This is a genomic window from Halomonas sp. LMYGS-3 (genome assembly GCF_059509875.1).
The window spans coordinates 1-54572 of sequence record NZ_JCAKFQ010000030.1; the positions used below are offsets into that span (position 1 = coordinate 1).

Sequence of the window (54572 nt, forward strand, 5' to 3'; positions counted from 1 at the left end):
GCGTCCTTGTGGGTCTCGAAGACGCCCACCGGCTTGCCGGACTGCACCAGCAGGGTCTGGGTGTCCTCCAGGCGCTTGAGGGTCTCGACGATGGTGTCGAAGCACTGCCAGTCGCGGGCGGCGCGGCCGATGCCACCATAGACCACCAGGTCCTCGGGGCGCTCGGCGACGTCCGGGTGGAGGTTGTTCATCAGCATGCGCAGCGGCGCCTCGGTGAGCCAGCTCTTGCAGCTGCGCTCGGGGCCGGTGGGGGCGGCGATCTTACGGGCGGGATCGTGGCGCGGATCGCGGTCGATGGGCTGGTGCTGGGTCATGGTGCTCTCTTCTCGTGTGGGTGGTGAGGGTTCGGGTTCGGTATCAGGGCTCGAGCGTCAGGTGATGGATCAGCCGCGCCGCCGCCTTGGCGGTGCGGTTGTCGATATCGAAGCTCGGGTTCAGTTCGGCGACGTCGGCCAGGCGCAGCTTGCCGCTGTCGCGCACCCGTTCGACCAGGCGTTCGATCAGGGGTAGCGAGACGCCGTGGGCGGCCGAGGCACTGACGCCCGGGGCCTCGCTGGCCGGCAGCACGTCCAGGTCGATGGTCAGGTAGAGGTGATCGCAGCCGGCGATGAAGGCGTCCAATTCACCCACTATCGCCTCGAGGTTGGCGGCGGTGATCTCGTGATCCTCGCGGACCAGTACCTCGAGGTCGGCGGCGCGGGCGAACAGCGCCCGGGTGTTGGCGGCGCGGCTCACTCCCAGGCAGGCGTAGCGGAAGGGCCAGCCCCTGGCCTCGCACTCGCTGGCGATCTGGGCGAAGGGGGTGCCGGAGGAGCGCACATGGGCCGGGTCGCGCAGGTCGAAGTGGGCGTCGAGGTTGACGATGCCGATGCTCGGCGCCTCGTCGCCCTCTGCCTCGAGATGGCGTGCCAGCCCCGACCAGCTGCCGAAGGCGACCTCGTGGCCGCCACCCAGCACGATGGGCTGATGGTCGGCCGCCAGCAGGGTAGCCAGGCACTCGGCGAGGCGCCTCTGGGCGGTTTCCATGCCGTCGTCGCGGCCGTGTCCGTGGCAGACCACGTCGCCGGCGTCATGGACCGGCGCCCGGCGATGCCAGGCCAGGTTGGCCAGTGCCTTGCGCAGGGCCCGGGGCCCGCCGGCGGCACCGATGCGCCCCTGGTTGCGGGCCACTCCGGCGTCGCAGGCGAAACCCAGCAGCGCCACGCCGACGGGGCTGTCCACCGTCAGGGGCTCGACGACCTGATGCCAGCGCAGGCTGTCGGGCTCCGGGTCCTCGCGGCCGGCCCAGGGGGACATGTCGATGGGGTCAAGCGTGTACAGGGTCATGGGTCACCTCCCCATTGAAGATGCGTTGACGCAGGCGGCCGGGCTGCACCGCATAGGCCAGGGCGGCGGGGGACTCGACGTTCCACAGGCAGAGATCCGCCGGGGCGTCCGCCTCGATTCGGCCCAGGCCCTTCTCGTGGAGCCCCAGGGCCCGAGCACCGTGGGCGGTCATGCCGGCCAGGGCCTCCCGTGGGGTGAGGCGGAACAGGGTGCAGGCGAAGTTGAGCATCAGCGTCGGGTGGAAGATCGGCGAACTGCCCGGGTTGGCATCGGTGGCGATGGCCATGGGCACGGAGGCCTCGCGCAGCGCCTCGATGGGCGGCAGCTGCGTCTCGCGCAGGGTATGGAAGGCGCCGGGCAGCAGCACGGCGACGCTGCCTGCCTCGCGCATGGCCGCCACCCCGGCCTCGTCGAGGTATTCGATATGGTCGGCCGAGAGCGCCCCGTGCCGCGCCGCCATGGCGGTGCCGCCGAGGTTGGAGAGCTGCTCGGCGTGGGCCTTGATCGGCAGGCCATGGGCCTCGGCCGCCGCGAAGACCCGCTCGCACTGGGCCACCGAGAAGGCGATCGTCTCGCAGAAGACGTCCACGGCATCGGCCAGGCCCTGTTCGGCCGCCGCCGGAATCATCTCCTGGCAGACCAGCTCGATATAGGCGTCGCTGTCATCCTTGAACTCCGGGGGGAGGGCGTGGGCACCGAGCAGGGTGGTCATCACCCGCACCGGCAGCGCTTCGCCCAGGCGGCGCGCCACCCGCAGCATCTTGAGTTCGTCGGCGACGCTGAGCCCGTAACCGGACTTGATCTCCACCGTGGTGACGCCATCGGCGATCATCGCCGCCAACCGCGGCCGGGCGGCGTCGAACAGCGCGTCCTCGCTGGCGTCGCGGGTGGCGGTGACGGTGCTGAGGATGCCGCCGCCGCGGCGGGCGATCTCCTCGTAACTCACGCCTTCCAGCCGCTGTTCGAACTCGTCGGCGCGGGAACCACCGAACACCAGGTGGGTGTGGCAATCCACCAGGCCCGGGGTCATCACCCCGCCGCGACCCATCTCCTCGCACCCGGCGGCCAGGCCGTCGTCCAGCTCGGCCATGGGCAGGACGCAGGCGATGCGTTCGCCCCGGACGATGACCGCCATGGGCTCGGGCCGGGTCTCGAGCCCGTCGAAGAGGATCACATCGCGCCAGAGTCGGGCTGTCTTCGGGGTGCCTGCCATCGGGGGCCTCCTGCTGGTTGCGTAATGTATATACAATTAGTGGATACACCTGGCGGCGTCAACCCCTCGCCTCGCGTCCCGGAAGGACGCCTTGGTGCGTGAGTGCGGGCGCGGCGCGAAAGGAATAAATAAAACCCTATAAAACAATATATTAAGTTAATGTATCGATAAGGCTTCCAGACGCGTGCGAAGACGAGGTTTGACTAAAGTATAGGGCAGATGGGCGAACGGCGGTTGGCGCCGGTCGAAACTCTATTGTATATACATATGGAGACGTCCCGACGAAACGTCACCCCACACGACAACGAGAGGGAGGAAGACCCCCATGGCAAGCCAGGAGCAGGCGACGGACATCACCCGTCGCCCATCACTCACTACGGTACTGAAGCTGTTCGTGCCCAGTGCGCTGGGTATCGTGATCTTCTTCGTGCCGCTCACCCTCGGTGAACGCACCACCATCCTGCTCGACCATATGGTCACCGGGGCACGCTCCCTGCTGGGGGATCTCAGCGGCTTCTATGCCCTGGCGCTGATCGTGGCCGGGGCCGCCTACCCCTTGATCAAGGGGTACTGGCGGCGCAGCCTCACCGAACGCCTCTTCACGCTGCTCAAGATCGCCGGGGTGGCCGCGGCGGTGATGGCGCTGACCGGCTGGGGGCCGGGCTTCCTCCACGAGCCGGACATGCTGCCGTTCCTGTTCGACAAGCTGGTGATCCCGGTGGGGCTGATCGTGCCGATCGGGGCGGTCTTCCTGGCCCTCTTGATCAGCTACGGCCTGCTGGAACTGATCGGTGTGCTGGTGCAGCCGGTCATGCGCCCCATCTGGCGGACCCCGGGGCGCAGCGCCATCGACGCCGTGGCGTCGTTCGTCGGCAGCTACTCCATCGGCCTGCTGATCACCAACCGGGTCTACCAGGCGGGGCAGTACTCGGCGCGGGAGGCGGCGATCATCGCCACCGGTTTCTCCACGGTCTCGGCCACCTTCATGATCATCGTGGCGCGCACCCTGGACCTGATGAGCGTGTGGAACCTCTATTTCTGGCTGACCCTCGCGATCACCTTCGCGGTCACCGCCATCACCGTGCGCCTGCCGCCGCTGTCGGGCATGGACGACGCCAAGAGCGACGGTGAGCCCGAGGCGGTGCCGGGCAGGCGGCTCTCGACCGCCTGGCACACCGGGCTGAGCGTGGCCGCCAGGGCACCGAGCCTGCCCGCGAGCGTGGCGCTCAACGTGCGCGAAGGGCTGGTAATGGCGATCAGCATCCTGCCGTCGATCATGTCGGTGGGGCTGCTGGGGTTGCTCGCCGCCAAGTACACGCCGTTGTTCGAGTGGCTGGGTTGGCTCTTCTATCCGTTCGTGGCGATCTGGGGCCTGGACGATGCCGCGGTGCTCTCCCAGGCGGTGGCCTCGGGGCTCGCCGAGATGTTCCTGCCGGCGCTGCTGATGGGCGACGCCGAGTTCGTGGCGCGCTTCGCCGCCGGGGTGGTCTCGGTCTCCGCGGTGCTGTTCTTCTCGGCGTCGATCCCCTGCATTCTGTCCACCAGCATCCCGCTCTCGGTGGGGCGCATCGTGGTGGTGTGGTTCATCCGCGTGGCGCTGAGCCTGCTGCTGGCGGTGCCGGCGGGCTACCTGGTCCAGGCGCTGGGTGGCTGACCCGCCCAGCGATCCCCCTGGGCGCCACCGGACCGGGGCAACGGCCTGGCGGCGCCCGGCACTTGGCTGCCGGGGCCGCCATTCGAGAAGCACCGTCGTTGGTATCGAGTCGCGTGCGGTCTGCGGCGGGGCTGCCGATATAACTGGGCTATGGTTAAAGGATGACAGTTCGAGAGCCCGCGAGTGACGTCCACCATGCAATGCCACCATTGCGGTCGGATCAACCGGGACGGTGTCGCCTGCTGCGACAGGTGCGGTGTTGCATTGACGCATATCATGGGGCCGGCGGAGGGTTTCGTCGGCCGCCAGGGTGAGCTTGCCGTCATCGATGAGGCATTGGCGCAATGTGCTACCGGGCAGGGAGGACTCCTGCTGCTCAGTGGTGACCCGGGCATCGGCAAGACCCGTACCGCACAGGAACTCGCCACGCGTGCCGAGCGGAAAGAGCTGAGAGTATTGTGGGGACGTTGCTACGAGGAACCGGGCGCACCGCTGTACTGGCCCTGGCTGCAGCTGTTGCGTGGCTGTCTGGACGACAGCGACCGCGAGTGGTCGGCCGAGTTGCTGGACGGTGATGCCGTCGTCATCGCCGAACTGTTGCCGGAGCTTCGCCAGCGCCACCCCGACTTGCCCTCTCCGCCGCCGCTTCCCGATCCGGCCCAGGCGCGGTTCCGCTTGTTCGATGCCATCTCGCGGTACTGGCAGAGGGCTGCGCAGCATCAGTCGCTGGTGCTCATCCTGGATGATCTGCACTGGGCCGATAGCGCCTCACTCAGGCTGCTGGAGCATCTGGCTCGAGAGGTGGCCACCAGCCCACTGCTGCTGGTGGGGAGTTATCGTGACCACGAGGTGGGGCGTCGCCATCCGTTGACCGATACCCTGGGCGAGCTGACCAGACTCTCTCACTGTCGGCGCCTGCCGCTGGGCGGCTTGTCGCGCGATGAGACCGAGCAGTTTCTGGACACCCTGGCCGGGGCGCTCCCGCTGGCTGCTGTCGCGCCCGCCATACATCGGCACAGTGAAGGCAATCCCTTGTTCATGCGCGAGCTGGCCCGGCACTTGCTGCAGGAGGGGGTGCCCCTCGATGGCCTGGTGCAGCGTATCCCCGCCGGCATCCGCGAGGTCATCGGCCATCGCCTGAACTGTTTGTCGGAAGCCTGCAATCGGGTACTGGGCATGGCCGCGGTGATCGGGCGCCGCTTCGATCTGGATCTGCTGATCGGGCTGACATCGCCGGAAACCGGGCTGCTGGACATCCTGGACGAGGCGCTGGCGGCGCACATCATCGAGGAGCTCCCCCAGCCGGGGCGTTTCCAGTTCAGTCATGCCCTGATCCGCGAAACCCTGTACGAGGAACTGGCCGCGACCCGTCGGCTGCGCCTGCACCAGCGGGTCGGCGAGCGGCTGGAGGCGCTGCACGGCCAGGATGTGGAGGCCTACCTGCCTCAGATGGCCCACCATTTCGCCCAGGCGGCCACCATCGGCACGGCCGGGCAGGCCGTCGACTACGCCGAGCGCCGCTGTCGGCTGCTGCTGGCGCAGGCGCATGCGCGCATTCGGGCCGGCGGCAGGGGCGAGGAGGCCCGGGATACCTTTCTGCGGGTCGCCGAGCTGGCCCGCACCCTGAAGGCATCCGAACCCTCCGCCGCTCGACTGCTGGCCCGCGCTGCCCTCGGATACGAGTGCATCGGCTGGCGGGTCGGCCATCACGGGAAGCAGGCGGTAACCCTGCTGGAGGAGGCGCTGGGAGCCCTGGAGCCATCGGAGGAGCGCCTGCGGGCCGAACTGCTGGCGTCGCTGTCTCGGGCCAATATCTACTGCGATCGACCGCAGGCGTCCAACCTCGCCTTTCGACAAGCGGTCAGGCTGGCGCGCCGCTTGGGGGAGCCACGCACCCTGTTCGAGGCACTCAGCGCCATCGTCCCGGGGCGCTCATGGCCGGAGCAACTGGAGGCGCGCCTGGCCGCCGGCCGTGAGGCGTTGGAACTGGCACAGCAGGCGGGGCACCCGGAATGGGCGGTGGGCGAGCTGACCGGCTGGTATGTCGGTGACTTGATGGAGCAGGGGGACGTGGTGGCCGCCCGCGACGTGCTCGACCTGCACCAGCGGGAAGCCAAGGCCTGGCGCCAGCCCTTCCTGCAGGCCGTCGGCCTGAGCGCACGGGTCATGATGACCCTCCACGCGGGGAACTTCGCCGAAGCCGAACGTCTGGCCCAGGAAAACCGCGAGGCGGGGCAGCGCTTCTCCCCGGAGCCTGCCGAGGGCGTCTTCGGCATGCAGATGTTCAGCCTGCGCCGGGAGCAGGGGCGGCTGGGCGAGTTGCTTGCGGTACTGCAGCACTTCGTCGCCACCAGGACGCGGGTCGCCACCTGGCGCCCGGCCCTGGGACTGGTGTATGCCGAACTGGACATGGCGGAGGAGGCGCGGGCCGAGTTCGATCCGCAGGTTGCCGACGATCTGGGCGTCATCCCGCGTGATGCCATGTGGCTGACCAGCGTGACCTATCTCGCCGAGATTTGTGCTCGCTTGGATGCCACGGAGCACGCTGCCGCCCTCTACCGCCATCTCTCGCCCTATGCCGGCCGCAATATCGTGTCCGGCGCCCATACGGTGTGCTACGGTTCGGCAGACCGGTTTCTCGGCATGCTGGCGGTCACCCTGAAGCAGTGGGACGCCGCCGAACGCCATTTCCAGATCGCACTGGCCATGGATGAACGCACCGGCGGCCGACCCTGGCTGGCCCACGACCGATACCAGTACGCCCGTTTGCTGGCGCAACGCCAGCAGCCCGAGCAGGCGCGGGCGCAGCTGGACGCGGCGTTGCTGGCCGCCCGCGAACTCGGCATGGAGGCGTTGGCACGGCGCTGCGACACGCTGGGGGAGACACTCTCGACCCGACCGGTCTATCCGGGCGGTCTGAGCCGGCGCGAGGTACAGGTGCTGAAGTTGCTCGCCGCAGGGCGCAGCAACCGTCAGGTGGCCGAACGGCTGTATGTCAGTCCCAACACCGTCGCCAATCACGTGCGAAACATCCTGGCCAAGACCAACACCGCCAACCGCACCGAGGCGGCGGCCTATGCCATCCGGCATGGCCTGGTGGAAGAGTAGGCGGGTATTTCCTTCAGAGGAAGGCCGAGGGGTTGATCTGGTCGACCTCGACGATCACGTCGGCCGGTACCCCGGCTCGCCTCGCTGCCTCGCGGATGGCCTCGGGATCCGTGGCTTCATAGAGGCAGTAGGTCTTCTTCTTGTCGGCGCTGAGAAAGGAGAACAGCCAGTGGACTCCGATCTCCTGATTGATTTCAGTGACTTCCCTTACCGAGTCGGTGGTGAACTCGAGCTGTTCGGCAAAGTTTCGCTCGATAAGAAACAAAGGCATGAGTGATTCCTCCCTGCGGTCAGGTAAAGCACGAATGATCTTTTCACTATAGGCCCACCGGTGAGCGGGGAACATGTAACATTTGCCGCGATATTCATGTGACGGGTGAGCGTGTGTCATGGCTCGACTCGATGGCCAACCCTGACCATTCGAGGTTTTGTGCTTGGGGCCGGAAAATGATCCGTCCTGTCGATGTTGCGAAGATGGCCGATCCCTAGACTGATTGACACGTCGGTAGCGAGACGTGTGATTCAGCCTTAGGAGAAGAATGCCATGAAAACCATAACTGTCACCTGTGCCATGGTTATCGCTCTGGTACTGGCCTTCGGGGTGGCCGCCGAGCAGATATTGAAACCCATTCATGCCTATCGACTGGGAGGTGATGATCAACGCGCGGTACTGTATTACGCCGAGAGAGGCGCTGGCTATGAAGTCGTCACCACCTGGGTGGGTGAAGAGGAGGTCCTGATGCGCCATATCGCCTACCTCGAGCCTGGCCAGCGCTATAGCCTGTCGCTGATCGAGCGCGGTCTGCCGGTGCAATTCACCGTCCGCAACGACGCCGGCTCGGTGGTCGTGTTGGGCGGGCCGGAGGCGCCGGCCTATGCGCAGCGGTGTAGTGGGAACGAGGATGCCTATCCGACCCCGCTCCAGCGCCTGGTCCTCTGTCCCCGCGGCCATGAGCTAGCGATCGATGAGCCTGTCCCTCAGCTTACTGCCGGCGGGCCAGGAAGCCCAGGAAGAATAGCCATCAGTGAGTGAATGGTCGCCTCAGGACTCTCCAGCGAAATACGCGGCCTTCAGGATGCCGTATATATCGCTGGAGGGGCGTTGCGCTAGTCAATTCTAACTATTTTTTCGACTGGGTGCTGGCTCGAGAATAATCAACCTTGTCGATGTGGTCTCCCGACATCGCACTCTAAACTGCTCCTGTAATAAATGATCGATCGATTGGATCGAAGGGGAGAGTGTCATGTGTCGATGGTTGACTTTTCCGTTAGTGACGGCTGCCCTGGCGCTGGCCGTGTCATCGGCCGCCGTGTCCGCCGAGCAGACTCGTACCGTCGAGGTCAACGGCGTCACCCTGCACTATATCGATGAGGGCGAGGGCCGTCCGGTACTCTTTGTACCTGCTGCGATTGTCGATCACCGGGTCTGGGAACCGTACCGCGAGGCCATCGCCCGCGAGCACCGCTTCATCTCTTATACCAAGCGCTATTTCGGCACCGAGCCCTGGCCGGACGACGGGGAGCAGTTCTCCAGCGAGACCCATGCCGCCGATCTGGCCGCCTTTATCCGGGCGCTGGATGTCGGTCCGGTCTATCTGGTCAGTTGGTCGTACAGCGGTCAGATCGTTCCGCTGCTGGCGCTGGAACACCCGGAGCTGGTGCGCGGCATGGTGCACTATGAACCGCATGTCCCCTCGCTGGTTGCCGAGTTGCCGGAGGAAAGCCAGGCCGCCATCGGCGAGGAGAGCAAGAAGTACGGTCCTGCCATGGAAGCGGTGGAGTCCGGCGATGAAGTTGAGGCCACCAAGTTGTTTATCGAGGCCGTGTTCCAGCGGTCGCCGGGTGGCTTCGAGCAGGAACCCGAATACATGCGTGCCATCTGGCTGGATAACGCCCGCACGGTGCCACACTGGGTCGCCATTACACCGCCCGACATCACCTGTGAGGATCTGGCGACCATCGAGCAGCCCACCCTGGTCCTCAAGGGCGAGCATAGCGACCTCTTCAATGCGTCGGTCGCCGACACCATGGCTCAGTGCCAGCCCCAGGCCGAGTTGCAGGTGCTGCCCGGCGTCAATCACGATGGGACATTCAATGCCGTCGAGGACTTTACCGCCGCCATCCTCGACTTTCTGGCCAGGTATTGACCCCGAGGAGGGCACCGACATGAACGCCACTACCACACTGGACAGCTTCCAAGCGTCGCTGCGCGGCTCGCTGTTCCAGGCCGGCGATCCCGATTACGATCGGGCCCGCCGGCTCTACAACGGCATGATCGACAAGCGCCCGCGGCTGATCGTTCGCTGCGCCGATGTGGCCGATGTGGTCAGTGCGGTCCGTTTCGCCGGGGAGCAAGGCCTGCTCCTGGCGGTACGCGGCGGTGGCCACAGTGGCGCCGGCCTGGGCGGCTGCGACGACGGCCTGGTCATCGATCTCTCGGCCCTGCGGGGCATCCGCATCGATCCCGCGATGCGCACCGCCCGGGTCGAGGGGGGCTGCACCTGGGGCGACGTGGACCACGCCACCCACGCCTTCGGCCTGGCCACGGTCAGCGGCATCATCTCCACCACCGGGGTGGGCGGGCTGACCCTGGGCGGTGGCCACGGCCATCTGAGCCGCCGCTACGGGCTGACCATCGACAACCTGCTGGAGGCCGATCTGGTGCTGGCCGACGGCCGCTTCGTCACCGTAAGCGAGACCCAGCATCCGGAGCTGTTCTGGGCCATCCGCGGCGGCGGGGGGAATTTCGGCCTGGCGACCTCCTTCCTGTTCCAGCTGCATCCGGTAAGCATCGTGAACGCCGGCCCGACGCTATGGGAGCTGGAACACTCGGCCGCCGTGCTGCGCTGGTACCGCGACTTCATTACCGCTGCCCCCGAGTCGCTGAACGGCTTCTTCGCCTTCCTGAGCGTGCCGCCGGGGCCACCGTTTCCCGCGCATCTGCATGACAAGCGGATGTGCGGCGTCGTCTGGTGCCATACCGGGCCGGAGGAGGAGGCCGAGAGACTGCTCGCAGCGGTGCACGAACCTGCCGAGCCGGCCCTGCATGCTGTCCAGCCGATGCCCTATCCGATGCTGCAGAGTGCCTTCGATGGCCTCTATGAACCCGGATTACAGTGGTACTGGCGCGGCGACTTCGTCACCGAGCTCAGCGATGCGGCCATCGAGCGCCACGTCGAGTATGCGGAGGTTCCGACGCCGCTGTCGACGATGCACCTCTACCCGGTCGACGGTGCCGTGCACCGGGTCGGGCGCCACGACACGGCGTTCAGCCACCGCGAGGCCAAGTGGTCGCAGGTCATCGTCGGCGTCGATCCCGATCCCGCCAACCAGGTGAGGATCACCCAGTGGACCAGGGACTACTGGGACGCCTTGCACCCCTATTCCGCCGGTGGCGGCTATGTGAACTTCATCATGGATGACGAGGGCCAGGAGCGGGTGCGGGCCACCTATCGCGACAACTACGCGCGGCTGGCACGCATCAAGGCCGAGTACGATCCCGGCAACCTGTTCCGGGTCAATCACAACATCCCGCCGGCGGGCTAACGGGCGTCGGTCGGCGCACTTGTCGGGCGGGCTATCCGGCGCTCCTTGATGCCGGACCCGTTCGACACCCCCACGGGGCTTTGCTAACGTCAATGCATGTATCCGGGCTCGTGAAGACTCGTTTCTCCCCTTGCCGGAGCCGCTGCGGATGACGACCACTCCCTCGGAAGCGACCGACACCACCGGCGTGACCAGGCCCCTGCTGGAGGTCAGCAACCTCGTCATGGACTTCGGTGGGTTGCGCGCCCTGGATGGGGCAACGCTTCGCGTCGAGCAGGGACGGATCACGGGCCTGATCGGCCCGAACGGCGCGGGCAAGACCACGCTGTTCAACGTCGTGGCCGGCTACTACGAACCCCGGGCGGGGCGGGTCTACCTCGATGGCGACGATATTACCGGCTTGCCGCCGCATCGGATCTTCGCGCGAGGGCTGTGCCGGACCTTCCAGATCCCGCGGGAACACGCCAGCATGTCGGTACTCGAGAACCTGATGCTGGTGCCCCGTGACCAGATCGGCGAGCGTTTCTTCACCAGCCTGTTGCGGCCCGACCGGGTACGAGAACAGGAACTGGCGCATCGCCGGCAGGCCGAGGAGGTCCTGGCGTTCCTCGATCTCGCGCATCTGGCCCAGGAGTATGCCCGCAACCTCTCCGGCGGCCAGAAGAAGCTGCTCGAGCTGGCGCGGACCCTGATGGCCCAGCCCAAGCTGGTGCTGCTCGACGAGCCCGGGGCAGGGGTCAATCCGACCCTGATGGGGCGGCTGCTGGAGAACATCGAGCGTCTCAATCGCGAGCGGGGCATCACCTTCCTGATCATCGAGCACGACATGGACCTGATCATGCGCCTGTGCAACCCGGTGATCGTGATGAGCGAGGGCCGCTACCTGATGGAAGGCTCGCCCGAGGAGGTGCGCCGCGACCGCCGGGTGCTGGAGGCCTATCTCGGAGGCCAGTATGCCGTTGCTGAAGGCTGAAGGGGTCACCGCCGGCTACGGCGACATGGAGATCCTCCATGACGTCGATCTGACGGTGGATGCCGGCGAGATCGTTTCCCTGATCGGGCCGAACGGGGCAGGCAAGTCGACGCTGATGAAGACCATCTTCGGCCTGCTCACTCCCAGGTCCGGTACCATCACCTACCGTGAGCAAGCGATCCACGGACGCAAGCCGCACGAGATCGTCACGCTCGGCATGTGCTACGTGCCCCAGGTCGCCAACGTCTTTCTCGCCCTGACGGTGGAGGAGAACCTCGACATGGGGGGCTACCTGCTCGATGAGCGCAAGCTCCCACCACGCCGCGAGCGGGTCTACGAGTTCTTTCCCAAGCTGCGCGAGCGGCGGCGTCAGCGCGCGGGCAAGATGTCCGGCGGCGAGCGTCAGATGGTGGCCATGGGCAGCGCACTGATGCTCGAGCCTGACCTGTTGCTGCTCGACGAGCCTTCGGCCGGGCTGTCCCCCAAGCTGGTGGACGAGATATTCGACAACATCCGCCGCATCAATGCCGCCGGCCTGGCCGTGTTGATGGTCGAGCAGAACGCCAGGAAGTCGCTCGAGATGGCGAGCCGGGGCTATGTGCTGGCAAACGGCGAGAACCGCTTTGACGGGACGGGGCAGGAGCTGCTCGCCGACCCCGACGTGGCTCGCCTCTACCTGGGGGGATAAGCGATGGGCATGCCCGATACCCGCAACGCGGCACGGGATGCATCCGCCGATGAGCGCCGGGTCGGGGAACGCGTGCGCGCCTTCATCCGCACGCGTGGTTTCCTGGTCGGTACCCTCCTGATGGTCCTGGTCGTCATGTACCTCGCCGGTCTGATAGCCGGCGCCAGTGGACAGCGTCTGCTGGCACTGACGGCCTGGGGACTGATGCTCGGCGGAATCATCGCCCTGGGCAGCATCGGCCTGTCGCTGGTCTACGGCGTCCTGAAGTTCCCCAACTTCTCCCATGGGGCCCTGGTGACCCTGGGCGCCTACGTGGCCTTTTCGGTGATTCCCCTGCTGCCCCAGGGCGAGCCGCTGCGCCCGTTCTCCTTCGGCTACGAGTTTCTCGTGGCGCTGGTCGTCGCCATGCCGGTGGTCGGCGTGGTCGCGGTCGCCATCGACCGCGTGGTGTACCGGCGCCTGCGACGCACCGGCTCGCACCTGGTGTTCTTCGCCATGGCCTCGCTGGCGATGGCGTTCTTCGTTCGCAGCATGATCTATCTGTCCTGGGGGCCCGACTTCCACTTCTACTATCCGGGCCGGCCCAATCCCGCGCTCTACCTGCCGTTCGGCATGCGCATTCGCGCCGATCAGCTGTTCATCCTGCTGCTCGGTTTCGTCTTCGTCGCCGCCGTCTACGCCCTGCTCGAGTGGACCCGGCTGGGCAAGGCGATGCGTGCCACCGCCGACAATCCCGAGCTCGCCCAGATCCGCGGGATCAACACCGAGCGCGTCATCGCCTGGACCTGGATGCTCGGCGGCGGGCTCGCCGCCGCCGGCGGCATCATGTATGGCCTGAGTTCGCAACTGCGGCCGGAGATGGGGTTCTGGCTGCTGCTGCCCATGTTCGCGGCCACCATCATGGGCGGCATCGGTAATCCCTATGGCGCCCTGATCGCGGCGCTCATCATCGGCATCGCCCACCAGGTGTCGACGTCCTTCCTCGACCCGACCTACGGTCCCGCGGTGGCGTTCGTGCTCATGGTGCTGACGTTGCTTATCCGCCCGCAGGGGCTGCTCGGCCGTGCAGAGGGGTGATCCACCATGTCTCAGGTGATTTTCCTCAAGGGGCTGATGCTGGGGGTTGCCCTGGCGTTCATCCTGCCGATTCTGCTGCCTCCCGGGGCCAGGTGGCGGGTACCGGGGGGCATCGTGCTCGGGCTCGCCGCCGGCCTGGGCATCGCGGCGAGCGTGCCATCGGGCTACCTGTCCTACTTCATCAGCTTCATGACCATGGCGAGTCTCTACGCGATGCTCAGCCTCGGCCTGAATACCCAGTGGGGTTACACGGGGCATCTGAACTTCGGCGTGGCGGGCTTCTTCGCGGTCGGCGCCTTCACCTCGGCGCTGTTCACCATCGAGTCGCCCACCGGCCTGGCGGCCCAGTACACGCACGTGCTGTTCGGGCTGGAAATGCCGTTCCTCGTTGGCGTGCTCGCGGCGGCGGTGGTCTCGGGGGTGGTCGCGCTCATCGTCGCCGTCCCCGTGCTGCGCCTGCGGTTGGACTTTCTGGCCATCGCTACCATCGGCGTGGCCGAGATCATCCGGCTCATCTTCCAGAACGAGCGCTGGCTGGCCAATGGCCCCCAGCCCCTGCGGGGCATTCCGCAGCCGGGCCGCTGCCTGTTCGAGACTCGCCACTGCGAGTGGATACCCGAATCCCTGGCATGGATCGTCGAGCCCCTGAGTACGCGCGACTACACCGCCTTCTACCTGATGATCGTGGCGGGCTTCCTGGCGCTGATGTATGTGGTGCTCGAGCGTACCTGCCGTTCGCCGTGGGGGCGGATGCTGCGGGCGGTGCGCGATGAGGAGGCCTCGGCGGCCATGAACGGCAAGAACGTCACCTTCTCCCGAGTCCAGGCGTTCGTGGTCGGTGCCATGGTCATGGGGGTCGCCGGCGCATTGTATGCGCACTACACCGTCGCCATCGACTACAGCCACTTCCATGCGCTGTTCGGCACCTTCCTGGTCTGGATCATGCTCATGCTCGGCGGCAGCGGGAACCACCGCGGTGCCATCGTGGGGGCGATCCTGGTCTGGGGCGTATGGGCCGGCACGGCCTTCATCGCGAACGCCCTGGGGCCGGTGCTGGCCGCCATCCATCAGGAGCTTCCCGGTCGCGCCCAGTACATCCGCTGGCTGCTGGTGTCGCTGCTGCTGGCCGCCGTGGTGCTGTTCCGACCGCAGGGGCTGCTTCCCGAGGAGATGCGGGTGTCCAACTATCTGCGCGACTCACGTAGCCGTCGGCAGCCGACCCGGCGGCGGGAGGCGGCGGAGCCCTGACCGCCAGGGCTCCGCCTGCGGGTTACTCCTCGGGGATCTCGTCCGGGTTGATGATGGCCAGGGTCTCGCTCTCGCCGTTGCGGTACTGCCAGATGGCGATGGGCGTCAGGACATCGCCGTTGTCGTCGAAGTCCGCCGGCCCGGCCGCGCCGCTGTACTGGACGTCCTCACCGGCCATGATCGCCTCGATGCCGGCCACGAGGCTGTCGTAGTCGCCTGCCGTGATGGTCAGCCCCGGCGGATTGGCGACCTCACGCAGCCGATCGCGCAGCACTGGCCCGGTGATGGCGTCGGCAGACTCGTGACCGTCCGCGTACGCCTTGACCGCCGCCAGGCCGATGACGATCGCCGCGTCATAGGCCGACTCGGTGAACGGTGGGATGCGATCGTGCCCGAACTCGTCCCTGAACTGCTCGGAGAAGTTCTGGAAGCCCGGGATGCTGGGGTCCTGTCCGGGCGCCGTACCGATCACGCCTTCGACGGTGTCGGCACCGAGCGCCTCGACGACCTCGTCGGCGCGGTTGCCGTCGACGAACTGCCAGGCCACCGGATCGAAGAGATCCCGGGCCTCGGCGAGGAAGGTCGCGGTATGCGCCGGATAGCTCGCCGCGAACAGCAGGTCCGGTTCGTCCTGCAAGGCCGAAGCGAGTTGCGAGGTATAGGTCGGCTGGACCTCCTCGGGGTGCGGGACCTGGGCGTGGATCACCCCGCCGCGCAGCTGGAACGACCGGGCGAAGGCATTCGACAGGCCCTGGCCGTAGGGGTTGTTGATGAAGATGGACGACGCACTGTCGAACCGGTAGTCGTCGATGATCTCGCCCGCGACGAGCTGGGCGGCGACCACCCCCTGCAGGGCGTCGGACGCCGTGGTCCGGAACAGCAGGTCGGCGTCACGATCCTCCGGGAGCACCGAGATCAGTGGCGACGTCGAGCCGTTGGAGACCTGCAGGACCTCGGAGGGAATGGTCACGGAGGTCGCCACCGCGACCGTCACACCGCTGGACCAGCCGCCGATGATGGCCGGTACGCCGTGCACCTCGACCAGCCCGCGGGCCGCCTCGATGGCGGGGCTCGGCAGCGTCGCGCTGTCCTCGGCGATATGGTTGCCGATGATGGCACCGCCGAGTACCTCTTCGGTGGCGGCGTTGATGTGCTGGACGCCGAGGGCGGCGCCGTCGCGGTAGTACTCGCCGAACTCGGCACCCGCACCCGTGAAGGGGGCGATCTGGCCCAGCGTGATCGCCGGCGGTTGAGCGACGGCGGCGGTGGCGAGACCAAGCGCCAGCGCCGTCAGCCCGGCCTTTCCAATGCCGGCGGCCATGGGGCCTGTACCATTACGTGCATTCATGACTGCTACCTCCCCTGCGGCAAGGTTGCTGGAGTCAATCGATCCTGCATTCTTCTGGGCTTGCGAAGTCTTGTGGTGCCTTGTGGTGCATAGTGGCGCGCGACAGGATCGACGACCATCAGGCTAGTTCGCCGGGGGGGCTCCCGCCACTTTCGGGCCTGCCGGCTCAGTGCGGATCGCGATGGACCGAGGAGCGCAGCTTGTAGCGCTCGCCGGGATGGATCAGCCGTGCATAGCTGATCAGGTGGTCGCCGGACCAGGTGCGGCGAATCATGCTCAAACAGGGCCGAGTGACCTCGGTGTCCAGATGGCGGGCGGTGGTGGCATCGACCAGCACGGCCTCGACCACATGCTCGATATCGGAGATGGGGCAGGCCGCCACCAGCACCTCGTTGGGTGTATGGCGGGAGAAGTCGGTCTCCAGGTAGTCGGGTACCCAGCGCGGGTTGACATAGCGGTCCTCCAGCTGGATCGGCACGCCGTTCTCGCGATGCACGATCAGGGTATGGAAGACACTGGTGCCCAGCCGTACGCCCAGGCGCAGCGCGACCTCGTCGTCGGCCTCGATGGCCTCGGCGCGCAGCACGTCGTTGCTGTAGCCGTGTCCGCGGCTACGCACCTCCTCGGCGATGTTGTGCACCTCCACCAGCGACGACTCCGCCTTGCGGTCGGTGACGAAGGTACCGAGCCCCGGCTGGCGGGTGAGGTAGCCCTGCTGCACCAGATCGCGGATCGCCTTGTTGGCGGTCATGCGGCTGACCCCGAAGTCGCGTGCCAACTGCTCCTCCGGCGGAATCTGGTGGTGAGCCGGCCAGGCGCCGTTGTGGATCTTCTCCAGCAGGTGCTGCTGAATCTGCAGGTAGAGAGGAGGGGAGCTGCCCATGATCGGCCGTGAATCCTTTCGTTGAGAGGTGTCGAGGAGCGGATCGCCTCTCAGTTTACCCCGCGTATGCGGCGGGGACATCCCGGGAGTGCCCATGCGGGGCGGCAGCCCCGAGGGGTCGCCGTGAGCGGGCAGTAGATGGGGGCGTGTAGTGCGGTACCCTCGACAGGCGCCCGAGTTCGAGGCCTACTGGGCGGGACTGAAGGAGCGGCCGGGACACCGGCGTGCGAATGAGTTCGTCGAGAAGGCCTTGGCGCAGCAGGGCTGACCCCATGTCCGATGAAAGCGAGTGATGCCATGAATGACCCTCGGCTGCAAAGCCCCGCCACGGCACGCAACCGTCAGCCGATCCTCGAGGTATTGCAGCAGGTGCTGCCGGAACGCGCCCGTATCCTGGAAGTGGCCAGCGGTAGCGGTGAGCATGCCGTGCACTTCGCCGGCGCCATGCCGGGCTGGACGTGGCAGCCCAGCGACCCGAACCCCCATGCGCGTCGGTCGATCGAGGCGTGGCGAAAGCATGCCGGCCTGGCCAATCTGCTGGAGCCCATGGCGCTGGATGTGACCACCATCTGTCCGGCCGGGCCCCATGACGCCATGGTGGCGATCAACCTCCTCCACATCTCAGCGTGGGAGGTGACCGAAGCGCTGCTGGCCTGTGCCGGGAAGCGACTGCCGCCAGGTGGCGTGCTCTATCTGTATGGCCCCTTCATGCGGTCGGGACGCCATACGGCGCCCAGCAATGCGGCCTTCGACGCCGACCTTCGAGCCCGCGACCCGCGCTGGGGCATTCGCGATCTCGGGGTGGTGACGGCCGAGGCCGAGGGTCGTGGGTTCTCCCTCGAGCGGGTGGTGGAGATGCCCGCCAATAACCTCAGCGTGGTCTTCCGCAAGGGCGCCTGACGTCAACGCGCCGTGACGTTCGTCACTCGGGCATCTCGCCGGGCACCCGGTACTCGATCGGCTCCGCCTGGCGCTCCTCGCGGGTCTTGGTCTCGTCCTCGGTGGGCACCCCCCACAGGGTCTCGCGGCTGCCGTCGGGAAAGGTGTAGGTGGTGCAGCCGGCAAGCAGGGCGAGGCTCAGGCCGGCGGCGATGGGCCGTGCGAAGCGGGTCGGTCGTGTCACGGTGAATCCCTTCGTGAAGTGGCATTGCGGTCAGCCTGAGGGCTGGCCGCGGGGGCGTCAACCGCCATCGGGATGCCGACGCGAGGAGGCGGCGGCCCGGGGCCGGGCCGCCGCGTCTCGTCGTATGGGGGGCACGCCTCAGGCCGGGCCGATCAGGTGTTTCACCTCCAGATAGGCGGCGAGCCCCCCGGGGCCCAGTTCGCGGCCGATGCCGCTGCGCTTGAACCCGCCCCAGCCGGTTTCGGGCAGCACCAGCTGCTCGCCGTTGAACCAGATGCAGCCGGCCTGCAACCGGCGGCCGATGCGCCGGGCGCGTTCGGCGTCGCCGCTGATCACCGTGGCGGCCAGGCCGAAGTCGCTGTCGTTGGCAAGCCGGATGGCTTCCTCCTCACTGGCCACGCTGCACCCGCACAGCACCGGACCGAAGATCTCCTCGCGCCATAGCCGGCTCGTCACCGGCACGTCGCGGTAGAGGGTCGGGGCGAGGAAGAAGCCCCGTTCGGGCAGGGGGCGGTGACGGGCGTCGCGCACCGCGGTCAGGCCTTCGCTCTCGGCGATGGCGAGATAATGCTGCACGCTGTCACGCTGGCGGGCGCTGGTCAGCGGGCCCATGGTGGTGCCCGCGATCAGCGGATCGCCCAGCACCAGGGCATCGATGCGCTCGCCCAGGGCAGCATAGAGCGGCTCGGCGACGGCTTGATGGACCAGCAGCCGCGAGGTCGCCGAGCAGATCTGGCCGGCGTTGAAGTAGATGCCGGCCATCACCCAGTCGGCGGCCTGGTCGGGGTCGGCGTCCTCCATCACCAGGATGGGGGACTTGCCCCCCAGTTCCAGCGAGACGCCGGCGGTGCGATCGGCGGCGGCGTGCATCACCGCCTCGCCTACTCGGTTGCTGCCGGTGAAGGAGAGCTTGTCGATGCCAGGATGACGGCTGAGCGGGGCGCCGATGCCCTCGCCGTCGCCAAGCAGCAGGTTGAAGACCCCGGTGGGCAGGCCAATCTCCAGGGCAATCTCGGCCAAGGCCTGTTCCGGCAGCGGCGTGACCTCGGAAGGCTTGAGCACCACGGTGCAGCCGGCGGCGAGTGCCGGGGCGAGCTTCCAGGCACTGGTCACCAGCGGGAAGTTCCAGGGGGTGATCAGCCCCACCACGCCCACCGGGTCGTGGTAGCAGCGTGCCTCCACCCCCTCCATCGCCACCTCGACGAGCCGTCCCTGGCGCTGGTCCAGGGCTCGCGCCTGGCTGGCATAATAACGGTAGCAGGCGATGGCGTCGTCGAGGTCGATGGCGGCTTCCGCGAGTACCTTGCCGTTGTTGGTGCTGGAGAGATGGATCAGGTCGTCGCGGCGCCGCGTCAGGACATCGGCGAAGCCGTCGAGATAGGTCGCGCGCGCGGCACCGGCGAGCGCCCGCCAGGCAGGCAGGGCGCGACGGGCGGCGGCCACGGCGGCGTCCACGTCGGCGGGATGGCCGGCGGTGACCTTGGCGATCACCGCTTCCGTGTAGGGATTGGTCACCGGCAGGTGGCGCTCCCCTTGGGAGCTCACCCAGTGATTGTCGATAAATTGCTGGTCGAGGCGTTGCATGGGGAGGGACTCTCTTTATCTGGCCATGGGAGCAAGACACCCTTGGAGGCTGGGAACCGCGGCTATTCCAGGGGAACGGTGCCGCGAAGGCGCTGTGAATCCCTCCCTGGACGCTACCTTTTCCTTCCCTGGAAAAGGACCTTCGCTTTACCGTCCCCCTGGCGCCGCTCACCGATTGGTTTGCTAACCGATAGCCCGCTGCCAGGCGGCGGCATCCACCTCGATCAGCAGGGGGCCATCGGTGGGGCGGGCGGCCAGGGCGCTGGCCAGCTCGACGGGGGCACCCACCCGGGTGGCGAGACAGCCGAAGCCGGCGGCCACGGTCTGGAAGTCCGGGGCCTGGATGTCCACCCCCAGGCGTTCGACGCCATGGGCATCCATGTAGCGGCGGATCTCCTCATAGCCCTGGTTGTGCCACAGCAGGATCACCACCGGCAGGCGCTCCTCCACGGCGGTGGCGAGTTCCGACAGGGTGAACATCACCCCGCCATCGCCGACCAGCGCCACCACCGGCAGCCCGGGTTGGCCGAGCTGGGCGCCGAGCGCCGCCGGCAGGCCGTAGCCGAGGGTGCCGTAGCCGGTGGAGGCGTTGAAGAAACGCCGCGGCGCGGGCTGGCTGAGCAGGTGGTTGCCGGCGTAGACCGGGGCGGTGGAGTCGCCGACCAGGACCGCCTCGGGCAGCGCCTCCTGCAGGGTGGCGTAGAGCGGCACGAAGGGGGCGAAGGTCGGATCGTGGGCAAGGTCGAGGGTCGCCAGGGTCCGGGCCGTGCGTTCGGCACCGCCCCTGGCCAGCGGCGCGGGCAGGTGGGCGAGCAGCAGTTCGAGGCTGCGCCCGGCATCGCCCACCAGCCCCAGCGACACCCGCTGGTTGCGAACCAGCTGCTGAGCGTCCAGGTCGATGCGAATCAGCCGGCCGGTCAACGCGAAGCCGTCGTCGAAGACCACGTCGTAGTCGGTCTCGCCGAGCTCGGTACCCACGGCCAGGATCACGTCGGCGTCGCGGGCCAGCTCTCGCACCGCGGGCAGGCTAGCGTTGGCGCCCAGGTCGAGGGGGTGGTCGCGGCCCAGTAACCCCTTGGCGTTGATGGTGGTCACCGCGGGGGCATCGAGGCGGTTGAGCAGCTCGCGGGTCGCCTCGGGGGCGTCGACGCAGCCGCCGCCGAGCAGCACCAGCGGGCGCTCGGCTTCGCGCAGCCATTCGGCGGCAAGGGCCAGCCCCTCCGGGTCGGCTACCGGTCGGTAGAGTCTCGCGGCCTGCCAACTGTCGGGCGGCGTGACCGGTGCATCGAAGAGGTCGATGGGAATCTCGATATGCACCGGGCCCGGGCGTGCGCTCCGGAACACCGCGAAGGCGCGGGCCAGCACCTCGGGCAGGGCGCCGGGGTCGAGCAGGGTGTGGCTGAAGCGCGCCACGCCGGCGACCAGGTCACGCTGGTTCTCCAGTTCGTGCAGCCGCCCCTGGCCGCGACCCAGGGTGTCGCGACGGTTGACGCTGGAGATTACCAGCATGGGGATGGAGTCGGCGAGCGCCTGGCCCATGGCGGTGGCGATATTGGTCATGCCGGGGCCGGTGATGATGAAGCAGACCCCGGGTTGGCCGGTGGCGCGGGCATAGCCGTCGGCCATGAAGCCGGCACCCTGCTCGTGGCGCGGGGTGACATGGCGCACCTCGCTGCCTTCGAGGCCGCGATAGAGCGCCACGGTATGCACGCCCGGGATGCCGAAGACGGTGTCGACACCGTAGGTGTGGCGCAGCAGGCGGATCAGCAGTTCGGCACAGGTCATGGTTGATCTCTCTGGGCTACGGGCTACGCGTTCGAACTGTTGGATGCTCGTGGCGCGAAGCCCGTTGCTCGCGGCATTAGAAGAAGAACGTATGAGCCATGAAGGCGATGATCGGCAGGGTGATGGCGGTGCGCAGCAGGAAGATCGCCGCCAGCTCCCACAGTTTGATCGGAATCTTCGATTTCAGCAGCAGGGCGCCGATCTCCGACATGTAGATCAGCTGCGTCAGCGACAGGCAGGCGATCACGAAGCGGGTCAGCTCGCTCTCGATGTTGGTCGCCAGCACCGCCGGCAGGAACATGTCGGCGAAGCCGACCAGGGTCGCCGGGGCGGCCGCCTCGGCTTCGGGAATGCGCAGCCACTCGAGCACCGGCACCATGGGGTAGGAGAGCCAGGTGAACAGCGGCGTGAACTCGGCGAGTATCAGCGCCAGCGTGCCGATGGCGAACACCAGAGGCAGCAACGCGAGGAAGATGTCGGCGACGTTGAACAGGGCGTTGCGCGCCAGCTCGCGCGGCCCGGGGGCCGTTTCGGCGCGGCGCACGGCCTGGAGCAGGCTGTAGCGCAGCAGGCCCACCTCCTCGGTACGCTTCTCGGAGAGCTGGCAGCCGACCGGCTCGTAGTAGCTGTCGGGCTTGCGCGACAGCGGCGGCAGGCGTGGCACGATCACGGCGGCGATCAGGCCGGCCACCACCACGGTGAAGTAGAACTGGATGAACAGGTGATTGAGGTCGACGAAGCTGGTGATCAGCAGGCTGAAGGCGATCGACACGATGGAGAAGTTGGTGGCGATCACCGCGGCTTCGCGGCGGTTGTAGAAGCCCTTCTCGTACTGCTGGGTGGTGATCAGCACGCCGACGGTGCCCGACCCCATCCAGGAGGCGGTGGCGTCGATGGCGCTGCGCCCCGGCAGGTTGAAGACGACGCGGAACGGCTTGCGTACCAGGCTGCCAATGAACTCCATGAAGCCGAATTCGACCAGGAAGGGCAGCAGCAGGGCGGCGAAGAAGAAGAAGGTCAACAGCACCGGCGCCAGGTCGTTGAGCATCACCCCGCCGGTGAAGGCGGCAGTGACGAATTCGGGGCCGAACTGGAAGAAGGTCATCAGGGCGAAGATCGCACCGAGGACGCGCATGCCGAGCCAGACCGCGCCGACGTGGAACATGTCGCTCAGCACGCCTTTCTCGGCCCAGGCGGGGCGGGCCAGCTTGACGTAGAGGGTGGCCACCACCGAGAGACAGAGCACGAGGACGGCGATGGCCGGCAGGGCATCGCCGAGCAGCGCCTGGAGGCCATCCGCCATCAGTCCCATGCCGATGTTGATGGTGTCGCCGACCTGGAAGGGCACCAGGAACAGGCTGACCCCGATCAGCGAGGGGATCAGGAACTTGAGGAGGTCGCGGCGGTGGAAGCCGCTGTCTCGGGTGGCATCGCTGCCGGTGGTCTCGAGGGAGGACATAGAGGGTACCCCAGGGGTTGTTGTCGTTGGCAACGGATCGGCGACGACGTCAGTCGCGGTACTGGACGCCGGGCAGGATGCAGAGCATCTCGTAGAGCAGGGTGGCGCCCATCAGCGCGGTGTTGCCGCTCGGGTCATAGGGGGGAGACACCTCCATCAGGTCGCCGCCGACGATGTTCAGGCCCCTGGCACCGCGGACGATCTCCAGGCCCTGGGAGGCGGTCAGCCCGCCCATCTCCACGGTGCCGGTGCCCGGCGCCACCGAGGGGTCGAGGCCGTCGATGTCGAAGCTGATGTAGACGGGACCACTGCCCATCTGCTCGCGGACCTCGGCCATCAGCGGTGCGAGCGATGTGTACCAGCACGCCTCGGCGGTCACGACGCGGAAGCCCTGGTCGCGGCACCAGTCGAAGTCTTCGGCGGCGTAGCCGGTGCCGCGCAGCCCGATCTGCACCACCCGGCGGCTGTCGAGCAGGCCCTCCTCCTGGGCCCGGCGGAAGGGGGTGCCGTGGGCGATGGGTTCGCCGAACATCCGGTCGTTGACGTCGGCGTGGGCATCGATATGGATGAGTCCGACCGGGCCGTGCTTGCGGGCGATGGCGCGCAGGATCGGTAGAGTGACGGTGTGGTCTCCTCCCATCGTCAACGGCGTGCAGCCATGGGCCAGCACCTCGTCGAAGAAACCGGCGATGATCTCCATGCTCTTCGGCAGGTGGAAGGTGTTGACCGGCACGTCGCCGATGTCGGCTACCTGCAGGCTGTCGAAGGGCGCGGCGCGGGTCGCCATGTTGTAGGGGCGCAGCATGCGCGATTCGTCGCGGATCTGGCGCGGTCCCAGCCGGGTGCCGGGGCGGTTGGAGGTGCCGATATCCAGCGGCACGCCGATGAAGGCGGCATCCAGGCCCTCGGCGGTGGGCTGGGTGGGCAGGCGCATCATGGTGGCCGGGCCGCCGAAGCGTGGCATCTCGTTCCCGCCGAGGGGTTGGTTGTAATGGCTCACCGGGTTCTCCTCCGATCGTTGGCGTGTGATGCCGATGGCTTGCACGGAACGTGCCAGATTTTAGCTTGTTGATTCCATATGGTTTTTCATTCATTCGATGCGATCTTGCATCATTGGGCCGCGAAATGTGATGCAGTAATGTATTATTGATGCAGAAATGCATCGCCATCGGACAGGGAGAGTGAGCGAGGATGAGCCATATCGACAGTCGCGTGCTCAGGACCATCATCGAGACGGCCAACGACCACTTCTTCATCGTCGACGGCGCGGGCCGGGTGCTCGACGTGAGCCCGGGGGCCGCCGCGGTCTACGGCATGTCGAGGGAGGAGCTCACCCGGGCCACGGTGCAGGAGCTCGAGGCGCGCGGCGTGCTCAAGCCCTCGATCAGCCTCGAGGTACTGCGCACGGGCCGTCCGGCCCAACTGATGCAGGTGACCGGTACCGGGCGGCGCGTGATCGCCGAGGCGCATCCGGTATTCGTCGATGGGCGGATCGAGCGAATCGTCAGTCGCTCGCGAGACCTCACCGACCTGCAGTTGCTACAGGATGAATATGCGCTGTTGCAGAAGCGCTTCAGTGAGCATCTCAAGCGCAGCCGCGACGGAGCATCGGGAGAGGAGGGGGCGCTCGAGGGCGAGCTCGAGGAACTCCGGGTACGCAGCAGCGTGATGCGTGAGGTGGCGCTGTTGCTCAAGCGGGTGGCGCCGTCGGATGCCACGGTGCTGATGCTGGGCGAGTCCGGGGTCGGCAAGACCGCCTTTGCCCGCCAGTTGCATCGCTGGAGCCGCCGGGGCGAGGGCCCCTTCGTCGATGTCAACTGCGGTGCCATTCCCGAGAACCTGTTCGAGTCGGAGATGTTCGGCTACCAGCCCGGTGCCTTCAGCGGTGCGGCGCGGCAGGGCAAGGCTGGCCTGCTGGAGCAGGCCGGGGGCGGCACCCTGTTCCTCGACGAGATCGGCGAGCTGCCGCTGTTGATGCAGACCAAGCTACTCAAGGTGATCCAGGACGGCACCGTCACGCGGCTCGGTGATACCCGGCCCCGGCGGGTCGATTTCCGCCTGGTGGTGGCCACCAACCAGGACCTGGCGCGCAGTGTGGAGGCGGGCGGCTTCCGGCTCGACCTCTACTATCGGCTCAACGTGATCCCGGTGACCCTGCCGCCGCTCCGCGAGCGACGGGAAGACATCCCGGCGCTGGTGGAGAGTGGCCTGGCGCGGCTCAATCGGCACTACGGCCGCCAGAAACTGCTGCATGCCAGCGTCTGGTCGGAACTGATGGGCAGCGACTGGCCGGGCAACGTGCGTGAGCTCGAGAACTGGCTGGAGCGAGCCTGGCTCTCGGCGCCCGACGACGTGATCCAGTCCGCCCCTCGGAGCGTCGTCCCCCCCTCGGTCGTGGGGCGGGACGCGACCGTTGCCTCCGATGTGCCGTGCCAGCTGCCGGTCTTCGCCACCGGTGAGTCCCTGCCGGAGTACCTGGCTCGCGCCGAGCGACAGGTGCTGTCGGCGCTGTGCGAGGAAGTCACCAGCACCTATGCCATCGCCGAGCGGCTCGGCATCAGCCAACCCAGCGTGGTGCGCAAGCTGCGCAAACACGGGTTTCAGCCTCGCCGGGCCTCGCCTCGCGAGCCGATGCCGCGATCGTTGCGGTAGCGCCCCTTTCGGGATCAGGCGGTCGTCCGCGAAGGGGGCTCAGCGCCCCGTCCCCCAGTGGTGCTTGAGTTCCTCGCGGGTAACCTTCTCGATGACCACTTCCGGGTGATGACGGTGGATCGCCGAATAGATCTCACTCTCCCGGTCCTTGGGCACGTCCACCATCATCAGGAAGGCGCCGTTCTCGATCTCGTCCTCGAACTTGTCGACCTTCACGTCATGCACCGACACCCCGATCATGGTGCTGCTCCAGACACCGAACAGGCCACCGAATACCATCATGCCGAGAATGAGCAGGGCGAAATTGACGCCGTCGATGGCATTGCTCAGGACATAGTAGGCGACGACACCCAGGGCGAGCCCCAGCGGGATGCCATACTTGAGGCCCCGCATCGCGGCATTGACCACATCCGTGGTCTCGCGCAGGGTGGCGTTATGCACCCCCTGTTCTTCCAGATGCTTCCAGTCTCGGCCCGTGACGTGAACCTGGTCCTTCTTCAGCTTGAGATCGCTCAGCTCATGGGCGATGTTGACGGTGGTATCCAGATCAGGGGTCAAGAAATATAAGCGGCTCATAGCATTCTCCCGTCCAGCAACCTAGGGGCGCCGGCGCAATACGCCCCGGCATCCTTCTGCTCCTTGCCTGTCGACCGATTCCCTGTCCCTGCCACAGTGGTACGGCGAGGGTCGTGGCTCGGCGCATCGTGTGAGTCGATGCCGCCCTGACCGTAGAAGGGACTTAACTACTCAAGGTTGTCGATATCGTCGCGAACGGCAAGCAATGAATGCACGCGACCCACCCACCGGGCGGCCGGCAGGGGTCGCCGGGCTGATTTCTGGACAGGGTGCGAGTGGCCCGGGGCGATGGGTCAGGAAGGAGGGCTGTGCTACCCACGAGAACGAAAAACCGCCACCCGGCATGATCCGACAGTGGCGGTTTTACTTGAATCTAATGGTCGGAGCGACAGGATTCGAACCTGCGACCTCTGCAACCCCATTGCAGCGCGCTACCAAGCTGCGCCACGCTCCGACGGGTTTTCGGCGACTGGTGGCTGCTGCCAGTGGCCCCCGAGAACGAGGCGTATACTAGCGCGTTGCGGGGCAAATGAAAAGCCCTCTTTGCGCTTCAGTTTCAATCGCTTGGCTCAAGCTTCCTTGGCAGTTGGCGTCGCCCCACCGTGCTTCGGCCCTTTTCGCCCGTCCAGCGTGGATGTTGGCGAGCTTCGGGGGCAGTCACTATAGTGACTCCATAATGTACTCACTTATGAAATGGACAGTGAGGTACAAGGGAGGGGCAGTCGATGGCGATAGCGGTTGTCGTGATCGTATTGGCGGTGGGATCGGTGCTGTTCTACTTTCTCAGCCCCTGGAATCTGACGCCGTTGGCCTCCAACTGGGGAGCCATCGATGACACCATCCATATCACCCTGTGGGTCACGGGGGGGGTGTTCGTCGCCGTCAACCTGTTCCTGGCCTTCGTCATCATCCGTTATCGCCACAAGACGCAGCGGCGATCGCACTACGAACCCGAGAACAAGAAGCTTGAAGCCTGGCTGACCGGGCTCACGGCGATTGGCATCGTCGCGTTGCTGGCGCCCGGGTTACTGGTGTGGGGCGCCTTCGTCCAGCCGCCGGAAGAGGCGCACGAAGTCGAGGTGGTGGGCCAGCAGTGGCACTGGAGTTTTCGCCTGCCCGGTGAGGATGGTCGCTTCGGCGCCGTGCACAACCGCTTCATGAGCGACGACAATCCCTTCGGCATGACCGACGACCCCGACGGGCAGGACGACATCCTGGTGGGGAGTCCCCGGCTGCTGCTGCCGGTCGACCGGCCGGTCAAGGTTCTGCTGCGCTCCAGGGACGTGCTGCACAACTTCAAGGTCGCCAATTTCCGCGCCAAGATGGACATGGTGCCGGGGCAGGTCTCCTATTTCTGGCTGACCCCGACCGAGCTCGGCGAGTACGAGATCGTCTGTGCGCAGTTGTGCGGCATCGCCCACTTCGCCATGCGCGGGAAAGTCGAGGTCGTGGAGCAGGCGGAGTTCGAGGAGTGGCTGGCGGCGCAACCGACGCATGCCGAGCTCGCCGCGCGTGACCCGGGGGATCCCGAGGCCGGCGAGGGGCGCTACGCCAGCTGTGCGGCTTGCCATGGCAACGAAGGGCAGGGCAATCCCGACCTGAATGCGCCGAAGCTCGCCGGCCTCGGCGGGTGGTATCTGGAGCGGCAGCTCGAGCTGTTTCGCAGTGGCGGGCGCGGCACCCACGAGGAAGATTCCTTCGGACAGCAGATGCGACCCTTCGCGGCCCAGCTTCCCGATCGGGCGGCGATCGCCGATCTCACCGCCTACATCGAGACCCTCCCCGACGAGCCGGTCGAGGCCACGCTGTCCGGTGATGCCGAGCGTGGCGCGCGGCACTATCGTACCTGCGGCTCCTGCCACGGCACCGAGGGCGAGGGAATCCGGGCCACCAATGCGCCGCGTCTGGCAGGCATGCCCGACTGGTATCTGGCCAGGCAGTTGCAGAACTTCCGCGAAGGCGTCCGCGGCCGGCATCCCGAGGACCCCTACGGGAACCAGATGGTCGACATGGCCCAGATGCTGGTCAACGAGCAGGCCGTCAACGATGTGGTCGCCTACATCATGACGCTGCCCCGGCCCGAGAGGCAGCTGGCGGCGGTCAATCCCGGCGATGGGGAGGATGAGTGATGGCGGAACGTGGACAGGAGAGCGCTTCCTATGCTCCGGCAAGCGAGTTCGACGAGATGGAGCTCGTCCATCCCAGGACCTTCGTCGGCAAATACATCTGGAGCCAGGATGCCAAGGTCATCGCCATCCAGTATGCGCTCACCGCCATGGCCATCGGGGTCGTGGCCCTGGTGCTGTCGATCCTGATGCGCTTGCAGCTCGGCTTTCCCGGGACCTTCTCGCTGATCGATCCGAGTAGCTACCTGCAGTACGTGACCATGCACGGCATGATCATGGTCGTCTACCTGCTCACGGCGCTGTTCCTGGGAGGGTTCGGGAACTACTTGATTCCGCTGATGTGTGGCGCGCGGGACATGGCCTTTCCCTATCTCAACATGCTGAGTTACTGGTTCTACCTGGTGGCGGTGCTGATTCTGGTGGCGAGCTTCTTCGTCCCGGGTGGGCCGACCGGGGCGGGCTGGACGCTCTATCCGCCCCAGGCGATCAGCCCGGGCACGCCGGGCATCGATGGCGGGATCCTGTTGATGGGGCTGTCGCTGATGGTGTTCATCGCCGGGTTCACCATGGGCGGGCTGAACTACATCGTCACGGTGCTCCAGGCGCGGACCCGGGGCATGACGCTGATGCGCCTGCCGCTGACGATCTGGGGCATCTTCATGGCCACGGTGATGGCCCTGCTGGCCTTTCCGGCGCTGCTGGTAGCGGTGTTGATGATGCTTTGCGACATGCTGCTCGGCACGAGCTTCTTCATGCCGGCGATGCTGACCCTGGGGGAACAGTCGGAGCACGCTGGCGGCAGCCCCCTGCTCTTCCAGCACCTGTTCTGGTTCTTCGGGCATCCCGAGGTCTACATCGTGGCGTTGCCGGCCTTCGGCATCGTGTCGGACCTGCTGGCGACCCATGCACGCAAGAACATCTTCGGCTATCGCATGATGGTCTGGGCGATCATCATCATCGGGGTGCTGAGCTTCGTGGTCTGGGCCCACCACATGTTCGTCAGCGGCATGAATCCCTATTTCGGCTTCCTGTTCGCCACCACCACCCTGATCATTGCGGTGCCCACGGCGATCAAGGTCTACAACTGGGTGCTGACCCTGTGGCGCGGCAATATTCATCTGACGGTGCCGATGCTGTTCGCCATCGGCTTCATCTTCACCTTCGTCAATGGAGGACTCAGTGGCCTGTTCCTGGGCAACGTCACGGTCGACGTGCCACTGGCCGATACCTACTTCGTGGTCGGCCACTTCCATATGGTCATGGCCGTGGCTCCAGTGCTGGTGGTGTACGGCGCCCTCTACCACTGGTATCCCAAGATCACCGGTCGGATGCTCGACGACACCCTCGGCAAGATCCACTTCTGGGTGACCTTCCTGGGCGCCTACGCCATCTTCTATCCCATGCACTTCCTGGGGTTCGCCGGCGTGCCGCGCCGCTATTACGCCTATGGCGAAACCGGCTATATCGCCGACTCGGTCCAGACCCTCAATGCCTTCATGAGTGTGGCGGCCATCATCGTGGCACTGGCCCAACTGATCTTCTTCTTCAATCTCGTCTGGAGCTACTACCGCGGTCGTGAGTCGGGCCCCAATCCCTGGCAGGCCACCACCCTGGAGTGGCAGACCGAGCATACGCCGCCACGCCACGGCAACTTCGGCGACCGGCTCCCGGTGGTATATCGCTGGGCCTACGACTACTGCGTGCCCGGCGCCAAGGAGGATTTCATTCCACAGAACGTGTCGCCGGAGGAGGTGGAGGTCGACGGTGCCGTGGATGACAGGAGCGGGGTGCGGCCATGACGATTTCGCTGCTATTCCTGGCCACCCTGATGCTGGTCTTCGGTGGCTGGCTGTTCAGCCACTCGATCAACGTGCGGCCCTGGGAGTCGCAACCGGAAGGCTCGCAAGCGGGAGGCGACAACGCCGGTCAGCTACCGTCCTCCTTGACGGCGGCTCGGGTAGGCCTGGCGGTATTTCTGGCAGTGGCCACTGCCTTCTTTGCCTTGACCATCAGCGCCTACCTGATGCGCATGGAAATGGGACCCGACTGGCGATCGCTGCCGACCCCCGGCCTGCTGTGGCTGAACACCGTCGTCCTGGTGCTGGGCAGCATCGCCCTGCAGCGTGCCTGGGCATCGGCCAAGGGGGGAGATGATCAGGCGCTGTGGTGGGGGCTGGTGCTGGGTGGCGCCTTCACCATCGCCTTCATCGTCGGGCAGGGGGTGGTCTGGTGGCAGTTGCAGCAGGCCGGCCATTACCTGACCGCGAACCCGGCCAATGCCTTCTTCTTCCTGCTGACCGCCCTGCATGCCTTGCATCTCCTGGGGGGGCTGGTCGCCTGGGCGCGGACCCTGTTCAAGGTCCAGTGGGGCGCCTCGCCAACCGAGGTGAGGGCGAGTGTCGAGCTGTGTGCCCTGTACTGGCATTTCCTGTTGATGGTCTGGGCCATTCTCTTCGCGCTGGTGTTGTCGACGTGAGCCGTCGACCCGACAGGAGGGCATGACGATGGACAACCCGAGCCACCGAGACCCGGTTACACCCGATGGCATGAAGGGCCTCGTCACGGACTGGTCGGCGGAACGACGGGTCTTCGATGTCCCCTGGGGCAAGGCGATGATGTGGATCTTCATCCTCAGCGATGTGTTCATCTTCGCCTGCTTCCTGGTCGGTTACATGGTCTTGCGCATGTCCACCGTCGAGCCCTGGCCGGATGCCAGCGAGGTGTTCGCCCTCACGGTGGGCGGACAATCTATCCCGTTGCTGTTGATCGCCATCATGACCTTCATCCTGATCAGCAGCAGCGGCACCATGGCCTTGGCGGTCAAGTACGGCTACGAGAAGCATCGCCGCAAGACCGCCATCCTGCTGCTCCTGACCGCCTTGCTCGGGGCTACCTTCGTCGGCATGCAGGCGTTCGAGTGGACCGTGCTGATCGGCGAGGGAGTGCGTCCCTGGGGCAACCCCTGGGGGGCCGCCCAGTTCGGCGCGGTGTTCTTCCTGATCACGGGCTTTCACGGTACCCATGTGACCATCGGGGTCATCTTCCTTGTCATCATGACGGTCAAGGTGCTGCGCGGGTCGCTGGACGATCAACGCCCCGGTTTCCTGACCGGTCGCCGGGGGCGCTATGAAATGGTCGAGACCCTGGGACTGTACTGGCACTTCGTGGATCTGGTCTGGGTCTTCATCTTCGCATTCTTCTACTTGTGGTAGAGGGAGGAGGTCGGCATGGCGAACGCAACCCACCAACAGCCCCCCCTTCGGACCTATCTCTGGGTCTGGCTGTGGCTGTTCGTGCTCAGCGTGTGCTCCTACCTGGTGGATGTATCGGGTATCGAGGGGTTCCTCAAGTGGTTCCTGATCACGCTGTTCATGCTGCTCAAGGCCGGCCTGATCGTGGCCTTCTTCATGCACATGGCCTGGGAGCGCCTGGCGATCATCTACACCGTGCTGGTGCCGCCAGGGGTGCTGCTGTTCCTGGCGGGATTGATGGCCATGGAATCGAATTACACGCTGGTATCTCGCCTGTCCTTCTTCGCCAACTGATGCCGCCCGCGCAAGCGGCGGCACCGGGCGGATCGTCTATGCCCGGGGCCTCTGCGCGGACGCGGCGGCTCAGATCTCTTCCCAGATCCGTTCGCGGAACTCGTGGGAGAGTTGTGTCGCCTTCTCCATGCGCTTCATCTGAGCGTCCGTCACGTCCTTGACCAGCTTGTGGTAGCACTCCTGCACCTCGGCGGGGGTGGTAGGGGCATCCTCGCTGGTGAAGCACTCTGCCATGCGCTGGCCGCTGTCTGCCATGGCCTTGAGGTATTGGGCCTCGAACTGCATCGCCTCGGCGAGACTCTCCATCCAGGCCAGCTGCATGCGGGCCAGGGGGGAGGCACTGTGGATCCACTGCTGTTGCCACCATGCCAGCATCGGCTCGTCAGTCGGCATTGCGGGGTTGGGCTGGGTCGGTTTGCGGTTGCTCATGATCGGGCTCCTGTGCCTCCTCTGGTGCGGATGGCGGTGGGGGGATGGTACCGTCATATCCAGAGTATAGGAGGCGGCCGATGGAGTGCCCGCTGGCTGGCAGGTTGTTGCGCGTTCGCCTGATGCCGGTCAAGGTGCATGGCTTGTCTGCGACCAAAGAACGATAACGGCGGTCGGGAAAAGGGGAGAGCGGAGATGTGGAGCGTGATCAAGTCGGTACTGGCCGCCTTCTTCGGCGTCCAGAAGGAGCGGCAACGCCAGGCGGATTTCGAGGCCGGACGCCCTGCCGTGTTCATCGCCGTCGGAATCGCCATGACGCTGGTCCTGATCGGCCTGGTGGCCCTGGTGGCCAGTCTGGTCGCCCGTTGAGTCCCCCGGGTCGCGCGGCAGCGTTGAAGCCGGCAGCAACGATTTATGGTATTGATGTCGACAGCCAAATCCTGTACCTCTTCCTATGATCGTCCTGCATCTAGCTGAATCTAATTAAGAGCAAGGGCAATTAATGGATGGGAGGGCTCCAACGACCCTGGCGAGGTCTCTGGAGCCCTGGCGGTTGACGACGACAACAACGACAAGGAGGCGCCGATGCGCACGTTGCTCGTGTGGGTGGCGGGGTTCTGTACCCTGGCCGGGCTAAGCCCGCTGGCCCTGGCCAACGGCTGGAACATGCCAGTCGGGGTGACGGACCTGAGTCGCGAGATCTATTCCCTGCACATGACGATCTTCTGGATCTGCGTGGCCATCGGCGTGGTGGTCTTCGGGGTGATGTTCTATTCCCTGTTCCGCTTCCGTCGCTCGCGCGGTGCCAAGGCCGACAACTTCCACGAGAACACCACCGTCGAGGTGCTCTGGACCGCCATTCCGCTGTTGATCCTGGTGGGCATGGCGGTGCCTGCCACCGCCACCCTCGTGCAGATGTACGACGCCTCCGATGCCGAGCTCGACGTGATGATCACCGGGCAGCAGTGGCGCTGGCGCTACGAATACCTCGGCGAGGACGTCGCCTTCACCTCCAACCTGGGCACGCCGCGGGCGCAGATCCGCGGCGAGGAGGAGCGTGGCGAACACTACCTGCTCGAGGTCGACGAGCCGCTGGTGCTGCCGACCAATCGCAAGGTGCGCTTCCTGATGACCGCGGATGACGTCCTCCACTCCTGGTGGGTGCCGGACCTGGCGGTCAAGCAGGACACCGTCCCCGGCTTCATCAACGAGAACTGGGTGAACATCAACGAACCGGGTATCTACCGCGGCCAGTGTGCCGAACTGTGCGGCAAGGACCATGCCTTCATGCCGATCGTGGTGCACGCCATGGAAGGGGAGGAGTTCGACCAGTGGTTGGTCAAGCGCAAGGAAGCGGCTGCCGAGGAGGCGCTGGGTGTCGATCGCGACTGGGCGCTCGATGAGCTGATGGAGCGTGGCGAGGCCGTCTACGGCAGCATCTGTGCGTCCTGCCATCAGCCCGAGGGGCAGGGGGCACCGCCCGCCTTCCCTGCCCTGGCCGGCAACGAACGCTTGATCGAAGACCCCGAGTGGCATGTCCGGACCATCGTCAACGGGGTCTCGGGGACGGCCATGCCGGCCTTCCGCAGTACCCTGAACCCGGTCGAGATCGCGGCCGTGGCGACCTACACCCGCAACGCCTGGGGCAACGACACCGGCGATGCCGTGCAGCCTTCGGAAATCGCGGAGCAGCTAGCGCAGTAGTGGGCCGAGCGATTCCGTGTCCCGGACAAGAACAACGCATTCAGGAGAGTGCCGATGGCGCCCAAGTTACCCCCGCAGCCACCCCTTGAACACAGCTCCACTGCTCCGGCCGGCGGTGCCGCCGCCCATCACGCGCCGCCCAAGGGCATCCTGCGCTGGCTGCTGACCACCAACCACAAGGAGATCGGCAGCCTCTACCTGATCTTCTCGCTGATCATGTTCTTCATCGGCGGCATCTTTGCCCTGGTGGTGCGCGCCGAGCTGTTCCAGCCCGGCCTGCAAATGGTGAACCCCGAGTTCTTCAATCAGATGACCACCATGCATGGCCTGATCATGGTCTTCGGTGCGGTCATGCCGGCCTTCACGGGGCTGGCCAACTGGATGATCCCGCTGCAGATCGGTGCCCCGGACATGGCCCTGCCGCGGCTCAACAACTTCAGCTTCTGGCTGCTGCCGGTGGCCTTCCTGCTGCTGCTCTCCACCCTGCTGATGCCGGGGGGCGGGCCGGACTTCGGCTGGACCTTCTACGCGCCGCTCTCCACCACCTACGCGCCGCCGTCGACCACCTTCTTCATCCTCTCGCTGCACATCGCCGGCATCAGCTCGATCCTCGGCGCGATCAACATCGTGGCCACCATCCTCAACATGCGGGCCCCGGGGATGCGCCTGATGGACATGCCGCTGTTCGTCTGGACCTGGCTGATCACTGCCTTCCTGCTGATCGCCGTGATGCCGGTGCTCGCCGGGGTGATCACCATGATGCTGATGGACATCAACTTCGGCACCAGCTTCTTCAACGCGGCCGGTGGCGGTGACCCGGTGCTCTTCCAGCACCTGTTCTGGTTCTTCGGGCATCCCGAGGTGTACATCATGATTCTGCCGGCCTTCGGTATCGTCTCGGCGATCATTCCCACCTTCGCCCGCAAGCCGCTGTTCGGTTACGCCTCCATGGTCTATGCCACGGCCTCCATCGCCCTGCTGTCCTTCCTGGTCTGGGCCCACCACATGTTCGTGGTCGGCCTGCCGCTGGTGGCCGAGCTGTTCTTCATGTACACCACCATGCTGATCGCCGTGCCCACCGGGGTGAAGGTGTTCAACTGGATCACCACCCTGTTCCGTGGCTCGATCACCTTCGAACCGCCGATGCTGTTCGCCCTGGCCTTCGTGGTGCTGTTCACCATCGGCGGTTTCTCGGGGCTGATGCTGGCGATCGCCCCGGCCGACTTCCAGTACCACGATACCTACTTCGTGGTGGCGCATTTCCACTATGTGCTGGTGCCGGGGGCGGTGTTCGCCATCATGGCCGGCGTCTACTACTGGCTGCCCAAGTGGACCGGCTACTACCCCAATGTGCGGCTGTCGCAGTGGCACTTCTGGTTGTCGGTGATCGGGGTCAACCTGACCTTCTTCCCCATGCACTTCTCGGGGCTGGCCGGGATGCCGCGACGTATCCCCGATTACGCCCTCCAGTTCGCCGACTTCAACCTGGTGTCGAGCCTCGGCGCCTTCCTGTTCGGCGCCTCGCAACTGGTGTTCGTGGCGGTGGTGATCCTCTGCGTGCGCGGTGGCGAGAAGGCGCCGGCCAAGGCCTGGGAGGGCGCCGAGGACCTGGAGTGGAGCGTGCCGAGTCCGGCCCCGCTGCACACCTTCGAGACGCCGCCCACCTTCAATCCCCATGTGCACTGACGGGAGGTTGCCATGAGCCACGAGGATCACAGCACCCGTGCCCGGAACCCTGGTGTCAGGCGGACGGTGGTGAGGTCAGTGGCGGCTCTGGTCGGCATGTTTGCCTTCGCCTTCGCGCTGGTACCGCTGTACGACGTCTTCTGCCGTGTCACCGGCATCAATGGCAAGGTGGACAATACCGCCCAGGCCATCGTCCATGAGGGAGTGGACGAGTCCCGCTATGTCACCGTCCAGTTCATCACCCGCGGCAGCTCCGGGCTACCGTGGCGGATGGAGGTGGAGACTCGCCAGGTACGGGTCCATCCGGGGCAGACCAGCGAGATCAACTTCACCTTCCGCAACCAGAGCGCGGAAGCCAACCGGGGGCGGGCGGTGCCCAGTGTCTCCCCCTCACGGGCATCGCGGCACCTGCGCAAGGTCAGTTGTTTCTGTTTCGACGAGCAGTACCTGGAGGCCGGCGAGCGTCTCGAGCTGCCGCTGGTCTTCCAGCTGGCGCGCGACCTGCCCCCCGACGTCAATACCGTAACCCTGGTCTATACCCTGTATCCGGTCACCGATGCACAGGCTCCCCTGCGGGCGCAGGTGACTGCCGGCAAAGGAGATGAGGCATGAGTGGTGGCAGCTATTACGTTCCCGCAACCAGCAAGTGGCCGATCCTGGGCTCGCTCGCGCTGGGCGTGATGATGATCGGTACCGGCATGGTGCTGGTGCATGGGCGCGGGACCCTGGTGATGACGGCGGGGCTGGTCGCGGTCCTGGTGGTCATGGCCCTGTGGTTCCGGGACGTGATCAAGGAGTCCCGTCAGGGGCTCTACGATGCCCAGATGGATCGCTCCTTCCGTTGGGGGATGGGCTGGTTCATCTTCTCCGAGGTGATGTTCTTCGCCGCCTTCTTCGGGGCGCTCTTCTATGTGCGCACCTTCGCCATCCCCTGGCTGGATGGCGAAGGTGCCAAGGGGGTCGCGGCGCTGCTGTGGCCCGATTTCACCGCCAGCTGGCCTTTGATGAATCCACCCGATGCCTCGATCTCGGGACCGGCGGCCACCTTCAGCCCGTGGCAGCTGCCCCTGGTCAACACCCTGATCCTGGTGGCGTCGAGCATCACCCTGACCGTGGCCCACGAGGGGTTGAAGGAAGGCTACCGCGATACCACCCGCAACTGGCTGTTCGTCACCCTGCTGCTGGCCATCACCTTCATCGGCATCCAGGCGGTGGAGTACTACGAAGCCTACACCCACTACGGCATCACCCTGCAGGCCGGCATCTACGGCGCGACCTTCTTCCTGCTTACCGGCTTCCACGGGCTGCACGTGATCATCGGGGCCACCATCCTGACGGTAATGTTCGTGCGTATCCAGAAAGGGCACTTCACGGGGGACAACCACTTCGGCTTCGAAGCGTCATGCTGGTACTGGCACTTCGTCGACGTGGTATGGATCGGCCTGTTCCTGTTCGTCTATGTTTTCTAGATGCGCGTTCCGGATAGGTCGCCCGATCAGGCGGCGAGCCCACCGACATAGAAGCCGTAGAAGAGCAGGACCAGCAGGGTGGCTGCCAGGGCCACCCTGACCTTCAGCGAGACGAGCAGTCGGCGAGACTGACTGTCGTCCCGCAGCAGGAAGCCGGCACCGGCAGCCAGGCTGGTCACCATGGACAGGAATACCAGGGCAATCAGGATTTTCAGCAACATGAGGCACTCCTTGGCTCGCAATGACACCCAGCATGCCTGTGCACGGCGGCGGCGGCAACGACTCTGGTGGGCATTCTGGTCACCGCTGGTACTGCTCGGGCTGATGCTGGGTGCCTGGCAGTGGGAACGTGCCGCCGAAAAGCGCGATTATCTGACGCGGCTCGACGCGGCTCCTCATCAGGTGGCGCCCCGTGACCGGCCGCCGGAGGGTGCACGGGTGACCCTGTCAGGGGAGTACCTGGCCGACCAGACGTTGTTTCTCGACAACCGCACCCTCGATGGCCGCCTCGGCGTCGCCGCGTTGACACCGTTGCGTGGTGACGATGGGCGGTTGTGGCTGGTGCAGCGCGGTTTCCTGGCCACCGGCACGACCCGTGATACACCGTCGGTCTCCACCCCATCCGGGCCGGTCACGCTGGAAGGTGACTGGCAACCGGCAGGTGACGGCGGCCCGTTGTTCGGCCCCAATCGCGAAGGGCAACGCTTGCAGCGCATCGACCTCGCCGCCTGGTCGCTCGACTTCGCCCATGACGGCTGGCTGCACCTTGCGTCCGGTCCCGGCCACCTCGATGCCTGGTGGACCCCTAACGTGATGCCGCCGAGTCGGCACCTCGGCTATGCCGTACAGTGGTGGGGGCTGGCCCTGGCCGCCGTCACGGTGATGCTGCTCGGCGGGCGGCGCCTGCGGCGTGACCGCGCCGAGTCGGCCACTTCCCCGCATCCCGATCCACTGCCATGCAAGGAGACGCGTCAATGAGCGCCATTCGTCATCCACGATTCAAGCTGCTGGCGCTGCTGGCCATCTTCGTGCTCCCGCTGCTGGTGGCCTGGGTCATGGTGACCTGGCGTATCGGCATCCCCGAGCAGCGCACCGCTCACGGTGAGCTCGAGCCGGACGTTCCGGCCCTGAGCCAGTGGCCGTTGGCCAGGCCGCTCGGGCCCTTGGAGGGCGGTGACTGGGTGCTGGCCTTCGACTGCGCCGGGGACTGCGAGGCGTTGGCCGACCAGTGGTGGCGATTGCACCGCGCGTTGGGAAGCGAGGCTCATCGGGTCAGTCGCCTGCGGATCGGCGGGGAGGGGCAGGCGCTGCCCGGCGAGGTGGTGGCCGAGTGGACCTCGTTGCCTGCTTGGCACAGGCCCGGTCAGCTGTGGGTGCTCGATCCCCGCGGCGATGCCGTGCTGGGCTACGCGTTCGGCGTCGAAGCCCGGGACGTACTGGACGATGTCAACAAGCTGCTGCGCATGAACCCGGAGGCCTCGGTGAAGAGCGGACGCCAGGTAGCGCAGCATTGACCAGGCCGCAGCAGTCGATAACGGATACGAGGTGGCGATGACGAAGCCGGAGAGCAGGTTGCGCCTGCTGATCAGCCTGAGCCTGATCGGGTTGCTGTTCACCATCGGGGTGATCCTGGTGGGTGTCTGGACGCGGTTGGTGGACGCCGGCCTGGGATGCCCGGACTGGCCGGGGTGTTACGGGCGTCTGGTGGTGCCGGATGCCGACCGGGCGCTCTCCCATAGTCCGGACGTGCCGCTGGAGAGCTTCAAGGCCTGGGTCGAGATGATACATCGTTACGTCGCGTCGACCCTGGGGGTGCTGGTGATCGCCCTGGTAATGCTGGGGGCGCCGCTGCGTCGCCGTGCCGGCTATCCCTGGGGAGTCAGCCTCGCACTGCTGGCCGTGATCCTGCTGCAGGGGGCCTTCGGCGCCTTTACCGTGACCCTCAAGCTGTGGCCCCAGGTGGTGACCCTTCACCTGCTGGGCGGTCTCACGGTGATGCTGCTGTTCCTGTGGCTGCACCTGCGCCTGCGGCGCTTCGCGGCAGGTGACCTGACGCTGGGCGGCGTGCCGGCGCCGCGGCGTGCCCTGACACCGCTCTGGGGGCTGGTCATGGTGCTGCTCCTGCTCCAGCTGGCCCTGGGAGGCTGGGTCTCCAGCAACTACGCCGGTATCGCCTGCCAGGGCTTCCCCACCTGCAACGGCCAGTGGTGGCCCGCTACCGACTGGAGCGAGGGGTTTCACCTGACCCAGACGGTCGGGCCCAACTATCTCCATGGCCAGCTGCACGCCGATGCCCGCACCGCGATCCACTTCGGCCATCGCCTGGGAGCGCTGGCGCTGGGCCTGGGGCTGCTGCTGCTGGCATGGCGTCACTGGCACGAGTGTCGCCTGCGCCCCTGGCTCGGCGCCCTGCTGGGCGGGTACGCTGTACAGCTGGGGTTGGGAATTGCCAATGTGCTGTTGTGGTTACCCCTCTGGCTGGCCTTGCTGCATACCGCCGGGGCGGTGGCCCTGGTGTTGATGATGGCCCTGGCCACCTGGGTGTGGCGGGAATCGGTGCCGAAACGCGAGAGACGACAACGGGCAGAGAAGGAGTGGGCACATGCCTAATGCGGTGATGGAGCGCGTCGAGTCGCTGGATGAGGCCCAGTGGGGCTGGCGGGACCTGGTGACCCTGTGCAAGCCGAGGGTCGTGGTGGTGATGCTGGCCTGTGCCCTGGTGGGAATGGCCCTGGCCAGCCCGATACTGCCGTCACTGTCGGTGGTGGCGTATGGCCTGGTCGGCATCGGCCTGGCGGCGGGAGGGGCCGCGGCCTTCAATCATGTGGTGGATCGCCGGCTGGATGCCATGATGCTGCGCACATCGCGTCGTCCGCTGGCATCGCGGCGCATGCCGACCACGGTGGCGCTGGGATGGGCGACGCTGCTTTCGGTGGCGGGGATCGGCCTGCTGGTCTGGCAGGTCAATGCCCTGACCGCCTGGCTGACGCTGGGCTCCCTGCTCGGTTATGCGCTGGTCTATACCGCCTTCCTCAAGCGGGCCACGCCCCAGAACATCGTCATCGGGGGCGTGGCCGGGGCGGCCCCCCCGCTGCTGGGGTGGACGGCGGTGACCGGCCAGCTCGGGCCGGAGCCGTTGCTGCTGATGCTGATCGTCTTTGCCTGGACCCCGCCCCATTTCTGGGCCCTGGCCATCCACAAGCGCGACGAGTACGCCCAGGCGGGCATTCCCATGCTGCCGGTGACCCACGGAGAGGCCTTCACCCGACTGCAGGTCTGGCTCTATGGCTGGCTCACCGTGGCGGTCACGCTGCTGCCGTTCGTCATCGGCATGAGCGGTGCCGTCTACCTGGTGGGGGTGATGGCGCTCAATGCCCGCTTCATGTTCTGGAACTGGAAGGTGTGGCGCGGCCAGGATCCGAAGGCGCCGCTGGCGGCGTTCTGGTTCTCGATCCGCTATATCCTCGGTGTCTTCGGCGTGCTGCTGCTGGATCACTACTCCCTCGCCTGGGCAGGGTAGGCGATCCGCAGCGGCGGACACAGGACGGGCCCGGCGATCGCCGGGCTCGCTGCGTTTGCGGGTGTGGCCTACCAGAGCGTGACGATCAGGAAGTAGGCCATCAGCGTGACCAGCACGGTGCTGACCAGGTTGAGCATGAAGCCGGCGCGGATCATCGACTGGATCTTCAGGTGCCCGGTGGCGAACACGATCGCATTGGGTGGCGTCGCGACCGGCATCATGAAGGCGCAGCTGGCGGCGATCGCGGCGGGTACCGTGATCAGCAGGGGGGAAATGCCCTGGGACAGGGCCAGGGCACCGAGCAGCGGCAGGAAGGCCGCGGCGGTGGCGGTGTTGGAGGTGATCTCGGTGAGGAAGATGATCACCAGTACCACCACGCCGACCATGGCGAGCAGCGGGAAGGTGCCGAAGATACCGAGCTGCTCGGCGATCCATTCGGCGAGGCCGGTGCGGGTGATGGCGCCGGCCAACGACAGCCCGCCACCGAACAGCAGCAGGATGCCCCAGGGCAGCTTCTGGGCTTCCTCCCAGACCATCAGTCGCTCGCCGTCGCCGCGGCCGCTCGGTATCAGGAACAGCGCGATGCCGGCGACGATGGCGATGCCGGTATCCGATAGCCAGTCCAGCCCCAGGTCGTTGAGCAGCGGACGCACCACCCAGGTCAGGGCGGCGAGCAGGAAGACGATACCGACCCGGCGCTCCGCCGGGGTCATCCGTCCGAGCCTGGCGAGTTCGTCGCGAATCATGCCGGCGCTGTCGTCGCCGGCGTTCAGGACGAAACCGTGGCGGGTCAGCCACCACCAGGCGCTGGCCATCATCGCGACGCTGATCGGCAGGCCGATCAACATCCACTGGGCGAAGCCGACGTCGATGCCACGCTCCGCGGCCAGGTAACCGGCCAGCAGGGCGTTGGGTGGAGTGCCGATCAGGGTCGCCACGCCGCCGATGCTGGCGGAGTAGGCGATGGCGAGCAGCAGGGCGGTGGCGTAGCGCTTGAGCTCGGCGGGGTCGCTGTCCTCCAGCAGGCTGAGGACCGAGATGCCGATCGGCAGCATCATGATGGTGGTGGCGGTATTGGAGACCCACATGCTGAGGAAGCCGGTGGCGATCATGAAGCCGGCGATCTGGCGTCGCGGCTGAGGCCCGACCACCTGGAGCACATGCAGGGCGATTCGCCGATGCAGGTTCCAGCGTTGCATGGCGATGCCGAGCAGGAATCCCCCCAGGAACAGGTAGATGATCGGGTTGGCGTAGCCGGACGCGGCCTCGCTCATGCTGCCGATGCCCAGGGCGGGCACCAGCGCCAGCGGCAGCAGCGAGGTGGCCGGGATCGGCACGGCTTCGGTCGACCACCAGGTGGCCATCAGCAGCGCCAGACCGACACAGGACCAGGCCGGCCCGCTCATTTCCGCCGGAGCCGGCAGCACCAGGGTCAGCAGGAGCCACAACGGACCGAGCCAGAGACCGAGGCGGCCGGCGGTGGAGGGACCCGGGACCATCTCGGGAGTGTCGTCGGTGGCTTGCATGAGGACTCCATGGCAACAAGCAATGCTAGGCAGCATAGCCGCTGCAGACTGGGCGGGGAGCGCGGATTCTACTCAAGTTGCCGGTCGGCTTCGGTCCCTTTTTCCGTGCGCCCGCGCTTGCGGGGACGGGAATACGGTCGGCGGGCCCACCGACCCGGCGGGGCGGGGATTGGGCTGTCACCGCTGGCCATGTAGAATGCGGCCCAGTCCAACGAGCCTCGTGGAGCCCCGATGACGACGACCACTGCGCTGATTCTGCTCGGTGTGGGCCTGGCGATCATCGCCGGCCTCGCCGCCTATGCCTTCACGCTCCGGCAGGAGCTACGCCGCCGCCGCGCCTTCCGCGAGGAGGAGGAGCGTCGGGCGCGTGAAAACTGTCTCGAGAACCTCGAGCTGGTGGCGTCGGCGCTGCTGCAGGAGCAGGTGGACGTGACCGAGGGGGCCTGGCGCTGCAAGGTGTTGCTGGAGATCCTCGACCCGCGACTGCCGGAACGCCCGACGTTCCAGGCCTTCGGCGAGGTCCATGCGCGGACCCGGCACCTGCATACGCATTCCGCCCGCGAGGCCCTCACCCCCAAGGAGCGCTTCCGGGAGGATCGCGAACGACTCGCCGTCGAGGACGAGATGCGCGGGGCCGTCCTGGAGGCGGCCAGGGCGGCGCTGGCCTTTCGTCGCGACTGGCCACAGAGCCTGCACTGAGCCGATGTGCCATCCGCGTTGATCGCACGCTGTTTGATTATCCGTGGCGTGCGGTACTGTTAGTGTCATAAGATGACGATTGAAAGATATACCGGGCTCCGGCAAGCTTGCAGCGCCAGGAAGGCGTCATCACTTGTCGAGTTCCGGTTTGACGGGTAGAACAGGGGGGCAGGGGAACATACCCCGGACCTCTCGACCGTCTGGATCACTTGGGAAAGGGGACTTGAGCTGCTTCCCCAGGAACTGAATCAAGAAGAAGGAGTTTTGAAAAATGAAAAATTCTACGACTGGCTTGTTGCTCGGCTCAGCGCTGGTGATCGGCCTAGCCGGCTGTGCCACGCCCAACACCAATCCCTCCTCGGATCGACCCTGGTACCAGCAGCCCGTGGTCTGCGGGATCGCCGGCGGCCTGATCGGCGGCGGTATCGGCTATGCCACCAGCGGCAGCTCCGATGAAGAGGAAGGTGCCGCCACCGGTACCGCCGCGGGTGCCGCCATCGGCGCCCTGCTGTGTGCCGACCGTCGCCCCGAGCCTGTTGCCGAGCCCGAGCCGGAGCCGATGCCCGAACCCGCGCCCGCCCCCGAGCCCGAGTTCGAGCCGGTGGTGCTCTCCAGCGAGGTCAACTTCGAGTTCGACCGTGCCGAGCTGCTTCCGCAGGCCGAGATCACCCTGGACGAGGTTGCTCACCGCCTGCGCCAGAACCCCGAGCTTCGCGTGCGCATCGAGGGTCACACCGACTCCGTCGGTTCCGCCGAGTACAACCAGGGGCTGTCCCAGCGTCGTGCCGAGTCCGTGCGTAACTACCTGATGTCCCAAGGTATCGCCGGCGACCGCATGACCGCCGTGGGTTACGGCGAGGAGCGCCCGGTGGCGACCAACGACACCGACGAGGGGCGTGCCCTGAACCGCCGCGTGGAGATCGATCGCCAGTGATCTGAGCGATCGGCCATGCCGAGAGTGCCGGACGGGGTTCCGTCCGGTTCCGGGGCGCCTCAGGGCGCCCCGGTCGTTTTCATGACCGTGGCATGGACGACCGCGCTTCTGGTAAGGTAGGCGCCTGCTGCGCCGGTCTCCGGCACCGTCTCACCCTCGTCGCTTCGCTGCGGCGGGGCGTGATGGTCGGGGAGGGTGTGGCCCGTTCATCGTTCATTACTTCGTTCATCGCGACATGTGGTCTCTCGTATGGGCCACCACTGCGCACAAGGACCCTTCATGCCCATCGTGACCCTGCCCGACGGCAGCCAGAGAACCTTCGACGAACCCCTTTCCGTGATGCAGCTGGCCGAGAGTATCGGGCCTGGCCTGGCCAAGGCCTGCGTGGCCGGCAAGATCGACGGCGTACCGGTGGATGCCGCCGACATCATCGACCGCGATGCCACGGTGGCGATCCTCACCGCCCGCGATCCGGAAGGCCTGGAAGTCATCCGCCACTCCTGCGCCCACCTGATCGGCCATGCCGTCAAGCAGCTCTATCCCGAGGCCAGGATGGCCATCGGGCCGGTGATCGACGATGGTTTCTACTACGACATCGATTTCGGCCGCTCGGTGACCCCGGAGGATCTCGAGGCCATCGAGGAGCGCATGAAGGTGCTCATCGACAGCGAGTACGACGTGGTGCGCGAGTACGTCGATCGCGACCGTGCGATGCTCACCTTCCTGCACCGCGACGAGCCCTACAAGCAGGAGATCGTGCGCGAGATTCCCGAGGGAGAGACCATCCGTCTCTACCATCACGATGAGTACGTCGACATGTGCCGGGGCCCTCACGTGCCCAATACCCGTCACCTGAAGGCGTTCAAGCTGACCAAGCTGGCCGGTGCCTACTGGCGCGGCGATGCCTCCAAGCCGATGCTGACTCGCATCTACGGCACGGCCTGGGGCGACAAGAAGCAGCTCAAGGCCTATCTCAAGCGCCTCGAGGAGGCCGAGAAGCGCGATCACCGCAAGCTGGCCAAGAAGATGGACCTCTTCCACCTGCAGGAGGAGGCGCCGGGGATGGTCTTCTGGCACCCCAATGGCTGGACCCTGTATCAGGCCCTGGAGCAGTACATGCGGCGGGTGCAGGTCGAGAACGGTTATCAGGAGATCAAGACCCCCCAGATCGTCGACCTGTCGCTGTGGAAGAAGTCCGGCCACTGGGGGCACTACAGCGACATGATGTTCACCACCGAGTCGGAGAAGCGCGACTACGCGGTCAAGCCGATGAACTGTCCCTGCCACGTGCAGGTGTTCAATCAGGGGCTGAAGAGTTACCGTGACCTGCCGCTGCGCCTGGCCGAGTTCGGCAGCTGCCATCGCAACGAGCCGTCGGGTGCCCTGCATGGCTTGATGCGGGTGCGCGGCTTCACCCAGGACGACGCCCATATCTTCTGCACCGAAGGGCAGATCCAGGCCGAGGCCGAGGCCTTCATCGCCCTGACCATGAAGGTCTACCGGGAACTCGGCTTCGAGGACGTGGAGCTCAAGCTCTCCACCCGCCCCGACGGGGAGCTGATGGGGGAGCCGGCGATGTGGGATCGTGCCGAGGCGGGGCTCGAGGCGGCATTGAACGCTACCGGACTCGACTGGGAGCTGCAGCCGGGCGAGGGTGCCTTCTATGGACCCAAGATCGAGTTCGCCCTGCGCGATTGCCTCAACCGGGTCTGGCAGTGTGGTACCCTGCAACTGGATTTCAACCTGCCGGGTCGCCTCGGTGCCCAGTTCGTCGACGAGGACGGGGTGCGCAAGACCCCGGTGATGCTGCATCGGGCGATACTGGGCTCCTTCGAGCGCTTCATCGGCATCCTCATCGAGCACTACGCCGGGGCCATGCCGTTGTGGCTGGCGCCGCAGCAGGCCGTGGTGATGACCATCACCGATGCACAGCGTGATTATGCCTCGCAACTCGAGCACCGCTTGCAGAAAATCGGCCTACGCGTCAAGGCGGACTTGAGGAACGAGAAGATCGGCTTTAAAATTCGCGAGCATACGTTGCAGAAAGTTCCCTATCTCCTGGTGGTGGGGGATAAGGAAGTCGAGGCCGACTCGGTGGCCGTGCGCACGCGCACCGGCGAGAATCTCGGAACCATGACGGTCAGTGACCTCATCGAGCGTCTGAGTGCCGAACTCGGCTGACGACATCGTCAATTGTCTTAAGGAGACGTAGCGATCAAGCGAAGCAACCCAAGAGGGCGCGTTCAGGACAAGCGCCCCCCGATGAACGAGCGTATTACCGAGGATCAGGTTCGCCTGATCGACAGCGACGGCGAACAGCTGGGCGTCGTACCCACCAGCGAAGCGCTGGAGCGTGCCGAAGCCGCCGGTATGGACCTCGTGCAGATTTCCAACGCCGATCCGATCGTCTGCAAGATCATGGACTACGGCAAATTCGTCTTCGAGCAGAAGAAGCAGAAGTCGGCTCAGAAGAAGAAGACGAAGCAGATCCAGGTCAAGGAAGTCAAGTTCCGGCCTGGCACCGACGAGGGCGACTATCAGGTCAAGCTGAAGAACCTGACGCGCTTCCTCGAAGGTGGCGACAAGGGCAAGGTCACGCTGCGTTTTCGCGGCCGTGAAATGGCGCACCAGGACATCGGTCGCAAGCTGATGGAGCGGATCGCCGCGGACCTCGAGGAGATCGGGACCGTGGAGTCCTTCCCCAAGATGGAAGGGCGCCAGATGATCATGATCATTGCCCCCAAGAAGAAGTGATCCGACGGCCAGTCGAACGGTCGGGAGACGCCTGCGTCTCTCGTCGGCCCCGGGTTTTCTGAAAAACCTCGAGCGGAGTTAGTCTCATGCCGAAAATCAAGAGCAACAGCGGCGCTGCCAAGCGCTTCAAGAAGACGGCCAACGGCTTCAAGCGCAAGCAGTCGTTCCGTAGCCACATCCTGACCAAGAAGTCCACCAAGCGGAAGCGTCAACTGCGTGGCATGCAGCAGGTTCACGACGCCGACAAGGCCCTCGTACAGCGCATGCTGCCGAACCTGTAACCCTTGGTAGACCCCCTTAACGTCAGGAGATAGCTATGACTCGTGTCAAGCGTGGCGTCGTTGCCCGTCGCCGTCACAAGAAGATTCTCAAGCAGGCCAAGGGGTACTATGGTGCCCGTTCGCGCGTTTTCCGCGTGGCCAAGCAGGCCGTCATCAAGGCCGGCCAGTACGCCTACCGCGACCGCCGCCAGCGCAAGCGCCAGTTCCGCGCCCTGTGGATCCAGCGTATCAACGCCGGTGCGCGGCAGCACGGTCTCTCCTACAGCCGCTTCGTCGGTGGCCTGAAGAAGGCCGGTATCGAGATCGATCGCAAGGTGCTGGCCGACCTGGCCGTCAACGAGAAGGCTGCCTTTGCCGCCATCGTCGAGAAGGCCAAGGCTGCCCAGTAAGTGACATCGACCGCGTCCGTGCCGGTAGACGCCGGCCGGTCGCCGGCGTCGCAGGGGAAGAGCAGCCGCTCTTCCCCTGTTTTTTTGCAAGCGACATCATTGCAGGACCACAGACTTCGGAGCTCAACGGATGGACCATCTTCCCACTCTGGTCACCGAGGCTCGCCACGCCATCCAGACCGCCGACAGCATCCCGGCCCTGGAAGAGCTGCGGGTGCGTTATCTCGGCAAGAAGGGCGAGATCACCGCATTGCTAAAGGGGCTCGGCAAGCTGCCGGCGGACGAGCGCCCGGCGGCGGGTGAGCGCATCAACCAGGCCAAGCAGGCCCTCGCCGAGGAGCTCGAGGGGCGACGCCATGCCCTGGACAAGGCCGCGCTCGAGGCGCGTCTCGCCGCCGAACGCCTCGACGTGACCCTGCCGGGCCGGGGCCAGCCCAGTGGCGGGCTGCATCCGGTGACCCTGACCCTGGAGCGCATCGAGGGGCTCTTCACCCGCATCGGCTTCGATGTGGCGGTCGGTCCGGAGATCGAGGACGACTACCATAACTTCGAGGCGCTCAATATCCCGGCCCACCACCCAGCCCGCAGCATGGCGGATACCTTCTACTTCGATGCGACCCACCTGCTGCGCACCCATACCTCGCCGGTGCAGGTGCGGACCATGAAGGAACAGGCGCCGCCGATTCGTATCGTCTGTCCGGGGCGGGTCTACCGCAGCGACTCCGACCTGACCCACACGCCGATGTTCAACCAGGTGGAAGGGCTGCTGGTCGACGAGGACGTCAGTTTCGCCGACCTCAAGGGCACCATCGAGGACTTCCTGCACGCCTTCTTCGAGCGTGACGACCTCTCGGTGCGCTTCCGCCCCTCCTACTTCCCCTTCACCGAGCCCTCCGCCGAGGTCGACATCCAGTGCGTGATGTGTGGCGGCGACGGCTGTCGGGTCTGCTCCCACAGCGGCTGGCTGGAGGTGATGGGGTGCGGCATGGTGCATCCGGAGGTGTTCCGTCACTCGGGCATCGACGCCGAGCGCTACACGGGTTTCGCCTTCGGCATGGGGGTCGAGCGCCTGGCGATGCTGCGCTACGGGGTCAACGACCTGCGCCTGTTCTTCGACAACGACCTGCGCTTCCTGCGCCAGTTCGCCTGATCTCGCGGCGTTACACGAACCTTGGCAGAACACAGGATTGACCATGAAATTTTCCGAACAGTGGCTGCGTGACTGGGTCTCGCCGGCCCTCGCCACCCAGGCCCTGGCCGACCAGATCACCATGGCCGGGTTGGAAGTGGACGCGGTGGAGCCGGTGGCCGCGGCCTTCGATGGCGTGGTGGTGGCCGCGGTGGTCGAGAAGTCGCCGCACCCCGACGCCGACAAGCTGAACGTCTGCCGGCTCGACGATGGCGGCGGCGAGACGGTTCAGGTGGTGTGCGGCGCGGCCAATGTCGCGGTGGGCCAGAAGGTGGCCTTCGCCCGGGTCGGTGCGGTGCTGCCTGGCGACTTCAAGACTCCTGGTTTGAAAATCAGGAAGGCGAAGCTGCGTGGCGTCGAGTCGCGCGGCATGATCTGCTCCGCCTCGGAGCTGGGGCTCGAGGAGGAGACCTCCCACGGCATCCTCGAGCTGCCGGCCGACGCCCCGGCAGGCGAGAACTTCCGTACCTTCATGGGCCTCGACGACCATACCATCGAGGTGGACCTCACCCCGAACCGCGGCGACTGCCTGAGCATCAAGGGCATGGCCCGCGAGGTCGGGGTGCTCAACCGCCTGCCGGTCGAGGGGCCGGCCATCGCGCCGGTGACGCCCACGCATGACGAGACCTTTCCGGTCCGCGTCGAGGATGGCGAGCGCTGCCCACGCTATCTTGGTCGCCTGATCAAGGGGGTCGACGTGAGCGCCGAGACGCCGCTATGGATGGTCGAGCGGCTGCGGCGCAGTGGGGTGCGGAGCATCGACCCGGTGGTCGACGTCACCAACTACGTGATGCTCGAGCTGGGGCAGCCGCTGCACGCCTTCGACCTGGCCAACCTGGACGGGGCGGTGGTCGTACGCCTGGCCCGCGAGGGGGAGCGCCTGGTGCTGCTCGACGGCCAGGAGATCACCCTGACCGACGCCACCCTGGTGATCGCCGACGAGCGGGGGCCGCTGGCCATCGCCGGGGTGATGGGGGGCGAACACTCCGGGGTCAGCCTCGAGACCCGCGATATCTTCCTCGAGTCGGCCTTCTTCTCGCCGCTGGCGGTGGCCGGTCAGGCACGCTCCTACGGCCTGCACACCGATGCCTCGCACCGCTTCGAGCGCGGCGTCGACTCGGAGCTGGCCCGGGAGGCCGCCGAGCGGGCCACGGCCCTGCTGCTCGAGATCGCCGGTGGCGAGCCGGGGCCGATCGTCGAGGCCGCGAGCCCCGCGCATCTGCCCGGCGAGCGTCGGGTATCGCTGCGTGCGGGCCGCCTCGAGCAGGCCCTGGGCAAGGCACTGCCGGCCGACGAGGTCAGGGAGATCCTCGAGCGCCTCGGGATGACGGTAGAGGAGTCCGTCGAGGGGTGGTCGACCCGGGCGCCGAGCTGGCGCTTCGATATCGCCATCGAGGAGGACCTGATCGAGGAGTTGGCGCGCATCCATGGCTACAACCGCCTGCCGGTACGCCGCCCGGCGGCACGCCTGTCGCTGCGTCCCGACCAGGAGGCGCGCCCCCCGCTGGGGCGGCTGCGGCGCCAGATGGTCGCCAGGGGCTACCAGGAGGCGGTGACCTACAGCTTCGTCTCCCCGGAGCTGCAGCAGGCGCTGCTGCCCGAGGCGGTGTCGCCGGTACTGGCCAATCCCATCTCCAGCGACCTGTCGGTGATGCGGGCGAGCCTCTTCCCCGGCCTGGTGCGGGCCCTGCAGCACAACCTCAATCGTCAGCAGGGCCGGGTACGGCTGTTCGAGACCGGCCTGGTCTTCCGCGGCGAACTCGACGACCTGCACCAGACGCCGATGCTCGGTGCCCTGGCGTGCGGTTCCCGCGAGCCCGAGGGCTGGGCCGGCGACAAGGCGCCGGTCGACTTCTTCGATCTCAAGGGCGACCTGGAGAGCCTGCAGACGATGGGCGGCGAGCCCGAGGCCTGGCGCTTCGAACCCGGCGATCACCCGGCGCTGCACCCGGGACAGTGCGCGCGCATCCTGTATCGCGGCGAGGAGGCTGGCTGGATCGGCACCCTGCACCCGGCGGTGCGCTCGCAACTGGGCCTGAAGGTCGACGCGCTGTTGTTCGAGGTGCGCCTGGATGCCCTGACCCGTGGTCGGGTGCCGGCCTTCACGCCGCTGTCACGTTATCCCGAGGTGCGTCGCGACCTGGCCTTCCTGGTCGACGAGTCGCTGCCGGTTCAGGCGTTGCTCGACACCATCCGGGGGCAGGCGGGGGAGTGGCTGGTGGAGTCGCGACTGTTCGACGTCTACCAGGGCCAGGGGGTGCCGGAAGGGCGCAAGAGTGTCGCCCTGGGCTTGACCTGGCAGCATCCTTCGCGCACGCTGAATGACGATGAAATCAATCAGTTGGTAGACGCCATCGTTGCCGAATCGCGCCAGCACCTGGATGCGGAACTGCGTGGCTAGTCGCTTGGGTGGTTATCTGGACGGCCGCATGGCTCGCATGGATAGTCAGGCGAGCGAGGCCGTCGCGAGCCGGCCGGCGGGGCGGATCCACCATGAGGGAGTGAACATGGGTGCATTGACCAAGGCGGAACTGGCCGAACATCTGCACGCCGAACTCGGCCTCTCCAAGCGCGAGGCCAAGTCCATGGTGGAGGCCTTCTTCGAGGAGATTCGTGCCTGCCTGCGCGAGAACGAGCAGGTCAAGCTGTCGGGCTTCGGCAACTTCGACCTGCGTGACAAGCGTGAGCGACCGGGTCGCAACCCGAAGACCGGCGAGGAGATTCCCATCTCGGCGCGTCGGGTGGTGACCTTCCGGCCCGGCCAGAAGCTCAAGAGCCAGGTCGAGGGCTACCACGGCGATGCGCCCTGAGCGGAGGCGGACCTCACCAGTGACAACGCCACCCATCGGGTGGCGTTGTCGTGTCGGCAGGGCGATCAGACGCCGCCGTTTTCCATCATCCAGGTGATGACCACCTTGAACAGGTAGCCCATCATGCCGGCGCCGAGGACGACGAACAGCATGAGGGTGCCGAAGCGTCCGGCCCGGGACTTGCGTGCCAGGTCCCAGATGATGAAGGACATGAAGAGGATCAGGCCGCCGATCATGACCGGTGTGACCCAGGCCTCGAAAATCTGCTGCATATCGCCTCCGGGCAGGGGAAGACCCGAGCATTATACTCGGCCATTGCCGAGGGCGCAGGGTGTCCGGCTGCGGCCTGGTGTCCCACCCGCCACCGCAGGGCAATCGCAGTTGAATGTAGCGAGGGGCGCCGGGGGCAGGCCGAAGAGGAGGTCCTACGCCAGGGATGGCGTCGGTAGCGCCCATGGAGGGGTTTACAGCGCCTCCTCGCAGGCCTGCCGACGTATCAGCCCCGAGCACTGCTGCTATCGGCGATAGTCCTGCCCACCACCGCGGTCGGGATGCGCCACGGCCCCGTGGCATGTTAATATCCGAGCGAAATTCTCAGGTAAATCCATGACATGCCCATGCTGAAGATCTTCGTCGGAACCATGTATGGCGGCGCGCTGGACGTCGCGGAACAGGTCAAGCCGCTGTTCGAGCAGGCCGGCTATGAGGTGTCCATCTTCGACCAGCCGACCCTGGAGGATCTGGTCGGCTCGCCCACCGACCTGGCGCTGTTCTGCGTCTCCACCACCGGCAGCGGCGACTACCCGGGCAACTTCGTGCCCTTCGTGCGCGCCATCGACGAGCAGTCGCCGTCGCTCGCCGACCTGCGCTACGGGCTGATCGCCCTCGGCGACAGTTCCTACGGCGATACCTTCTGCGGCGCCGGGCGCAGCCTCGACGAGCTGCTCGAGGGGCAGGGCGCCGTGCGCCTCGGCGAGCGCCTCGAGGTCGATGCCATGGAGACCTTCATGGCCGACGATGCGGCGCTCCCCTGGGCCGAGGAGTGGATCGAGACCCAGCAGTTGAAGGTGGCCTGACATGGGGGCCCAGCCGACGCCCGAGCGGCTCAGCCTGATGCTGGGCCTGGTGGCGTTGATGCTGGCCACCGTCCCCCGTTTCCTGGCGAGCGGCCACGATACCCGCCTGACGCTGATCCTGATCGCCGTGGCGGTGGTGGGCACAGTGGCCTTTTTTCACTGGCGAATGCTGGAGCGCGAGGCTCGACGGCGCCTGCCGCGCCTGCTCGCGAGGCTGGGGCTCAGCCTGCTGGCCGGGCTCGCCGGCATGGGCCTCTGGCATGCCCTGTTCACCGACTGGATCAGCTGGCAGCTGTTGATCGCCCACGGCGCCACCCTCGGCTTGTTGCTGCACGCCCTCTGGCTCTGGTGGCGGGCCGAGAGGGCGTGAGGGGCGTGGGTCACGCCAGCCGGTAGCAGGGCTCGTAGTCGCCGGTGAGCTTCATGCGGCCCTGGGCCACGAAGGAGGTAAGCAGCTCGTCGAGGCGGGTCATCAGTTCCGGCTCGGCGTGCAGGTCGAAGGGGCCGTGGGCCTTGATGGCGTGAATACCCTGCTCCTTGACGTTGCCGGCGACGATGCCCGAGAAGGCGCGACGCAGGTTGGCGGCCAGCTCGTGTACCGGCTGCTGGCGATGCAGGGCCAGGCTCGCCATCGCCTCGTGGGTGGGGGCGAAGGGTTCCTGGAAGTGCCGGTCGATGTTCAGCCGCCAGTTGTAATAGAAGGCGTCCTGGCGGGTCTTGCGGTAGTCGGTCACGGCATCGATCCCCTTGCGCATGGTACGTGCCACTTCGGTGGGGGCGTCGATGATGATGCGGTAGTGTCGGCGGACGGCCTCGCCCAGGGTGTAGACCAGAAACTCGTCGATGCGCCGAAAGTAGTCGGCGGAGTCCGCAGGGCCGGTGAAGATCACCGGCAGCTCCATGTCGGCATTGTCCGGATGCAGCAGGATCCCCAGCAGGTAGAGGATCTCCTCGGCGGTGCCCACACCGCCCGGGAAGACGATGATGCCGTGGCCCAGGCGCACGAAGGCCTCCAGGCGCTTCTCGATATCGGGCATCACCACCAGTTCGTTGACGATGGGATTGGGGGCCTCGGCGGCGATGATGCCGGGCTCCGAGACCCCCAGGTAGCGGCCCTGGGAGCGTCGCTGCTTGGCGTGGGCCACGTTGGCGCCCTTCATCGGCCCCTTCATGGCGCCGGGCCCGCACCCGGTGCAGATGTCCAGCTCCCGCAGGCCCAGGTGGTAGCCCACGTCCTTGCTGTATTCGTACTCCTCCCGGGAGATCGAGTGGCCGCCCCAGCACACCACCAGGCTGGGGTCGCGGCCCGGCTTCAGGGTGCCGGCCTTGCGCAGGATATGGAACACCGCGTTGGTGGTACCCTCGCCGGTGGAGAGATCGAAGCGCCGGTGGGTCTGGATCTCGTTGTAGACGTAGACGATGTCGCGCAGGATCGAGGAGAGGTGCTCCCGGATGCCGCGGATCATCTTGCCGTCGACGAAGGCCTCGGCCGGGGCGTTGGTGAGCTTGAGGCGCACGCCGCGGTCCTGCGGGATCACCTCGATGTCGAAGTCCTGGTAGGCCTCCATCAGCGCCACGCTGTCGTCGGTGGGGTTGCCGCAGTTGAGCACGGCCAGGGCACAGCGGCGCAGCAGGTCGTGCAGCCCGGTGCGGGAGGTGTCGTGGAGGCGACTGACCTCGTGCTGGGAGAGGATCTCCAGACTGCCTTCCGGCGAAATGGTACTGGAAATGGTATCGGGCATCCTGGGCGTCCCTGTCGTGAAAGGAGTCATGTCTGGCGATGCTACCATGTCCCGTTGACGGGGCGCAGCGGTGCGACGGGGCAGGCGAGCTGGTAGAATGCGGGCCAGGAGCCTGTCGGACTTAACGCTGATCTACTGCGAGAGCCGGTCTATCGGCCAACTTCATTCGATCTGATTCGTTAAATAGCGGGCTATTCGCCTCATCAGATCGATAAACTTGTCTCGAAATCCGACTCTCTCGCGACGATCGGTCAAATCCGACAGGCTCCTGGTATGGATTGACCTGTCAAGGGTTCGGTTGTCTCTGCTTCATGTCGTCGTCCTCAATGCCTACGGATCAGGGAGCGAGGGGCAATCAGCGACGGTGGATCTCTCTGGTATTCGTGGGTTGGGTACCGACCTGTCATCACTTCGTCGCGGAGCTACCCTGGTCTAGTGGCGAGGGTCACC

At 66.3% G+C, this 54572-nt stretch carries 52 protein-coding genes, 1 tRNA gene and 1 pseudogene; 36 read left to right on the forward strand and 18 right to left on the reverse strand.

The window, feature by feature from the left end; translation table 11 throughout:
* From AC5W54_RS19450 to hutI, 3 genes and pseudogenes are all read right to left on the reverse strand, one after another.
* A pseudogene (locus AC5W54_RS19450) lies at positions 1–314 on the reverse strand (urocanate hydratase); the annotation flags it as partial.
* 43 nt (positions 315–357) lie between these two features.
* On the reverse strand, positions 358–1326 hold the full coding sequence (gene hutG, locus AC5W54_RS19455; protein WP_495963756.1) for a formimidoylglutamase: 969 nt from the start codon (positions 1324–1326) through the stop codon (positions 358–360).
* Positions 1307–2539: an imidazolonepropionase gene (gene hutI / locus AC5W54_RS19460; RefSeq protein ID WP_495963757.1), complete on the reverse strand. Its 1233-nt coding sequence runs from the start codon at positions 2537–2539 to the stop codon at positions 1307–1309. The genes hutG and hutI overlap by 20 nt, the downstream gene beginning before the upstream one ends.
* A 325-nt stretch (positions 2540–2864) precedes the next feature.
* Between hutI and AC5W54_RS19465 the strand changes: the two genes are divergently transcribed.
* Positions 2865–4193 carry a YjiH family protein gene (locus AC5W54_RS19465; protein ID WP_495963758.1) on the forward strand — a complete coding sequence of 443 codons (1329 nt, stop codon included), beginning with the start codon at positions 2865–2867 and terminating at the stop codon, positions 4191–4193.
* Positions 4194–4457: 264 nt separating this feature from the next.
* Positions 4458–7301 (forward strand): ATP-binding protein, encoded by a 2844-nt coding sequence (locus tag AC5W54_RS19470; RefSeq protein ID WP_495963759.1) that lies wholly within the window; start codon positions 4458–4460, stop codon positions 7299–7301.
* A gap of 13 nt (positions 7302–7314) precedes the next feature.
* Here the strand turns inward: AC5W54_RS19470 and AC5W54_RS19475 are convergent, their stop codons facing one another.
* The gene (locus AC5W54_RS19475) at positions 7315–7572 is read right to left on the reverse strand and encodes a DUF4242 domain-containing protein (protein ID WP_495963760.1); all 258 of its coding nucleotides are present in this window, start codon (positions 7570–7572) and stop codon (positions 7315–7317) included.
* A gap of 273 nt (positions 7573–7845) precedes the next feature.
* Between AC5W54_RS19475 and AC5W54_RS19480 the strand changes: the two genes are divergently transcribed.
* The 7 genes from AC5W54_RS19480 (at position 7846) to AC5W54_RS19510 (ending at position 14833) form a co-directional block, all read left to right on the forward strand.
* Positions 7846–8334: a hypothetical protein gene (locus tag AC5W54_RS19480; protein ID WP_495963761.1), complete on the forward strand. Its 489-nt coding sequence runs from the start codon at positions 7846–7848 to the stop codon at positions 8332–8334.
* Between the two features lie 211 nt (positions 8335–8545).
* Positions 8546–9448: an alpha/beta fold hydrolase gene (locus AC5W54_RS19485; RefSeq protein ID WP_495963762.1), complete on the forward strand. Its 903-nt coding sequence runs from the start codon at positions 8546–8548 to the stop codon at positions 9446–9448.
* A gap of 19 nt (positions 9449–9467) precedes the next feature.
* Positions 9468–10847, forward strand: coding sequence for an FAD-binding oxidoreductase (locus AC5W54_RS19490; RefSeq protein WP_495963763.1), 1380 nt, complete (start codon positions 9468–9470; stop codon positions 10845–10847).
* 148 nt (positions 10848–10995) lie between these two features.
* Complete coding sequence (locus tag AC5W54_RS19495) at positions 10996–11820, forward strand: ABC transporter ATP-binding protein (protein ID WP_495963764.1); 825 nt, start codon at positions 10996–10998, stop codon at positions 11818–11820.
* Positions 11801–12508 (forward strand): ABC transporter ATP-binding protein, encoded by a 708-nt coding sequence (locus AC5W54_RS19500; RefSeq protein WP_495963765.1) that lies wholly within the window; start codon positions 11801–11803, stop codon positions 12506–12508. Before AC5W54_RS19495 ends, AC5W54_RS19500 begins: the two co-directional genes overlap by 20 nt.
* 9 nt (positions 12509–12517) lie before the next feature.
* Positions 12518–13585, forward strand: a complete 1068-nt coding sequence (locus AC5W54_RS19505) for a branched-chain amino acid ABC transporter permease (protein ID WP_495963766.1) — start codon at positions 12518–12520, stop codon at positions 13583–13585.
* A 6-nt stretch (positions 13586–13591) separates the two neighbouring features.
* Positions 13592–14833, forward strand: a complete 1242-nt coding sequence (locus tag AC5W54_RS19510; RefSeq protein WP_495963767.1) for a branched-chain amino acid ABC transporter permease — start codon at positions 13592–13594, stop codon at positions 14831–14833.
* 22 nt (positions 14834–14855) lie between these two features.
* Here the strand turns inward: AC5W54_RS19510 and AC5W54_RS19515 are convergent, their stop codons facing one another.
* Together AC5W54_RS19515 and hutC are read right to left on the reverse strand one after the other, a co-directional pair.
* On the reverse strand, positions 14856–16181 hold the full coding sequence (locus AC5W54_RS19515; RefSeq protein ID WP_495963768.1) for an ABC transporter substrate-binding protein: 1326 nt from the start codon (positions 16179–16181) through the stop codon (positions 14856–14858).
* 166 nt (positions 16182–16347) lie between these two features.
* Positions 16348–17064, reverse strand: coding sequence for a histidine utilization transcriptional repressor HutC (gene hutC, locus AC5W54_RS19520; protein ID WP_495963769.1), 717 nt, complete (start codon positions 17062–17064; stop codon positions 16348–16350).
* 297 nt (positions 17065–17361) lie between these two features.
* Here hutC and AC5W54_RS19525 point away from each other — a divergent pair, with 297 nt between their 5' ends.
* Positions 17362–17964: a DUF938 domain-containing protein gene (locus tag AC5W54_RS19525; protein ID WP_495963770.1), complete on the forward strand. Its 603-nt coding sequence runs from the start codon at positions 17362–17364 to the stop codon at positions 17962–17964.
* Positions 17965–17986: 22 nt separating this feature from the next.
* Here AC5W54_RS19525 and AC5W54_RS19530 read toward each other — a convergent pair whose 3' ends face one another.
* The 5 genes from AC5W54_RS19530 to speB all read right to left on the reverse strand — a co-directional run bounded on the left by AC5W54_RS19530 (position 17987) and on the right by speB (position 24015).
* The gene (locus tag AC5W54_RS19530; protein WP_495963771.1) at positions 17987–18187 is read right to left on the reverse strand and encodes a hypothetical protein; all 201 of its coding nucleotides are present in this window, start codon (positions 18185–18187) and stop codon (positions 17987–17989) included.
* Between the two features lie 138 nt (positions 18188–18325).
* On the reverse strand, positions 18326–19771 hold the full coding sequence (locus tag AC5W54_RS19535) for an aldehyde dehydrogenase family protein (RefSeq protein WP_495963772.1): 1446 nt from the start codon (positions 19769–19771) through the stop codon (positions 18326–18328).
* Positions 19772–19954: 183 nt separating this feature from the next.
* Positions 19955–21556, reverse strand: a complete 1602-nt coding sequence (locus AC5W54_RS19540; RefSeq protein ID WP_495963773.1) for a 5-guanidino-2-oxopentanoate decarboxylase — start codon at positions 21554–21556, stop codon at positions 19955–19957.
* A 76-nt stretch (positions 21557–21632) separates the two neighbouring features.
* Entirely contained in the window at positions 21633–23015 is a 1383-nt protein-coding gene (locus AC5W54_RS19545) for a YjiH family protein (RefSeq protein ID WP_495963774.1), read from the reverse strand.
* Positions 23016–23064: 49 nt separating this feature from the next.
* Positions 23065–24015, reverse strand: coding sequence for an agmatinase (speB, locus tag AC5W54_RS19550; protein ID WP_495963775.1), 951 nt, complete (start codon positions 24013–24015; stop codon positions 23065–23067).
* Positions 24016–24206: 191 nt separating this feature from the next.
* On the opposite strand from speB, the gene AC5W54_RS19555 reads away from it, so the two are divergent.
* The gene (locus AC5W54_RS19555; RefSeq protein ID WP_495963776.1) at positions 24207–25667 is read left to right on the forward strand and encodes a sigma-54 interaction domain-containing protein; all 1461 of its coding nucleotides are present in this window, start codon (positions 24207–24209) and stop codon (positions 25665–25667) included.
* Positions 25668–25706: 39 nt separating this feature from the next.
* Here the strand turns inward: AC5W54_RS19555 and AC5W54_RS19560 are convergent, their stop codons facing one another.
* Together AC5W54_RS19560 and AC5W54_RS19565 are read right to left on the reverse strand one after the other, a co-directional pair.
* Positions 25707–26243: a DUF1269 domain-containing protein gene (locus AC5W54_RS19560; RefSeq protein WP_495963777.1), complete on the reverse strand. Its 537-nt coding sequence runs from the start codon at positions 26241–26243 to the stop codon at positions 25707–25709.
* Positions 26244–26620: 377 nt separating this feature from the next.
* A tRNA-Pro gene (locus tag AC5W54_RS19565) sits at positions 26621–26697 on the reverse strand.
* 271 nt (positions 26698–26968) lie between these two features.
* Here AC5W54_RS19565 and AC5W54_RS19570 point away from each other — a divergent pair.
* Genes AC5W54_RS19570 through AC5W54_RS19590 form a run of 5 tightly spaced genes read left to right on the forward strand, consistent with a single transcriptional unit; the run spans position 26969 to position 31914 of the window.
* Positions 26969–28372, forward strand: coding sequence for a c-type cytochrome (locus tag AC5W54_RS19570; protein ID WP_495963778.1), 1404 nt, complete (start codon positions 26969–26971; stop codon positions 28370–28372).
* Positions 28372–30168 carry a cytochrome c oxidase subunit I gene (locus tag AC5W54_RS19575; protein WP_495963779.1) on the forward strand — a complete coding sequence of 599 codons (1797 nt, stop codon included), beginning with the start codon at positions 28372–28374 and terminating at the stop codon, positions 30166–30168. Before AC5W54_RS19570 ends, AC5W54_RS19575 begins: the two co-directional genes overlap by 1 nt.
* The gene (locus AC5W54_RS19580; protein WP_495963780.1) at positions 30165–30845 is read left to right on the forward strand and encodes a cytochrome c oxidase subunit 3; all 681 of its coding nucleotides are present in this window, start codon (positions 30165–30167) and stop codon (positions 30843–30845) included. The genes AC5W54_RS19575 and AC5W54_RS19580 overlap by 4 nt, the downstream gene beginning before the upstream one ends.
* A gap of 28 nt (positions 30846–30873) precedes the next feature.
* A complete protein-coding gene (locus tag AC5W54_RS19585) occupies positions 30874–31581 on the forward strand; it encodes a cytochrome c oxidase subunit 3 (RefSeq protein WP_495963781.1) in 708 nt (235 codons plus the stop codon).
* 15 nt (positions 31582–31596) lie between these two features.
* The gene (locus AC5W54_RS19590; protein ID WP_495963782.1) at positions 31597–31914 is read left to right on the forward strand and encodes a cytochrome C oxidase subunit IV family protein; all 318 of its coding nucleotides are present in this window, start codon (positions 31597–31599) and stop codon (positions 31912–31914) included.
* Between the two features lie 69 nt (positions 31915–31983).
* On the opposite strand, the gene AC5W54_RS19595 is transcribed toward AC5W54_RS19590, so the two are convergent.
* Complete coding sequence (locus tag AC5W54_RS19595) at positions 31984–32343, reverse strand: hypothetical protein (RefSeq protein WP_495963783.1); 360 nt, start codon at positions 32341–32343, stop codon at positions 31984–31986.
* Positions 32344–32538: 195 nt separating this feature from the next.
* Here AC5W54_RS19595 and AC5W54_RS19600 point away from each other — a divergent pair, with 195 nt between their 5' ends.
* The 5 genes from AC5W54_RS19600 to AC5W54_RS19620 all read left to right on the forward strand — a co-directional run bounded on the left by AC5W54_RS19600 (position 32539) and on the right by AC5W54_RS19620 (position 37202).
* Positions 32539–32712: a DUF2970 domain-containing protein gene (locus AC5W54_RS19600; protein ID WP_495963784.1), complete on the forward strand. Its 174-nt coding sequence runs from the start codon at positions 32539–32541 to the stop codon at positions 32710–32712.
* Between the two features lie 216 nt (positions 32713–32928).
* Positions 32929–34047, forward strand: coding sequence for a cytochrome c oxidase subunit II (gene coxB, locus AC5W54_RS19605; protein ID WP_495963785.1), 1119 nt, complete (start codon positions 32929–32931; stop codon positions 34045–34047).
* Between the two features lie 54 nt (positions 34048–34101).
* Positions 34102–35733, forward strand: coding sequence for a cytochrome c oxidase subunit I (gene ctaD, locus AC5W54_RS19610; protein ID WP_495963786.1), 1632 nt, complete (start codon positions 34102–34104; stop codon positions 35731–35733).
* A 12-nt stretch (positions 35734–35745) separates the two neighbouring features.
* On the forward strand, positions 35746–36345 hold the full coding sequence (locus AC5W54_RS19615) for a cytochrome c oxidase assembly protein (protein WP_495963787.1): 600 nt from the start codon (positions 35746–35748) through the stop codon (positions 36343–36345).
* Positions 36342–37202: a cytochrome c oxidase subunit 3 gene (locus AC5W54_RS19620; protein WP_495963788.1), complete on the forward strand. Its 861-nt coding sequence runs from the start codon at positions 36342–36344 to the stop codon at positions 37200–37202. Before AC5W54_RS19615 ends, AC5W54_RS19620 begins: the two co-directional genes overlap by 4 nt.
* A gap of 26 nt (positions 37203–37228) precedes the next feature.
* Here AC5W54_RS19620 and AC5W54_RS19625 read toward each other — a convergent pair whose 3' ends face one another.
* Complete coding sequence (locus tag AC5W54_RS19625; RefSeq protein WP_495963789.1) at positions 37229–37423, reverse strand: DUF2909 family protein; 195 nt, start codon at positions 37421–37423, stop codon at positions 37229–37231.
* Between the two features lie 10 nt (positions 37424–37433).
* On the opposite strand from AC5W54_RS19625, the gene AC5W54_RS19630 reads away from it, so the two are divergent.
* The 4 genes from AC5W54_RS19630 to cyoE are packed head-to-tail and all read left to right on the forward strand — an operon-like array spanning position 37434 to position 40722.
* On the forward strand, positions 37434–38180 hold the full coding sequence (locus AC5W54_RS19630) for an SURF1 family protein (RefSeq protein ID WP_495963790.1): 747 nt from the start codon (positions 37434–37436) through the stop codon (positions 38178–38180).
* On the forward strand, positions 38177–38716 hold the full coding sequence (locus AC5W54_RS19635) for a redox-active disulfide-containing membrane protein (RefSeq protein ID WP_495963791.1): 540 nt from the start codon (positions 38177–38179) through the stop codon (positions 38714–38716). The genes AC5W54_RS19630 and AC5W54_RS19635 overlap by 4 nt, the downstream gene beginning before the upstream one ends.
* Before the next feature lie 37 nt (positions 38717–38753).
* Positions 38754–39812: a COX15/CtaA family protein gene (locus AC5W54_RS19640; protein WP_495963792.1), complete on the forward strand. Its 1059-nt coding sequence runs from the start codon at positions 38754–38756 to the stop codon at positions 39810–39812.
* Positions 39805–40722: a heme o synthase gene (gene cyoE, locus AC5W54_RS19645; RefSeq protein ID WP_495963793.1), complete on the forward strand. Its 918-nt coding sequence runs from the start codon at positions 39805–39807 to the stop codon at positions 40720–40722. The genes AC5W54_RS19640 and cyoE overlap by 8 nt, the downstream gene beginning before the upstream one ends.
* Positions 40723–40790: 68 nt before the next feature.
* Here cyoE and AC5W54_RS19650 read toward each other — a convergent pair whose 3' ends face one another.
* Positions 40791–42248, reverse strand: a complete 1458-nt coding sequence (locus AC5W54_RS19650; protein WP_495963794.1) for an SLC13 family permease — start codon at positions 42246–42248, stop codon at positions 40791–40793.
* Positions 42249–42479: 231 nt separating this feature from the next.
* On the opposite strand from AC5W54_RS19650, the gene AC5W54_RS19655 reads away from it, so the two are divergent.
* From AC5W54_RS19655 to AC5W54_RS19695, 9 genes are all read left to right on the forward strand, one after another.
* The gene (locus AC5W54_RS19655; protein WP_495963795.1) at positions 42480–42947 is read left to right on the forward strand and encodes a DUF2489 domain-containing protein; all 468 of its coding nucleotides are present in this window, start codon (positions 42480–42482) and stop codon (positions 42945–42947) included.
* Positions 42948–43218: 271 nt separating this feature from the next.
* Positions 43219–43881, forward strand: coding sequence for an OmpA family protein (locus AC5W54_RS19660; protein WP_495963796.1), 663 nt, complete (start codon positions 43219–43221; stop codon positions 43879–43881).
* A 279-nt stretch (positions 43882–44160) separates the two neighbouring features.
* Complete coding sequence (gene thrS / locus AC5W54_RS19665) at positions 44161–46062, forward strand: threonine--tRNA ligase (RefSeq protein WP_495963797.1); 1902 nt, start codon at positions 44161–44163, stop codon at positions 46060–46062.
* Positions 46063–46095: 33 nt separating this feature from the next.
* The gene (gene infC / locus AC5W54_RS19670; protein WP_421413351.1) at positions 46096–46635 is read left to right on the forward strand and encodes a translation initiation factor IF-3; all 540 of its coding nucleotides are present in this window, start codon (positions 46096–46098) and stop codon (positions 46633–46635) included.
* An 86-nt stretch (positions 46636–46721) separates the two neighbouring features.
* The gene (gene rpmI, locus AC5W54_RS19675; RefSeq protein WP_016415059.1) at positions 46722–46916 is read left to right on the forward strand and encodes a 50S ribosomal protein L35; all 195 of its coding nucleotides are present in this window, start codon (positions 46722–46724) and stop codon (positions 46914–46916) included.
* Between the two features lie 35 nt (positions 46917–46951).
* Positions 46952–47305 (forward strand): 50S ribosomal protein L20, encoded by a 354-nt coding sequence (rplT, locus tag AC5W54_RS19680; protein ID WP_013332273.1) that lies wholly within the window; start codon positions 46952–46954, stop codon positions 47303–47305.
* Between the two features lie 130 nt (positions 47306–47435).
* Positions 47436–48455, forward strand: coding sequence for a phenylalanine--tRNA ligase subunit alpha (gene pheS, locus AC5W54_RS19685; RefSeq protein WP_495963798.1), 1020 nt, complete (start codon positions 47436–47438; stop codon positions 48453–48455).
* Between the two features lie 43 nt (positions 48456–48498).
* Positions 48499–50895, forward strand: a complete 2397-nt coding sequence (gene pheT, locus AC5W54_RS19690) for a phenylalanine--tRNA ligase subunit beta (protein WP_495963799.1) — start codon at positions 48499–48501, stop codon at positions 50893–50895.
* 37 nt (positions 50896–50932) lie between these two features.
* Positions 50933–51304 carry an integration host factor subunit alpha gene (locus AC5W54_RS19695; RefSeq protein ID WP_495963804.1) on the forward strand — a complete coding sequence of 124 codons (372 nt, stop codon included), beginning with the start codon at positions 50933–50935 and terminating at the stop codon, positions 51302–51304.
* A gap of 65 nt (positions 51305–51369) precedes the next feature.
* Here AC5W54_RS19695 and AC5W54_RS19700 read toward each other — a convergent pair whose 3' ends face one another.
* Positions 51370–51576 (reverse strand): DUF2788 domain-containing protein, encoded by a 207-nt coding sequence (locus AC5W54_RS19700; RefSeq protein ID WP_495963800.1) that lies wholly within the window; start codon positions 51574–51576, stop codon positions 51370–51372.
* A 339-nt stretch (positions 51577–51915) separates the two neighbouring features.
* Between AC5W54_RS19700 and AC5W54_RS19705 the strand changes: the two genes are divergently transcribed.
* Positions 51916–52380 carry a flavodoxin domain-containing protein gene (locus tag AC5W54_RS19705; protein ID WP_495963801.1) on the forward strand — a complete coding sequence of 155 codons (465 nt, stop codon included), beginning with the start codon at positions 51916–51918 and terminating at the stop codon, positions 52378–52380.
* Position 52381: 1 nt separating this feature from the next.
* Positions 52382–52750: a hypothetical protein gene (locus AC5W54_RS19710; protein ID WP_495963802.1), complete on the forward strand. Its 369-nt coding sequence runs from the start codon at positions 52382–52384 to the stop codon at positions 52748–52750.
* Between the two features lie 10 nt (positions 52751–52760).
* Here AC5W54_RS19710 and ppnN read toward each other — a convergent pair whose 3' ends face one another.
* Entirely contained in the window at positions 52761–54122 is a 1362-nt protein-coding gene (gene ppnN, locus AC5W54_RS19715; RefSeq protein WP_495963803.1) for a nucleotide 5'-monophosphate nucleosidase PpnN, read from the reverse strand.
* Positions 54123–54572 lie beyond the last annotated feature (450 nt).

Excerpts from the sequence above, each read along its gene's own strand:
- hutG (WP_495963756.1), bottom strand. The coding sequence starts at position 1,326 with ATGACCCTGTACACGCTTGACCCCATCGACATGTCCCCCTGGGCCGGC.
- hutI (WP_495963757.1), bottom strand. The coding sequence starts at position 2,539 with ATGGCAGGCACCCCGAAGACAGCCCGACTCTGGCGCGATGTGATCCTC.
- AC5W54_RS19465 (WP_495963758.1), top strand. The coding sequence starts at position 2,865 with ATGGCAAGCCAGGAGCAGGCGACGGACATCACCCGTCGCCCATCACTC.
- AC5W54_RS19475 (WP_495963760.1), bottom strand. The coding sequence starts at position 7,572 with ATGCCTTTGTTTCTTATCGAGCGAAACTTTGCCGAACAGCTCGAGTTC.
- AC5W54_RS19480 (WP_495963761.1), top strand. The coding sequence starts at position 7,846 with ATGAAAACCATAACTGTCACCTGTGCCATGGTTATCGCTCTGGTACTG.
- AC5W54_RS19485 (WP_495963762.1), top strand. The coding sequence starts at position 8,546 with ATGTGTCGATGGTTGACTTTTCCGTTAGTGACGGCTGCCCTGGCGCTG.
- AC5W54_RS19490 (WP_495963763.1), top strand. The coding sequence starts at position 9,468 with ATGAACGCCACTACCACACTGGACAGCTTCCAAGCGTCGCTGCGCGGC.
- AC5W54_RS19495 (WP_495963764.1), top strand. The coding sequence starts at position 10,996 with ATGACGACCACTCCCTCGGAAGCGACCGACACCACCGGCGTGACCAGG.
- AC5W54_RS19500 (WP_495963765.1), top strand. The coding sequence starts at position 11,801 with ATGCCGTTGCTGAAGGCTGAAGGGGTCACCGCCGGCTACGGCGACATG.
- AC5W54_RS19505 (WP_495963766.1), top strand. The coding sequence starts at position 12,518 with ATGCCCGATACCCGCAACGCGGCACGGGATGCATCCGCCGATGAGCGC.
- AC5W54_RS19510 (WP_495963767.1), top strand. The coding sequence starts at position 13,592 with ATGTCTCAGGTGATTTTCCTCAAGGGGCTGATGCTGGGGGTTGCCCTG.
- AC5W54_RS19515 (WP_495963768.1), bottom strand. The coding sequence starts at position 16,181 with ATGAATGCACGTAATGGTACAGGCCCCATGGCCGCCGGCATTGGAAAG.
- hutC (WP_495963769.1), bottom strand. The coding sequence starts at position 17,064 with ATGGGCAGCTCCCCTCCTCTCTACCTGCAGATTCAGCAGCACCTGCTG.
- AC5W54_RS19525 (WP_495963770.1), top strand. The coding sequence starts at position 17,362 with ATGAATGACCCTCGGCTGCAAAGCCCCGCCACGGCACGCAACCGTCAG.
- AC5W54_RS19535 (WP_495963772.1), bottom strand. The coding sequence starts at position 19,771 with ATGCAACGCCTCGACCAGCAATTTATCGACAATCACTGGGTGAGCTCC.
- AC5W54_RS19540 (WP_495963773.1), bottom strand. The coding sequence starts at position 21,556 with ATGACCTGTGCCGAACTGCTGATCCGCCTGCTGCGCCACACCTACGGT.
- AC5W54_RS19545 (WP_495963774.1), bottom strand. The coding sequence starts at position 23,015 with ATGTCCTCCCTCGAGACCACCGGCAGCGATGCCACCCGAGACAGCGGC.
- AC5W54_RS19555 (WP_495963776.1), top strand. The coding sequence starts at position 24,207 with ATGAGCCATATCGACAGTCGCGTGCTCAGGACCATCATCGAGACGGCC.
- AC5W54_RS19560 (WP_495963777.1), bottom strand. The coding sequence starts at position 26,243 with ATGAGCCGCTTATATTTCTTGACCCCTGATCTGGATACCACCGTCAAC.
- AC5W54_RS19570 (WP_495963778.1), top strand. The coding sequence starts at position 26,969 with ATGGCGATAGCGGTTGTCGTGATCGTATTGGCGGTGGGATCGGTGCTG.
- AC5W54_RS19575 (WP_495963779.1), top strand. The coding sequence starts at position 28,372 with ATGGCGGAACGTGGACAGGAGAGCGCTTCCTATGCTCCGGCAAGCGAG.
- AC5W54_RS19580 (WP_495963780.1), top strand. The coding sequence starts at position 30,165 with ATGACGATTTCGCTGCTATTCCTGGCCACCCTGATGCTGGTCTTCGGT.
- AC5W54_RS19585 (WP_495963781.1), top strand. The coding sequence starts at position 30,874 with ATGGACAACCCGAGCCACCGAGACCCGGTTACACCCGATGGCATGAAG.
- AC5W54_RS19590 (WP_495963782.1), top strand. The coding sequence starts at position 31,597 with ATGGCGAACGCAACCCACCAACAGCCCCCCCTTCGGACCTATCTCTGG.
- AC5W54_RS19595 (WP_495963783.1), bottom strand. The coding sequence starts at position 32,343 with ATGAGCAACCGCAAACCGACCCAGCCCAACCCCGCAATGCCGACTGAC.
- AC5W54_RS19600 (WP_495963784.1), top strand. The coding sequence starts at position 32,539 with ATGTGGAGCGTGATCAAGTCGGTACTGGCCGCCTTCTTCGGCGTCCAG.
- coxB (WP_495963785.1), top strand. The coding sequence starts at position 32,929 with ATGCGCACGTTGCTCGTGTGGGTGGCGGGGTTCTGTACCCTGGCCGGG.
- ctaD (WP_495963786.1), top strand. The coding sequence starts at position 34,102 with ATGGCGCCCAAGTTACCCCCGCAGCCACCCCTTGAACACAGCTCCACT.
- AC5W54_RS19615 (WP_495963787.1), top strand. The coding sequence starts at position 35,746 with ATGAGCCACGAGGATCACAGCACCCGTGCCCGGAACCCTGGTGTCAGG.
- AC5W54_RS19620 (WP_495963788.1), top strand. The coding sequence starts at position 36,342 with ATGAGTGGTGGCAGCTATTACGTTCCCGCAACCAGCAAGTGGCCGATC.
- AC5W54_RS19625 (WP_495963789.1), bottom strand. The coding sequence starts at position 37,423 with ATGTTGCTGAAAATCCTGATTGCCCTGGTATTCCTGTCCATGGTGACC.
- AC5W54_RS19635 (WP_495963791.1), top strand. The coding sequence starts at position 38,177 with ATGAGCGCCATTCGTCATCCACGATTCAAGCTGCTGGCGCTGCTGGCC.
- AC5W54_RS19640 (WP_495963792.1), top strand. The coding sequence starts at position 38,754 with ATGACGAAGCCGGAGAGCAGGTTGCGCCTGCTGATCAGCCTGAGCCTG.
- cyoE (WP_495963793.1), top strand. The coding sequence starts at position 39,805 with ATGCCTAATGCGGTGATGGAGCGCGTCGAGTCGCTGGATGAGGCCCAG.
- AC5W54_RS19650 (WP_495963794.1), bottom strand. The coding sequence starts at position 42,248 with ATGCAAGCCACCGACGACACTCCCGAGATGGTCCCGGGTCCCTCCACC.
- AC5W54_RS19655 (WP_495963795.1), top strand. The coding sequence starts at position 42,480 with ATGACGACGACCACTGCGCTGATTCTGCTCGGTGTGGGCCTGGCGATC.
- AC5W54_RS19660 (WP_495963796.1), top strand. The coding sequence starts at position 43,219 with ATGAAAAATTCTACGACTGGCTTGTTGCTCGGCTCAGCGCTGGTGATC.
- thrS (WP_495963797.1), top strand. The coding sequence starts at position 44,161 with ATGCCCATCGTGACCCTGCCCGACGGCAGCCAGAGAACCTTCGACGAA.
- rpmI (WP_016415059.1), top strand. The coding sequence starts at position 46,722 with ATGCCGAAAATCAAGAGCAACAGCGGCGCTGCCAAGCGCTTCAAGAAG.
- rplT (WP_013332273.1), top strand. The coding sequence starts at position 46,952 with ATGACTCGTGTCAAGCGTGGCGTCGTTGCCCGTCGCCGTCACAAGAAG.
- pheS (WP_495963798.1), top strand. The coding sequence starts at position 47,436 with ATGGACCATCTTCCCACTCTGGTCACCGAGGCTCGCCACGCCATCCAG.
- pheT (WP_495963799.1), top strand. The coding sequence starts at position 48,499 with ATGAAATTTTCCGAACAGTGGCTGCGTGACTGGGTCTCGCCGGCCCTC.
- AC5W54_RS19695 (WP_495963804.1), top strand. The coding sequence starts at position 50,933 with ATGGATAGTCAGGCGAGCGAGGCCGTCGCGAGCCGGCCGGCGGGGCGG.
- AC5W54_RS19700 (WP_495963800.1), bottom strand. The coding sequence starts at position 51,576 with ATGCAGCAGATTTTCGAGGCCTGGGTCACACCGGTCATGATCGGCGGC.
- AC5W54_RS19705 (WP_495963801.1), top strand. The coding sequence starts at position 51,916 with ATGCCCATGCTGAAGATCTTCGTCGGAACCATGTATGGCGGCGCGCTG.
- AC5W54_RS19710 (WP_495963802.1), top strand. The coding sequence starts at position 52,382 with ATGGGGGCCCAGCCGACGCCCGAGCGGCTCAGCCTGATGCTGGGCCTG.
- ppnN (WP_495963803.1), bottom strand. The coding sequence starts at position 54,122 with ATGCCCGATACCATTTCCAGTACCATTTCGCCGGAAGGCAGTCTGGAG.